Source organism: Streptomyces sp. NPDC048590, from assembly GCF_043199535.1.
In the GTDB taxonomy this organism is placed as follows: domain Bacteria; phylum Actinomycetota; class Actinomycetes; order Streptomycetales; family Streptomycetaceae; genus Streptomyces.
Map to the genome: position 1 here is coordinate 1 of NZ_JBICWC010000009.1, position 54,721 is coordinate 54,721.

At 71.2% G+C, this 54,721-nt stretch carries 60 protein-coding genes (1 of these 60 cut by a window edge); 24 read left to right on the forward strand and 36 right to left on the reverse strand.

Features of this window, described 5'->3' with window-relative positions:
- Positions 1-662: 662 nt before the first annotated feature.
- Both ACGFNN_RS24965 and ACGFNN_RS24970 read right to left on the reverse strand, forming a co-directional pair.
- Entirely contained in the window at positions 663-1,391 is a 729-nt protein-coding gene (locus tag ACGFNN_RS24965) for a class I SAM-dependent methyltransferase (RefSeq protein ID WP_393559126.1), read from the reverse strand.
- 66 nt (positions 1,392-1,457) lie between these two features.
- On the reverse strand, positions 1,458-2,060 hold the full coding sequence (locus ACGFNN_RS24970) for a DNA-3-methyladenine glycosylase (RefSeq protein WP_393559128.1): 603 nt from the start codon (positions 2,058-2,060) through the stop codon (positions 1,458-1,460).
- Positions 2,061-2,200: 140 nt separating this feature from the next.
- Here ACGFNN_RS24970 and ACGFNN_RS24975 point away from each other — a divergent pair, with 140 nt between their 5' ends.
- The 3 genes from ACGFNN_RS24975 (at position 2,201) to ACGFNN_RS24985 (ending at position 4,224) form a co-directional block, all read left to right on the forward strand.
- Positions 2,201-2,983 carry a sporulation protein gene (locus ACGFNN_RS24975; protein WP_362542444.1) on the forward strand — a complete coding sequence of 261 codons (783 nt, stop codon included), beginning with the start codon at positions 2,201-2,203 and terminating at the stop codon, positions 2,981-2,983.
- A gap of 58 nt (positions 2,984-3,041) precedes the next feature.
- Positions 3,042-3,575 carry a YbhB/YbcL family Raf kinase inhibitor-like protein gene (locus ACGFNN_RS24980; RefSeq protein WP_393559130.1) on the forward strand — a complete coding sequence of 178 codons (534 nt, stop codon included), beginning with the start codon at positions 3,042-3,044 and terminating at the stop codon, positions 3,573-3,575.
- Positions 3,576-3,717: 142 nt separating this feature from the next.
- Positions 3,718-4,224, forward strand: a complete 507-nt coding sequence (locus ACGFNN_RS24985; RefSeq protein ID WP_362542452.1) for an HNH endonuclease — start codon at positions 3,718-3,720, stop codon at positions 4,222-4,224.
- Positions 4,225-4,273: 49 nt separating this feature from the next.
- On the opposite strand, the gene ACGFNN_RS24990 is transcribed toward ACGFNN_RS24985, so the two are convergent.
- From ACGFNN_RS24990 to ACGFNN_RS25005, 4 genes are all read right to left on the reverse strand, one after another.
- Entirely contained in the window at positions 4,274-5,041 is a 768-nt protein-coding gene (locus ACGFNN_RS24990; RefSeq protein WP_365527506.1) for a sulfite exporter TauE/SafE family protein, read from the reverse strand.
- A gap of 84 nt (positions 5,042-5,125) precedes the next feature.
- A complete protein-coding gene (locus ACGFNN_RS24995; RefSeq protein WP_362542458.1) occupies positions 5,126-6,082 on the reverse strand; it encodes an SPFH domain-containing protein in 957 nt (318 codons plus the stop codon).
- Between the two features lie 145 nt (positions 6,083-6,227).
- Positions 6,228-6,656 (reverse strand): NfeD family protein, encoded by a 429-nt coding sequence (locus ACGFNN_RS25000; RefSeq protein ID WP_362673531.1) that lies wholly within the window; start codon positions 6,654-6,656, stop codon positions 6,228-6,230.
- 65 nt (positions 6,657-6,721) lie between these two features.
- On the reverse strand, positions 6,722-7,522 hold the full coding sequence (locus ACGFNN_RS25005; protein WP_393559133.1) for an ABC transporter ATP-binding protein: 801 nt from the start codon (positions 7,520-7,522) through the stop codon (positions 6,722-6,724).
- 120 nt (positions 7,523-7,642) lie between these two features.
- Between ACGFNN_RS25005 and ACGFNN_RS25010 the strand changes: the two genes are divergently transcribed.
- On the forward strand, positions 7,643-8,422 hold the full coding sequence (locus tag ACGFNN_RS25010) for a hypothetical protein (RefSeq protein ID WP_362542467.1): 780 nt from the start codon (positions 7,643-7,645) through the stop codon (positions 8,420-8,422).
- Between the two features lie 82 nt (positions 8,423-8,504).
- Here ACGFNN_RS25010 and ACGFNN_RS25015 read toward each other — a convergent pair whose 3' ends face one another.
- The 3 genes from ACGFNN_RS25015 to ACGFNN_RS25025 all read right to left on the reverse strand — a co-directional run bounded on the left by ACGFNN_RS25015 (position 8,505) and on the right by ACGFNN_RS25025 (position 10,737).
- Positions 8,505-8,762: a chaplin family protein gene (locus ACGFNN_RS25015; RefSeq protein ID WP_362542470.1), complete on the reverse strand. Its 258-nt coding sequence runs from the start codon at positions 8,760-8,762 to the stop codon at positions 8,505-8,507.
- A gap of 192 nt (positions 8,763-8,954) precedes the next feature.
- Positions 8,955-9,599, reverse strand: coding sequence for a response regulator transcription factor (locus tag ACGFNN_RS25020; protein WP_362542473.1), 645 nt, complete (start codon positions 9,597-9,599; stop codon positions 8,955-8,957).
- Entirely contained in the window at positions 9,592-10,737 is a 1,146-nt protein-coding gene (locus tag ACGFNN_RS25025; RefSeq protein ID WP_393559136.1) for a GAF domain-containing sensor histidine kinase, read from the reverse strand. Before ACGFNN_RS25025 ends, ACGFNN_RS25020 begins: the two co-directional genes overlap by 8 nt.
- Positions 10,738-11,106: 369 nt before the next feature.
- Between ACGFNN_RS25025 and ACGFNN_RS25030 the strand changes: the two genes are divergently transcribed.
- The 3 genes from ACGFNN_RS25030 to ACGFNN_RS25040 all read left to right on the forward strand — a co-directional run bounded on the left by ACGFNN_RS25030 (position 11,107) and on the right by ACGFNN_RS25040 (position 13,933).
- Entirely contained in the window at positions 11,107-11,820 is a 714-nt protein-coding gene (locus ACGFNN_RS25030) for an SDR family NAD(P)-dependent oxidoreductase (RefSeq protein ID WP_393559138.1), read from the forward strand.
- A complete protein-coding gene (locus tag ACGFNN_RS25035; RefSeq protein ID WP_393559140.1) occupies positions 11,817-12,860 on the forward strand; it encodes an S-adenosylmethionine:tRNA ribosyltransferase-isomerase in 1,044 nt (347 codons plus the stop codon). Before ACGFNN_RS25030 ends, ACGFNN_RS25035 begins: the two co-directional genes overlap by 4 nt.
- Positions 12,861-13,177: 317 nt before the next feature.
- Entirely contained in the window at positions 13,178-13,933 is a 756-nt protein-coding gene (locus ACGFNN_RS25040; RefSeq protein WP_393559142.1) for a transglycosylase SLT domain-containing protein, read from the forward strand.
- Positions 13,934-14,086: 153 nt separating this feature from the next.
- Here ACGFNN_RS25040 and ACGFNN_RS25045 read toward each other — a convergent pair whose 3' ends face one another.
- Positions 14,087-16,633: an FHA domain-containing protein gene (locus ACGFNN_RS25045; protein ID WP_393559144.1), complete on the reverse strand. Its 2,547-nt coding sequence runs from the start codon at positions 16,631-16,633 to the stop codon at positions 14,087-14,089.
- A 280-nt stretch (positions 16,634-16,913) separates the two neighbouring features.
- Here ACGFNN_RS25045 and serB point away from each other — a divergent pair, with 280 nt between their 5' ends.
- Complete coding sequence (gene serB, locus ACGFNN_RS25050; RefSeq protein ID WP_362542490.1) at positions 16,914-18,170, forward strand: phosphoserine phosphatase SerB; 1,257 nt, start codon at positions 16,914-16,916, stop codon at positions 18,168-18,170.
- 67 nt (positions 18,171-18,237) lie between these two features.
- On the opposite strand, the gene ACGFNN_RS25055 is transcribed toward serB, so the two are convergent.
- From ACGFNN_RS25055 to ACGFNN_RS25070, 4 genes are all read right to left on the reverse strand, one after another.
- Positions 18,238-18,756 (reverse strand): SixA phosphatase family protein, encoded by a 519-nt coding sequence (locus ACGFNN_RS25055; RefSeq protein ID WP_393559146.1) that lies wholly within the window; start codon positions 18,754-18,756, stop codon positions 18,238-18,240.
- 95 nt (positions 18,757-18,851) lie between these two features.
- Complete coding sequence (locus tag ACGFNN_RS25060; RefSeq protein WP_393559600.1) at positions 18,852-19,058, reverse strand: hypothetical protein; 207 nt, start codon at positions 19,056-19,058, stop codon at positions 18,852-18,854.
- A gap of 147 nt (positions 19,059-19,205) precedes the next feature.
- Positions 19,206-19,322 carry an SGM_5486 family transporter-associated protein gene (locus tag ACGFNN_RS25065; protein ID WP_362542496.1) on the reverse strand — a complete coding sequence of 39 codons (117 nt, stop codon included), beginning with the start codon at positions 19,320-19,322 and terminating at the stop codon, positions 19,206-19,208.
- A gap of 17 nt (positions 19,323-19,339) precedes the next feature.
- Positions 19,340-20,605, reverse strand: coding sequence for a CynX/NimT family MFS transporter (locus tag ACGFNN_RS25070; RefSeq protein ID WP_393559148.1), 1,266 nt, complete (start codon positions 20,603-20,605; stop codon positions 19,340-19,342).
- A gap of 150 nt (positions 20,606-20,755) precedes the next feature.
- Between ACGFNN_RS25070 and ACGFNN_RS25075 the strand changes: the two genes are divergently transcribed.
- Positions 20,756-21,430: a FadR/GntR family transcriptional regulator gene (locus ACGFNN_RS25075; protein WP_362542502.1), complete on the forward strand. Its 675-nt coding sequence runs from the start codon at positions 20,756-20,758 to the stop codon at positions 21,428-21,430.
- A gap of 57 nt (positions 21,431-21,487) precedes the next feature.
- Here ACGFNN_RS25075 and ACGFNN_RS25080 read toward each other — a convergent pair whose 3' ends face one another.
- From ACGFNN_RS25080 to fabG, 3 genes are all read right to left on the reverse strand, one after another.
- Entirely contained in the window at positions 21,488-21,859 is a 372-nt protein-coding gene (locus tag ACGFNN_RS25080) for a hypothetical protein (RefSeq protein ID WP_362673551.1), read from the reverse strand.
- Positions 21,860-22,012: 153 nt separating this feature from the next.
- Positions 22,013-22,780, reverse strand: a complete 768-nt coding sequence (fabI, locus tag ACGFNN_RS25085) for an enoyl-ACP reductase FabI (protein WP_362542508.1) — start codon at positions 22,778-22,780, stop codon at positions 22,013-22,015.
- 5 nt (positions 22,781-22,785) lie between these two features.
- Positions 22,786-23,505 (reverse strand): 3-oxoacyl-[acyl-carrier-protein] reductase, encoded by a 720-nt coding sequence (fabG, locus tag ACGFNN_RS25090; protein ID WP_362542511.1) that lies wholly within the window; start codon positions 23,503-23,505, stop codon positions 22,786-22,788.
- Between the two features lie 221 nt (positions 23,506-23,726).
- Between fabG and ACGFNN_RS25095 the strand changes: the two genes are divergently transcribed.
- Genes ACGFNN_RS25095 through tyrS form a run of 3 tightly spaced genes read left to right on the forward strand, consistent with a single transcriptional unit; the run spans position 23,727 to position 27,963 of the window.
- Positions 23,727-25,250 (forward strand): TldD/PmbA family protein, encoded by a 1,524-nt coding sequence (locus ACGFNN_RS25095; protein WP_393559151.1) that lies wholly within the window; start codon positions 23,727-23,729, stop codon positions 25,248-25,250.
- Positions 25,247-26,641, forward strand: coding sequence for a metallopeptidase TldD-related protein (locus tag ACGFNN_RS25100; protein WP_393559153.1), 1,395 nt, complete (start codon positions 25,247-25,249; stop codon positions 26,639-26,641). The genes ACGFNN_RS25095 and ACGFNN_RS25100 overlap by 4 nt, the downstream gene beginning before the upstream one ends.
- Before the next feature lie 53 nt (positions 26,642-26,694).
- Complete coding sequence (gene tyrS, locus ACGFNN_RS25105; protein WP_393559155.1) at positions 26,695-27,963, forward strand: tyrosine--tRNA ligase; 1,269 nt, start codon at positions 26,695-26,697, stop codon at positions 27,961-27,963.
- A gap of 64 nt (positions 27,964-28,027) precedes the next feature.
- Here the strand turns inward: tyrS and ACGFNN_RS25110 are convergent, their stop codons facing one another.
- Complete coding sequence (locus ACGFNN_RS25110) at positions 28,028-28,312, reverse strand: GlsB/YeaQ/YmgE family stress response membrane protein (protein WP_393559157.1); 285 nt, start codon at positions 28,310-28,312, stop codon at positions 28,028-28,030.
- Positions 28,313-28,524: 212 nt separating this feature from the next.
- Between ACGFNN_RS25110 and ACGFNN_RS25115 the strand changes: the two genes are divergently transcribed.
- Positions 28,525-28,890 (forward strand): DUF3099 domain-containing protein, encoded by a 366-nt coding sequence (locus ACGFNN_RS25115; protein ID WP_393559158.1) that lies wholly within the window; start codon positions 28,525-28,527, stop codon positions 28,888-28,890.
- Between the two features lie 217 nt (positions 28,891-29,107).
- Positions 29,108-29,356 carry a hypothetical protein gene (locus ACGFNN_RS25120; RefSeq protein ID WP_362542529.1) on the forward strand — a complete coding sequence of 83 codons (249 nt, stop codon included), beginning with the start codon at positions 29,108-29,110 and terminating at the stop codon, positions 29,354-29,356.
- Here ACGFNN_RS25120 and moaA read toward each other — a convergent pair.
- The 3 genes from moaA to ACGFNN_RS25135 all read right to left on the reverse strand — a co-directional run bounded on the left by moaA (position 29,339) and on the right by ACGFNN_RS25135 (position 32,478).
- Positions 29,339-30,328: a GTP 3',8-cyclase MoaA gene (moaA, locus tag ACGFNN_RS25125; protein WP_393559160.1), complete on the reverse strand. Its 990-nt coding sequence runs from the start codon at positions 30,326-30,328 to the stop codon at positions 29,339-29,341. The two genes, ACGFNN_RS25120 and moaA, sit on opposite strands and share 18 nt — an antisense overlap.
- A gap of 150 nt (positions 30,329-30,478) precedes the next feature.
- A complete protein-coding gene (locus ACGFNN_RS25130; RefSeq protein ID WP_362542535.1) occupies positions 30,479-32,116 on the reverse strand; it encodes a cation acetate symporter in 1,638 nt (545 codons plus the stop codon).
- Positions 32,113-32,478, reverse strand: a complete 366-nt coding sequence (locus tag ACGFNN_RS25135) for a DUF485 domain-containing protein (protein WP_362542538.1) — start codon at positions 32,476-32,478, stop codon at positions 32,113-32,115. The genes ACGFNN_RS25130 and ACGFNN_RS25135 overlap by 4 nt, the downstream gene beginning before the upstream one ends.
- 315 nt (positions 32,479-32,793) lie before the next feature.
- Here ACGFNN_RS25135 and ACGFNN_RS25140 point away from each other — a divergent pair, with 315 nt between their 5' ends.
- Positions 32,794-34,326, forward strand: a complete 1,533-nt coding sequence (locus ACGFNN_RS25140; protein WP_393559163.1) for a S8 family serine peptidase — start codon at positions 32,794-32,796, stop codon at positions 34,324-34,326.
- A gap of 67 nt (positions 34,327-34,393) precedes the next feature.
- Here the strand turns inward: ACGFNN_RS25140 and ACGFNN_RS25145 are convergent, their stop codons facing one another.
- The 4 genes from ACGFNN_RS25145 to ACGFNN_RS25160 form a co-directional block, all read right to left on the reverse strand.
- A complete protein-coding gene (locus ACGFNN_RS25145) occupies positions 34,394-35,437 on the reverse strand; it encodes a zinc-dependent alcohol dehydrogenase family protein (RefSeq protein WP_393559164.1) in 1,044 nt (347 codons plus the stop codon).
- 20 nt (positions 35,438-35,457) lie between these two features.
- Entirely contained in the window at positions 35,458-36,138 is a 681-nt protein-coding gene (locus tag ACGFNN_RS25150) for a lysoplasmalogenase (protein ID WP_393559166.1), read from the reverse strand.
- A complete protein-coding gene (locus ACGFNN_RS25155; RefSeq protein WP_362542550.1) occupies positions 36,135-37,028 on the reverse strand; it encodes a sterol desaturase family protein in 894 nt (297 codons plus the stop codon). The genes ACGFNN_RS25150 and ACGFNN_RS25155 overlap by 4 nt, the downstream gene beginning before the upstream one ends.
- Before the next feature lie 165 nt (positions 37,029-37,193).
- Positions 37,194-37,907 carry a VIT family protein gene (locus ACGFNN_RS25160; RefSeq protein WP_393559168.1) on the reverse strand — a complete coding sequence of 238 codons (714 nt, stop codon included), beginning with the start codon at positions 37,905-37,907 and terminating at the stop codon, positions 37,194-37,196.
- A gap of 141 nt (positions 37,908-38,048) precedes the next feature.
- On the opposite strand from ACGFNN_RS25160, the gene ACGFNN_RS25165 reads away from it, so the two are divergent.
- The 5 genes from ACGFNN_RS25165 (at position 38,049) to ACGFNN_RS25185 (ending at position 42,843) form a co-directional block, all read left to right on the forward strand.
- Positions 38,049-39,056 (forward strand): DEDDh family exonuclease, encoded by a 1,008-nt coding sequence (locus tag ACGFNN_RS25165; protein WP_362542556.1) that lies wholly within the window; start codon positions 38,049-38,051, stop codon positions 39,054-39,056.
- Between the two features lie 63 nt (positions 39,057-39,119).
- Complete coding sequence (locus ACGFNN_RS25170) at positions 39,120-39,353, forward strand: hypothetical protein (RefSeq protein ID WP_078492597.1); 234 nt, start codon at positions 39,120-39,122, stop codon at positions 39,351-39,353.
- Positions 39,354-39,422: 69 nt separating this feature from the next.
- Positions 39,423-40,217: an SURF1 family protein gene (locus tag ACGFNN_RS25175; RefSeq protein WP_393559170.1), complete on the forward strand. Its 795-nt coding sequence runs from the start codon at positions 39,423-39,425 to the stop codon at positions 40,215-40,217.
- Positions 40,218-40,289: 72 nt separating this feature from the next.
- Positions 40,290-42,083, forward strand: coding sequence for a glycoside hydrolase family 15 protein (locus ACGFNN_RS25180; protein WP_393559172.1), 1,794 nt, complete (start codon positions 40,290-40,292; stop codon positions 42,081-42,083).
- 4 nt (positions 42,084-42,087) lie between these two features.
- Complete coding sequence (locus ACGFNN_RS25185; RefSeq protein WP_393559173.1) at positions 42,088-42,843, forward strand: SDR family oxidoreductase; 756 nt, start codon at positions 42,088-42,090, stop codon at positions 42,841-42,843.
- A gap of 24 nt (positions 42,844-42,867) precedes the next feature.
- Here the strand turns inward: ACGFNN_RS25185 and amaP are convergent, their stop codons facing one another.
- Genes amaP through ACGFNN_RS25210 form a run of 5 tightly spaced genes read right to left on the reverse strand, consistent with a single transcriptional unit; the run spans position 42,868 to position 45,190 of the window.
- Positions 42,868-43,446: an alkaline shock response membrane anchor protein AmaP gene (gene amaP / locus ACGFNN_RS25190; RefSeq protein WP_393559175.1), complete on the reverse strand. Its 579-nt coding sequence runs from the start codon at positions 43,444-43,446 to the stop codon at positions 42,868-42,870.
- A 4-nt stretch (positions 43,447-43,450) separates the two neighbouring features.
- Positions 43,451-44,125 (reverse strand): DUF6286 domain-containing protein, encoded by a 675-nt coding sequence (locus ACGFNN_RS25195; protein WP_393559177.1) that lies wholly within the window; start codon positions 44,123-44,125, stop codon positions 43,451-43,453.
- Positions 44,122-44,475: a hypothetical protein gene (locus ACGFNN_RS25200; protein ID WP_393559178.1), complete on the reverse strand. Its 354-nt coding sequence runs from the start codon at positions 44,473-44,475 to the stop codon at positions 44,122-44,124. Before ACGFNN_RS25200 ends, ACGFNN_RS25195 begins: the two co-directional genes overlap by 4 nt.
- Positions 44,472-44,663, reverse strand: a complete 192-nt coding sequence (locus ACGFNN_RS25205; protein WP_362542577.1) for a hypothetical protein — start codon at positions 44,661-44,663, stop codon at positions 44,472-44,474. Before ACGFNN_RS25205 ends, ACGFNN_RS25200 begins: the two co-directional genes overlap by 4 nt.
- Positions 44,664-44,695: 32 nt before the next feature.
- Complete coding sequence (locus ACGFNN_RS25210; protein ID WP_365527414.1) at positions 44,696-45,190, reverse strand: Asp23/Gls24 family envelope stress response protein; 495 nt, start codon at positions 45,188-45,190, stop codon at positions 44,696-44,698.
- Between the two features lie 94 nt (positions 45,191-45,284).
- Here ACGFNN_RS25210 and ACGFNN_RS25215 point away from each other — a divergent pair, with 94 nt between their 5' ends.
- On the forward strand, positions 45,285-45,980 hold the full coding sequence (locus tag ACGFNN_RS25215; RefSeq protein ID WP_393559180.1) for a hypothetical protein: 696 nt from the start codon (positions 45,285-45,287) through the stop codon (positions 45,978-45,980).
- 38 nt (positions 45,981-46,018) lie between these two features.
- Here ACGFNN_RS25215 and ACGFNN_RS25220 read toward each other — a convergent pair whose 3' ends face one another.
- The 3 genes from ACGFNN_RS25220 to ACGFNN_RS25230 all read right to left on the reverse strand — a co-directional run bounded on the left by ACGFNN_RS25220 (position 46,019) and on the right by ACGFNN_RS25230 (position 49,133).
- Positions 46,019-46,810, reverse strand: coding sequence for an enoyl-CoA hydratase/isomerase family protein (locus ACGFNN_RS25220; RefSeq protein WP_393559181.1), 792 nt, complete (start codon positions 46,808-46,810; stop codon positions 46,019-46,021).
- A gap of 149 nt (positions 46,811-46,959) precedes the next feature.
- The gene (locus tag ACGFNN_RS25225; protein ID WP_006123601.1) at positions 46,960-47,181 is read right to left on the reverse strand and encodes a helix-turn-helix domain-containing protein; all 222 of its coding nucleotides are present in this window, start codon (positions 47,179-47,181) and stop codon (positions 46,960-46,962) included.
- A 353-nt stretch (positions 47,182-47,534) separates the two neighbouring features.
- Complete coding sequence (locus ACGFNN_RS25230) at positions 47,535-49,133, reverse strand: ABC-F family ATP-binding cassette domain-containing protein (protein ID WP_393559182.1); 1,599 nt, start codon at positions 49,131-49,133, stop codon at positions 47,535-47,537.
- A 243-nt stretch (positions 49,134-49,376) separates the two neighbouring features.
- On the opposite strand from ACGFNN_RS25230, the gene ACGFNN_RS25235 reads away from it, so the two are divergent.
- Complete coding sequence (locus ACGFNN_RS25235) at positions 49,377-49,787, forward strand: VOC family protein (protein ID WP_393559602.1); 411 nt, start codon at positions 49,377-49,379, stop codon at positions 49,785-49,787.
- Positions 49,788-49,809: 22 nt separating this feature from the next.
- Here the strand turns inward: ACGFNN_RS25235 and ACGFNN_RS25240 are convergent, their stop codons facing one another.
- The 3 genes from ACGFNN_RS25240 to ACGFNN_RS25250 form a co-directional block, all read right to left on the reverse strand.
- Entirely contained in the window at positions 49,810-51,108 is a 1,299-nt protein-coding gene (locus tag ACGFNN_RS25240) for a hypothetical protein (protein WP_393559604.1), read from the reverse strand.
- Between the two features lie 185 nt (positions 51,109-51,293).
- Positions 51,294-52,433: an alpha/beta hydrolase gene (locus tag ACGFNN_RS25245; RefSeq protein WP_393559184.1), complete on the reverse strand. Its 1,140-nt coding sequence runs from the start codon at positions 52,431-52,433 to the stop codon at positions 51,294-51,296.
- A gap of 56 nt (positions 52,434-52,489) precedes the next feature.
- Positions 52,490-53,149, reverse strand: a complete 660-nt coding sequence (locus tag ACGFNN_RS25250; RefSeq protein WP_393559186.1) for a class II aldolase/adducin family protein — start codon at positions 53,147-53,149, stop codon at positions 52,490-52,492.
- Positions 53,150-53,396: 247 nt separating this feature from the next.
- On the opposite strand from ACGFNN_RS25250, the gene ACGFNN_RS25255 reads away from it, so the two are divergent.
- Together ACGFNN_RS25255 and ACGFNN_RS25260 are read left to right on the forward strand one after the other, a co-directional pair.
- The gene (locus ACGFNN_RS25255) at positions 53,397-54,650 is read left to right on the forward strand and encodes an anion permease (protein ID WP_393559188.1); all 1,254 of its coding nucleotides are present in this window, start codon (positions 53,397-53,399) and stop codon (positions 54,648-54,650) included.
- 12 nt (positions 54,651-54,662) lie between these two features.
- Positions 54,663-54,721, forward strand: the start of a protein-coding gene (locus ACGFNN_RS25260; RefSeq protein WP_362542601.1) for a hypothetical protein. Its footprint extends 163 nt past the window's final position; only the first 59 of its 222 coding nucleotides appear in the window; the start codon lies at positions 54,663-54,665; the stop codon falls past the right edge of the window.

Below are 54,721 nucleotides of genomic sequence, written 5' to 3' on the forward strand. Positions count from 1 at the left end.
CCCGTTTCACCGGGGCCCTCCGGGCGCTTCCCTTCGTTCTTGCGTTTCCGACTCTATCAGACTCTTTCGTGTCCGATTCCCGGCCGAAGCGGGTTCTTGCTGATTCGCTTTCCAGTTCTTCGCTTTCGCGTTTCCCTTTCGGCGTGGTCACTACTTTAGCTGATTTCCGCTGCGACTCATAATCGAGTCGATCGAGGCGATTTCGGCATGCCGAAAATGCACCCGCCAGGGGTGAATCGTAGGTAGTGGTTGGCCCTCTCACGGTGCTTCGGTCCGGTCCGATGGACCACACCAGCAACTGCTTCCGTTCAAGCGGCTCGGACTACGTTAGGGAAACGGCGGGGGCGAGTCAAGTTGCGTCGCGGCGAGGCGCCGGGGCTCTCCGCCACCGTCAGCGGTGACGGAGAGCCGGCCGAGGGGCGGAAGGACCGGCGTGACCCCTGTCCGCGCTCTCCTGTGCGACCACCACCCCGTTCCTGGTGGGGCAGGGTGATGACGCCTCACCCCGGGGTGATCCCGAACCGCCGTCCAGGATCACTTGGACACCGCTCCGCACGAGGCCAATGCCGGCGGCGGGCCGCAGAGCAAGTCGTTCGTTTGGCTGATTCGATGTCTTGCCTGGCCGAGAACCACAGGGCGTCGTAGTCCTGCTCCCCGGCGGCTCACGGGCGCCTCGCCAGAAGAACGAACTCCATGCCCGGCCGGTCGGGAGCATCGCGGATGTCGTCCACCAGATAGCCGTGCGACACCAGATCCTGCTCGATCTCCTCCCGCTCGCGGAACCGCAGGGTCGAATCCGATGTCAGCACCTGGCCGTCGACGGCGAACCTGTAGGTCCGGCGGAATGTCACCAGGGGCAGACTCGCCTCGACCAGCTCGACCCAGCTTTCGACCACTCCTACACCCGGGATCCGCGTCTCACGGTAGGAGTTCCCAGGAGTCCACTCCTCCCACGCACGTGCGGCCGGGTCGCGGGACTCGAACGCCAGACGCCGGCCGGGTCGCAGTGCCGCGTGGACTGCTCGCAGCGTCCCCCGCCAGGCGGACGGTTCGGTGATGGCCTGGGCGACGTTGCCGGTCATCGTCGCCAGATCGGCACGCAGGGGCGGTAGGTCCGTCGCCTCACCATTGATCCAGCGCACCCGTTCGGAGCCTCGTTTCGCGCGAGCGACGTCGATCGAGGCCCGGGCGGGGTCGACGCCGATGACGTCGAGCCCGCGTCCGGCCAGGCGAAGTGCGAACACCCCCGTGCCGCAGCCGATGTCCAGTACTCTCCGCGCCCCGAATTCGTCCACCAGGCGTACGTACGCGTCCAGGTCACCTCGGTCCGGTTCGAGGTGGTCGTAGATCGCGGCGAGTCGTGGATGCGCGAAACAGTCGTCAACCGCCATGGGCCGAAGTCAAGCGGAGACCGACCGTCCCGCCAAGCCCCCCGGGAGCGTCTCACGGCCGGCGACTCAGCCTCCTGTGGGCGGCTCGGCTCTCGGGCTCAGCCGGTAGGCCGAGACCGTCGGATCCTTCGCGATGTAGAAGCGGTGCTGCCAGTCGTGGGCTCTGCTCACGCCCACCCGGGGACCGGCCCGGATGAGCGCGGGGGCCACCGGCTCTCCCTCGGACAGCTTGACCCGGGCACCTGTCAGTACGTCCGTGCCGTTCTGCTCCGCCGTGATGCCGAGAGCCCGGCAGAGGTTGCCCGGCCCTCGTGCGAGACGCGGGCCCTCGGCCCTGTCCCCTCTACGCACGCGTGCCAGATCCTCGCCTTCCAGGACTCTGCCCGCCCTGATGAGGACGGCGGACGCGACGCCGTCCGTCCCGGTGACGATGTTGGCGCACCAGTGCAGGCCGTGGGACCGGTAGACGTACAGGTGTCCCGCGGGTCCGAACATGACGGCGTTGCGCGCCGTCCTCCCCCGGTAGGCGTGGGAGGCGGGGTCGGCGGCACCGGAGTACGCCTCTGTCTCCGTGATGGCGACGCTCACCGTTCCCTCGGGGGTCTCGTGGGTGAGGATGGCACCGAGCAGCCTGGGAGCGACGTCTTCAGCAAGGTCAGCGAGGTTCACGTCGTCCATGCTGACCGATTCGGCCGCCGGTGCGCGGAGTTCCTTGCTTCCCGTGCCCCCGAGGGACCGGGCGGACGGCGGCGCCGGGAACCGGTTACGGTCGTGGCGCGTATGTAGGGGTCAGGACCAAGGAGGAAAACATGGGCTTCAAGCGGCTGCTCGCGAGCATGGGTGCCGGCGGTGCTTCGGTCGAGACCGAGCTGACCGAACTCAACGTCGTCCCCGGTGGGGTCGTCCAGGGCGAGGTGCGGATCCAGGGCGGATCCGTGTCCCAGCAGATCGAGGGACTCTCGGTCGGCCTGCAGGCGCGGGTCGAGGTCGAGGGCGGGGACCAGGAGACCAAGCAGGACATCGAGTTCACCAAGATGCGTCTCGGTGGGGCGTTCGAGGTGGAGGCGGGCGCGGTGCACGTCGTGCCGTTCGGCCTGGAGATTCCGTGGGAGACGCCGATCACCATGTTCGCGGGGCAGCACCTGCGCGGCATGAACATCGGGGTGACGACGGAGCTGGAGATCGCCCGGGCCCTGGACTCCGGTGACCTGGACCCGATCAACGTGCACCCGCTCCCCGCACAGCAGGCCATCCTGGACGCCTTCGGGCAGCTCGGCTTCGGCTTCCGCAGCGCGGACATGGAGCGTGGCCACATCCGCGGCACCCGGCAGCGGCTGCCGTTCTACCAGGAGATCGAATTCTTCCCGCCGCAGCAGTACCGGGGGCTCAACCAGGTCGAGCTGACCTTCGTCGCGGACGACCGGGAGATGGACGTCGTCCTGGAGATGGACAAGAAGCCGGGCCTCTTCAGCGAGGGCAGCGATTCCTACCGCGCGTTCAAGGTCGGTCTCAACGACTACCAGAGCACCGACTGGGCCGCTTACCTGAATCAGTGGCTCGCGCAGGTCGGCGGCCAGCGCAACTGGCTCTGACAGCCCTTAGGGTCGGTGGGTAGAGACACATGCCGACCGACAAGGAGAGGTGCGAGACGTGACCGAGCCGAAGAGGGCGCCGCTTCCTCATGACTTCCATCCCGAGGTTCCCGCGTTCACCGTGGTGAGCAAGGACCTCTCTCCGGGAGCGGTGCTGTCGGACGACCAGGTCTACGCCGCGGGGAACACCTCACCGCAGCTGCGGTGGGAGGGTTTCCCCGCGGAGACGAAGAGCTTCGCGGTGACGTGCTTCGACCCGGATGCCCCGACGGGCAGCGGGTTCTGGCATTGGGTGCTGTTCGACATCCCGGCATCCGTGACGGAGCTCCCGGCAGGCGCGGGCAGCGGGGCGTTCGAAGGGCTCCCCGCGGGCTCGGTCCAGGCCCGCAACGACTACGGGGCGAAGGAGTTCGGCGGTGCCGCACCGCCGGCCGGTGAGAACCACCGCTATGTCTTCACCGTGTACGCGGTGGACACCGAGAAGCTCGGACCGGACAGCGACACCCCGCCCGCGGCCGTCGGGTTCAACCTGCGTTTCCACACGCTGGGACGCGCCCAGCTGATCGGGGAGTACGCGGCCCCCGAAAGCTGAAGGTTCGCCTCCTGTTTGCCCTGCCCTGGTCTTGGAGAGATCAGGGCAGGGCACTTTTTATTGCGTTGTCCGTCACGGCTCTCCCGGACAGAGTTGATCCCGGGCCCGCCGACCGACGGGCGGCACACGGGAGGTGGACAGGATGCGCGACACACTTGTACTCAACGCGAGCTTCGAGCCGCTGTCGACGGTGACGCTCAACCGTGCGGTCGTTCTGATCCTGCAGGACAAGGCCGTCGTCGAGCAGTCGCATCCCGCCCTTCGCATGCGAGGTGCCGCCGTGGATCTGCCGGTACCCCAGGTGATCAGACTCTGCAGGTACGTGCGGGTGCCGTTCCGAAGACACGCTCCGTGGTCCAGAAGGGGTGTGCTCATACGGGACCAGCACCGGTGTGCCTACTGCGGGCGGAGGGCCAGCACCGTCGACCACGTGGTGCCGCGTGCCCAGGGCGGCCAGGACACCTGGCTGAACACCGTGGCCTCGTGTGCCGAGGACAACCACCGCAAGGCCGCGCGGACTCCGGAGGAGGCGGGGATGCCGCTGCTGCGTCAGCCGTTCGTGCCCTCGCCGGCCGACGCGATGCTGCTGGCGCTGGGTGCCGGTGACCGGTCCGCACTTCCCGAGTGGCTGGCGCGCACGGCTGCGTGAGACCGGCCCGTACGAGCCCGTCCCTCGCCTGGGGACGGGCTCATGTCGTTCAGCGCAGCAGCAGTTGCACGATGGCCGCGGTGCCGACGACCACGATCAGGCCGCGCAGGAGCTTCGGACTGAGGCGGCGGCCGACCTTCGCGCCGATCTGGCCGCCGATCGCGGAACCCACCGCGATGAGAACGACCGCCGTCCAGTCGAAGTCGGCGACGAAGAGGAAGAAGAGCGCGGCAACGCTGTTGACCACTGCGGCAAGGACGTTCTTGACGGCGTTGAGGCGCTGCATGGTGTCGTCGAGCAGCATGCCCATCAGGGAGAGGTAGATGATCCCCTGGGCCGCGGTGAAGTAGCCGCCGTAGACGCTGGCGAGCATCAGGCCGGTGAAGAGCAGCGGTCCGCCGTCGGGGCGGGTGGGGCCGCCGGTCCGTTCACGGCGGCGCTGGACGGCCCTGCTGATACGGGGCTGCAGGATGACGAGGACGAGGGCGAGTGCCACCAGTACGGGGACGATCGTCTCGAAGGCCGTCGACGGCAGGGCGAGCAGGAGGGTCGCGCCGGTGAGTCCTCCGATGAGCGCCCCGACGCTGAGTTTCAGCGTCCGGCGGCGCTGGCCGGCCAGTTCCTCCCGGTAGCCGATGGCCCCGCTGACGGATCCGGGAATGAGGCCCAGGGCGTTGGAGACGGTGGCTGTGACCGGTGGCAGTCCGGTGGCCAGGAGCACGGGGAAGGTGATCAACGTGCCGGACCCCACGATGGTGTTGATCGTGCCGGCGCCGATCCCCGCCGCGAACACCGCGAGCATTTCCCAGATGGACAAGGCCAGTTCCTTCGCTGGTCAGTGGTGCCTCCCCGCCATGGAGGTCGAGGGGCCTCACCGATCATGCACGAAGGTGCTCTCCGGTCACTCGACGGGGGGCGCCTCCCTGCGTTGTGCGGGCGGCGCCTCCCTGTGCTGTTCCGTGCCCGTGTTGAAGCCGGGTGCGCCGCCGCCGAGGTTGCCGAACGCCCCGCTGAGGCCCTTGAGGGCGTCGCCGATCTCGCTCGGCACGATCCAGAGCTTGTTGGCGTCGCCCTCGGCGATCTTGGGCAGCATCTGGAGGTACTGGTAGGAGAGCAGCTTCTGGTCCGGGTCCCCGGCGTGGATGGACTCGAAGACCGTACGGATGGCCTGTGCCTCGCCCTCGGCGCGCAGGGCGGACGCCTTCGCCTCACCCTCGGCCCTGAGGATGGCGGACTGCTTCTCACCCTCGGCCGTGAGGATCGCCGACTGCCGGATGCCCTCCGCGGTGAGGATGGCGGCGCGCTTGTCGCGGTCGGCGCGCATCTGCTTCTCCATCGAGTCCTGGATGGAGGTGGGCGGTTCGATCGCCTTGAGTTCGACCCGGTTGACGCGGATGCCCCACTTGCCGGTGGCCTCGTCGAGCACTCCGCGCAGCGCGGCGTTGATCTCCTCGCGGGAGGTCAGGGTCCTTTCGAGGTCCATGCCGCCGATGATGTTGCGGAGGGTGGTGACGGTGAGCTGCTCGATCGCCTGGATGTAGCTGGCCACTTCGTAGGTGGCGGCCCTGGCGTCGGTCACCTGGTAGTAGATGACGGTGTCGATGTTGACGACGAGGTTGTCCTGGGTGATCACCGGCTGGGGCGGGAAGGGGACGACCTGTTCGCGGAGGTCGATCCGGTTGCGGATCGAGTCGATGAACGGGACGACGATGTTCAGCCCGGCGTTGAGCGTGCGGGTGTAGCGGCCGAAGCGCTCGACGATGGCGGCACTGGCCTGCGGGATGACCTGGATCGTCTTGATCAGGGCGATGAAGACGAGCACCACCAGAATGATCAGGACGATGATGATCGGTTGCATCGTGTGCCTCGTGCCCTTCGGTTGCCGACGGATCGCGGTGATCGAGGTCGAACGGTCATGAGGTCCGCGTCTTTTACGACGGTTGCGGTCTCATGATGATCGACTTCGAGTTTGGCAGACCGGGGCCCGCCGTGTGACCGGTTCGCTACATGACGACGGCCGTTGCACCGTCGATGTCCACGACGTCCACCTGCCGGCCTGGTTCGAAGGTCTGGTCGGCGTCGAGCGAGCGGGCCGACCACACCTCTCCGGCGAGCTTGATACGTCCTCCGCTGCCGTCCACCTGTTCCAGGACGACGGCCTGACGGCCTTTCAGTGCGTCGATGCCGCTGGCGTGCGTCGCCCGGCCGGCCCGCTGCCGGGCCGCGATCGGGCGCACGACGGCGATCAGGGCGACGGACACCACCACGAACACCAGAACCTGGGCCACGATGCCGCCTCCGAGGGCCGCGACGACGGCCGCCGCCACCGCCCCCACGGCGAACATCCCGAACTCGGGCATCGCGGTCAGGACGAGGGGGATGCCCAGCCCCACCGCGACGATCAGCCACCACACCCACGCGTCGATGTCCACAGCGTCATCGTAGGACCGTGGACACCCTCCCCGACAGGGCGCGGAGGAGGTTGGCTGTGGTGCGCCTACTGGCCGAGGGGCAGGCCCCGGGCGGTGTAGCGGTCGCCGTGGTGCTCGACCACGAGGGGGAGGCCGAAGCAGAGGGAGAGATTCCGGGAGCTGAGCTCGGTCTCCATGGGTCCCGCGGCGAGTACCTTGCCCTGACGGATCATCAGGACGTGGGTGAAGCCGGGTGCGATCTCCTCGACGTGGTGGGTGACCATGACCATGGAGGGGGCGTACGGGTCGCGCGCCAGCCTGCCGAGGCGGCGGACCAGGTCCTCGCGCCCGCCGAGGTCGAGGCCCGCGGCCGGCTCGTCGAGGAGGAGGAGCTCCGGGTCGGTCATCATGGCGCGGGCGATGAGGGTGCGCTTGCGCTCGCCCTCGGAGAGCGTGCCGAACTTCCGGTCGAGGTACTCGGTCATGCCGAGGCGGTCGAGGAAGGCACGGGCCCGCTCCTCGTCGACGGCCTCGTAGTCCTCGTGCCAGGTGGCGGTCATGCCGTACGCGGCGGTGAGGACCGTCTGGAGCACGGTCTGGCGCCGGGGCAGCTTTTCGGCCATGGCCACGCCGGCGATGCCGATGCGGGGGCGGAGCTCGAAGACGTCGGTGCCGACCCCGCCGAGCTGCTCGCCGAGGACCTTGGCCGTGCCGGTGCTCGGGAAGAGGTAGCTGGACGCGATGTTGAGGAGGGTGGTCTTGCCGGCGCCGTTCGGGCCGAGGATGACCCAGCGCTCCCCCTCCTTGACCGACCATGAGACGTCGTCCACCAGAGCGCGTCCGTCGCGGACCACGGATACGTCCACCAGCTCCAGTACATCGCTCATGGCGCGTTGTCTCCCCATACAGTGTCGAGATCGTCGCGTGCCTGTGGGCACAGCTCCCAGGGAAAACCTACGCCACCCGGGGAGTGCTCAGGCCCTGGGGCCGTTGCCTAGGCTGTACCCATGCTTTCGGAACCACGCTCAGGGCGGCTCGCCGCATGGGGAAACGCACTTTTGGCCGGACTTGTGTCCCCGGACGACGTGGCGCTCGCGATCGTCGGCGAGGACGCGGTGCACCGGGTCGAGGGGCTGCCGGGTGAGACGGGGCCGGTCGGGCTGACCTTCGCGCTCGGGAGGCTGAGGGGGCTGGGTGCCACCGGTTTCCGGGTCGCGCTGCCGGTGCCCGGGCATCCGCTGGGGCTCAGCGGGCCTCCGGACTTCAACGCCAGGGCGCTGGAGGCCGAGGAGGCGGTGGTCACGTGCGGTGCGCCGTACGGGCTGGTGCCGGAGGTGAGCGAGGTGGGCCCCGCCGGGGATCTCCACGTCGAGGTGGTCTGGCACTGCCTGCCGGTGCGGGAGGCACCGCCGGCCGATGTGCCGTCGCTGGGCGAGGCGGAGCGGGAACTCGCCGAGGCGCTGCGGGACGCCACCGCCGTGCTGTCCCGACTGGACGTCGCCGGGTCGGGTCCGGTCGCGGAGGCCGCGGTGGACGCCTACCGGGCGCGGGTGGAACGGGGGCGCGAGGTACTGGCTCCGGGATATCCCCCGCGTGCGGTCCGGGTGCTCGAGCTGGCTCAGAGGGTGGGGCTGCTGGTGTCGGTGGCCCATGAGAACGGTCACGGCGGCGCGGTGAGCGCCTCCGAGATCGCCGCGCGGGGTGAGGCTCTGCGGCCGGTCGAGCGGGTGGCCCGCCGGGCCCAGGTCGCGGCGTACAACGCCTACGTGGAGGAACGGGGACGGTAGACGTCCCCCGGTGAGCGGCGTGCGAGCGCGCCGCGGGGCGGGCCGTTCGGGCCCGCCACGCGGTCAGACGTGACGCTTCGGCTCAGTGGTTCAGGCCGAAGTTGCCGAAGGCCGGGTTGAGCAGGCCGATCACGTTGACCGTGTTGCCCACCACGTTCACCGGGACGCTCACCGGGACCTGGACGAGGTTGCCCGAGACGACGCCCGGGGAGCCGGCGGCCTGGCCGTGGGCGCCGGCGCCCCCGTGGCCGTGGCCCGTGGCGGAGGCGGCTCCGGCACCCGCGGCGATGATTCCGCCCGCGATCATGGTGACGGCTGCGGCCTTCTTCAGGTTCTTCACTTCTGGATCCTCCTGGGCGTCGCCGCGGCCGAATGCCGCAGCACGTGAGGAGAACGCCGCGACGCGACCGAGGGATACGCCGGACGGGTGACATCCACCCGACAGTATGAATCTCGTACTGGAGTGGAACCCTCCGCTTGCTCCTCCGGGCGCGGGCGTACGGACTCCCGTTGACTCCCGCGGAGGGACCCGTCAGCCGGCCGCGCCGTGCCGTACCGCCCAGAGCGCGGCCTGGGTCCGGTCCGAGAGGTCCAGCTTCATCAGGATGTTCGAGACGTGCGTCTTGACCGTCTTCTCCGACAGCACCAGCGCGCGGGCGATCTCCCGGTTGGAGCGGCCGTCGGCGATCAGTCCCAGCACCTCACGCTCGCGCTCCGTCAGGGTGCTCCCCCGCCCCGTGCCGGTCCCCGTGTCCTCCAGGGCCAGCAGCGCTCCGGCGACCTCGGGCTGGAGCAGGACGTGGCCGGCGTGGACCGACCGGATGGCGCCGGCCAGCGCGTCCGGGTCCACGTCCTTGTACACGTAGCCGGACGCGCCCGCCCGCAGCGCGGGTACGACCGTGCGCTGCTCGGTGAAGCTCGTGACGATCAGCACCCTGGCGGGGTTCTCGAGCTCCCTGAGCGTGCGCAGCGCCTCGATGCCGTCGGTGCCCGGCATCTTGATGTCCATCAGGACGACGTCGGGCTTCAGCTCCTCGGCCCTGGCCACGCCCTCGGCCCCGTCCGACGCCTCCCCCACGACCTCTATGTCGTCCTGGATCTCCAGGAAGGTGCGCAGTCCTCGTCGGACCACCTGGTGGTCGTCGACCAGCAGCACTTTGATGATCTTGTCAGCCACAGGGGACCTCCATCCGGATCGTGGTGCCCTCGCCGGGCTCCGAGTCGACGGTGAGCCGTCCGCCGACGCTGCCGGCCCGGTGCCGCATCGAGACCAGGCCCAGATGGCGGCCGGCGTGGCGGATCGCGTGGGTGTCGAAACCGCGGCCGTCGTCGGTGATCCGCAGCACCGTGGTGCCGGCGTCCCTGCCGAGCGTGACGGTGACCTGTCCGGCTCCGGAGTGCCGCAGCGCGTTGTGCAGGGCTTCCTGGGCGACCCGGAGCATCGCCTCCTCCTGGGCGGAGGGCAGGGCGCGTACGCCGGTGCTCTCGAAGGTGACCCTCGCGCTGTGGGCGCGGTCCAGCACCTGGATCTGGGTGCGGAGCGTGGCCACCAGACCGTCCTCGTCGAGCGCGGCGGGGCGCAGCTCGACGACGGCGGCGCGGAGCTCGTCCACCGCCTCCCCGGCCAGGGCGGCCACCTGCTGGAGTTCGCCCTTGGCCCGGACCGGGTCGCGGTCCACCAGTGCTGCGGCCGCCTGGGCGGTCAGCCGGAGTGAGAACAGCTTCTGGCTGACGGCGTCGTGCAGTTCGTGGGCGAGCCGTGAGCGTTCCTCGGCGATCGTGAGCTCGCGGCTGCGCTCGTAGAGCCGGGCGTTGGTGAGGGCGATCGCCGCGTGCTGGGCGAGGATCCCGAGGAGTTCCTCGTCCTCCTGTGTGAAGCCGCAGCCCTTCTGGGGCCTGGGACAGCGCTTGTTGGCGAGGAAGAGCGCCCCGATGGTCTCGTCGCCGTCCTGGACGGGCAGGCCGAGGAAGTCGGACATGTCGGGGTGGGCGTCGGGCCAGCCCTCGAAGCGGGGGTCCTCACGGACGTCGGCGAGCCTCTGGGGCTTCGCCTCGTGGAGCATCGCCGCGAGGATGCCGTGCTGGCGGGGCAGCGGCCCGATGGCCTTCCACTGCTCGTCGCTGACACCGTCCACGACGAACTGCGCGAAGCCTCCGTGATCGTCCGGTACGCCGAGCGCCGCGTACTCGGCGTCCAGGAGTTCGCGCGCCGAGGCGACGATCGTCTTGAGGACGTCCCTCATCTCCAGGTGCCGGCTCATGGCGAGCAGCGCGGCGCTGACCGCGGCGAGGCCCGACGGTGGGCGATGACTCATGTGGTCACCGTACCGGCGGGGGGAGCGGCCCCGTATCGGGCCTCGGACGGTCTCCGGTGTAGGGCGTCGGGCTTAGGGCTTGTCCGGCGGATCAGGTCGCAGTGAGGTGGCCCGCGCGCTTCTGTGCTGGTGAGCGGGGTCTGGTGCGCCGAGATGCAAGGCGGAGGAGGGCGCAAACGCGGAGCGTTGGCAACCGACGACAACGCCGCAGGTCGGCGCACCAGACCCCGCGCCCGCGACAAGATCCGCCGGACAGGCCCTAGGCCGAAGTGCTCCGGGCATTTGCGGCCGATGGCCGAGGCGTCCGCGTGCGGCGCGTTCCTACGTTGGCTCCGTCGGAACGGGACGAGAAGCGAGGGGATGACGGTCATGCCGGTAGCTGTGATCACGGGCGGATCCAAGGGGCTGGGGCGTGCGCTGGGCGCCGCCCTGGCCGGCCGGGGCTGGGATCTGGTGCTGGGCGCCAGGTCGGAGGGGGTGCTGGAGGCGACGGCAGGGGAACTGGGACGCCGTCACGGGACCCGGGTGGTCGCCGTGGCCGGTGACGTCAGGGACCAGGCGCACCGCCGGGCCCTGGTGGCGGCCGCCGACCGGCTGGGCGGGCTGGATCTCCTGGTGAGCAACGCCAGCGCCCTGGGCGCGGAACCGCTCGTACGGCTGGAGGTCCTGCCCCTGGCGGGACTGCGGGAGGCGCTGGAGACGAACGTCGTCGCGGCGCTGGCTCTGGTGCAGGAGGCTCTGCCGCTGCTGCGGGCCTCGGCGGCGGGGGCGGTGGCGGTGGTCAGCTCGGACGCGGCCGTCGAGCCGTACGCGACGTGGGGAGGTTACGGGGCCTCCAAGGCCGCGCTGGACCAGCTGGCGGCGGTGCTGGCGCAGGAGGAGCCGGGGCTGCGGGTGTGGGCGGTGGACCCGGGCGACATGGCGACCGGCCTCTACGCGGCGGCCGTCCCCGACGACCCGGCCCCGAGGCCGGACCCGGACACGGTGGTCCCCGCCTTCCTGCGGCTGCTGGATCAGCGCCCGGCCGGCGGCAGGTACACGGCCGAGGCGTTGCTGGGCGCGGGCCGGAGGGCGGAGCGGTGACCGCGCTGGAGGCGCTGCGGGTCCCGCCGGAGCTGTCGGCGCGCGTGCCGGCGGAACAGAGGGGTGCCGGGCGGGACGACGTACGGCTGCTGGTGTCACGGGGGACCGAGGTCTCGCACCGGAGGTTCCGGGATCTGCCCGGGGAGCTGCGGGCGGGGGACGTCCTGGTGGTGAACACGTCGACGACCTTGGCGGCCGCGGTCGACGGCCGTCTGGGCGGTGAACCGGTCGTCGTGCACTTCTCGACACGGGGCGGGGACGGCCGCTGGGCGGTGGAGCTGCGCCGGCCGGACGGCAGGGGCACCACCCGGCCGCGCCCGGGCGGTCCCGCCGGGGCGGTGGTGCGGCTCCCGGGCGGTGAGGCGCTGGTCCTGGACGAGCCGCTGGATCGATCGGCGGGCGCACGGCTCTGGTGGGCGCGGGTGCCGGGGGACGTGCCGGGTCTGCTGAGCCGGTACGGGCGGCCGATCCGGTACGCCTACACCGAGCGGGACCAGCCGGCGTCGGCGTACCGCACGGTGTTCGCCGTGCCGTCGCCCGACGGGAGCGGGTCCGCGGAGATGCCGAGCGCGGCGAGGCCGTTCACCGCGGACCTGGTGACGGCGTTGGTGAGCCGTGGGGTGCGGTTCGCGCCGCTGACACTGCACACGGGCGTGTCGTCGCCCGAGGCGCACGAGCCTCCCTGTCCGGAGCGCTTCGAGGTGCCGACCGCCACCGCTTCACTGATCCGGTCGGCGCGGGCGGACGGCGGCCGGGTGATCGCCGTGGGCACGACGGCGGTGCGGGCCCTGGAGTCCGCGGCGGGCCGGGACGGGGTGGTGCGCGCGGCGGCGGGCTGGACGGACCTGGTGGTGACGCCCCGGCGGGGCGTACGGGTGGTGGACGGACTGCTGACCGGTCTGCACGAGCCCGAGGCCTCGCATCTGCTGATGCTGGAGGCGATCGCGGGGCGGGAGGCGCTGCGGCGGGGGTACGGCGAGGCGCTGGCGGGCGGGTACCTCTGGCACGAGTTCGGGGATTCCCACCTCCTGCTTCCCTGATGCCCGGAAAATCCCTTACGCTCCGCATCGCGAAAGCAACTATTCGTGAACGCGAAGGCGACCCGGTGTGAGGCCAGGCATAGGGCCCACGTCACTTACGAAGAAGGATAGTTTGACCAAAACGGGCATCACGCCCGGGTTCAAAACGGACAATGGGAATGAACTGGGCCCACGCAAACTAAACAGCTTCGTACGTCACACCTTTGCCACGGCGTTTTGCGGTAGCTAAGAATCGAGTTGTCCCCGACGGAGATGCGCCCCGGCGCTTCCGTCCGCGTCCTCGCCGAGGACAACACGATTCGAAGAGGTACGACTGCATGTCTTTCTCCCGCATCACCAGCCGTGGCCGTCGTCTGAACAAGGTCCAGAAGCTCACCTTCGCGGGTGTTTCGACCCTGGCCGCCGCCGGCGTCGCCTTCTCGCTCGTCCCGAACGACGGGTCGACGACGACCGAGCCGCAGGCCGCTTCGGCCGCCGCTCCGGTGGCCTACACCGGTAAGAAGGCCGAGAACCTCCAGGCCGGCGCGATCGAGCAGAACGCCACCGCCAAGCAGCTGGTCAAGGCCGCTGACGAGGCCAAGGCCAAGGACTCCGCCGCGGAGAAGAAGGCGGCCGCCAAGGCCGAGGCGAAGGCCAAGGCCGTCGCCGAGGCCAAGAGCGAGAAGGCCGCCGCCAAGAAGAAGGCCAAGGCCGAGGCGAAGAAGCGCGCCGCCAAGAAGGCCAGCCGCGCCGCCGACCGCAAGCCGGTCTACGCGAACAACCTCGACGGCTGGATCCGCGAGTCCCTCGCGATCATGCACAAGAAGAACATCCCCGGCACCTACGAGGGCCTGCACCGCAACATCATGCGTGAGTCCAGCGGTAACCCGCGCGCCATCAACAACTGGGACATCAACGCGATCAACGGCGTCCCGTCCAAGGGCCTGCTGCAGGTCATCAAGCCGACCTTCGACTTCTACCACGTCAACGGCACCAAGCACGACCAGTACGACCCGGTCGCAAACATCACCGCTGCCGCGAACTACGCCGCGGACAAGTACGGCTCGATCGACAACGTCGACAGCGCGTACTGAGCCGACGCGAACCGAGCCACGCTCGAGCAAGGCCTGGGCAGAACCGGCCCGCCGGTCCGCAGCGTCGCGTGACCGGCCGGCACATGCCGAAGGGCGGCACCCCACGGGGTGCCGCCCTCGGGCGTTTCCGGAGCCGCTCCGGCTCCGGCGTGACTACTTCCGCATGACCTCGGGCTCATGGCGGCGCAGCATCCGGGAGACCGCCCAGAAGAGGACGATCCCCATGAGCAGCAGGACGGCGATGTCCATCCCCCACTGACCGGCCGAGCTCTCCCAGAGCGGGTCGAGGTCGGTGGGCTTCTCCGGGTCCCACGGCGGCATGAGGTGGGCGAGGTCGAGGGTGGTGCCTGCCGCGGCGACCGCCCAGCGCGAGGGCATCAGCCAGGCGAACTGCTCCAGGCCCGGCGATCCGTAGACCTGGAAGAGCACTCCGGTGAAGACCACCTGGACGATGGCGAACATGACCAGCAGCGGCATGGTCTTCTCTGCGGTCTTCACCAGGGCCGAGATGAGCAGGCCGACCATCATCGAGGTGAAGCCCAGCACGATGATCGAGACGCAGATCTCCGCGGCGGGGGGCATGAACAGGCCCTCCTCCGGCAGCTCGCGGGTGGAGAAGCCGATCCCGCAGATGATCACGCCCTGGAAGGCGGTGATCACGCCGAGGACGATCACCTTCGACAGCAGATAGGCGGAACGGGAGAGTCCGGTGGCCCGTTCCCGCTCGTAGATCACCCGCTCCTTGATCAGTTCACGTACGGAGTTGGCCGCGGCGGCGAAGCACATGCCGACCGCGATGATCAGCATGATCGTTCCGGCCTTGCCGTTGAACCGGGAGGGCGGGTCGGGCTCCGCGAGCCCGAACTCCGCGGGGATCACCACGCTGACGACACCGAGTACCGCGGGCAGGATCACCATCAGGGCCAGGAAGCCCTTGTCGGAGACGATGACCGAGATGTACCGGCGCATCAGCGTGAACAGCTGGGCCGTCCAGCCGGACGGTTTCGGCGGGCGCATCTGCTGCGGCGAGGGCATGTGGACGGACTGCGGGGCGACGGCGTCGATGTCCGCGGCGTACATCTGGTAGTGCTGCGAGCCGCGCCAGCGTCCCGCCCAGTCGTAGTCGCGGTAGTTCTCGAACGCCGAGAAGACGTCGGCCCAGCTGGTGTAGCCGAAGAAGTTCAGCGCCTCCTCCGGCGGACCGAAGTAGGCGACCGATCCGCCGGGAGCCATCACCAGGAGCTTGTCGCAGATGGCCAGCTCGGCCACGGAGTGCGTGACCACAAGGACGGTGCGCCCGTCGTCGGCGAGACCGCGCAGCAGCTGCATCACGTCGCGGTCCATGCCCGGGTCGAGGCCGGAGGTCGGCTCGTCCAGGAAGATCAGCGACGGCTTGGTCAGCAGTTCGAGGGCGACCGAGACGCGCTTGCGCTGGCCTCCCGAGAGCGAGGTGACCTTCTTGTCCTTGTGGATGTCGAGCTTGAGCTCGGCGAGGACCTCGTGGATCCGGGCGGTGCGCTCGGCTTCCGTGGTGTCCGCGGGGAAGCGCAGCTTGGCCGCGTATTTGAGGGCCTTGGTGACCGTGAGTTCCTTGTGCAGGATGTCGTCCTGCGGCACCAGGCCGATGCGCTGGCGGAGCTCGGCGAACTGCTTGTACAGGTTCCGGTTGTCGTAGAGGACATCACCCTGGTTGGCCGGCCGGTAGCCGGTGAGCGCCTTCAGCAGGGTGGACTTGCCGGAGCCCGACGGGCCGATGACGGCGATCAGCGACTTCTCGGGGACGCCGAAGGAGACGTCCTTGAGGATGTCCTTGCCCCCGTCGACCGTCACCGTGAGGTGGCGGGCGGAGAAGGACACCTCGCCGGTGTCGACGAACTCCTCCAGCCGGTCGCCGACCAGCCGGAAGGTCGAGTGGCCGACGCCGACGATGTCGTTCGGGCCGATGAGCGCGGAGCCGGACTTGCTGAGCGGCTGGCCGTTGACGTACGTGCCGTTGTGGGAGCCCAGGTCCCTGATCTCGAAACGGCCGTCGGGGGTGGCGCGGAACTCCGCGTGCAGACGCGAGACCTGGAGGTCCGAGACGACGAGCTCGTTCTCCAGCGCACGGCCGATACGCATGACCCGGCCGAGGTCCAGCTGGTGGAAGGTCGTGGGGCTGCGGTCGCCGTAGACCGGCGGCGCACCCGCGGCCCTGCCCGCCGCCGGCGGGTTGCCGTGGCCCTGCTGGTGCGGGACCGGCGGCTGCTGAGCCTGCGGCGCCTGCTGCCACGCCGCCTGCTGCGGAGCGGCGGCCTGCTGCTGGGCGGGGCCTCCGGGCCATCCGCCCCCCGGCTGCTGCTGCGCGGGAGGTACGGGCGCCTGCTGTACACCCGGCCCCTGCGCCGCACCGACGACACCGGCGGCGGTGAGGCTCAGCCGCGGTCCGTCGTTGGCGTTGCCCAGGTGGACCGAGGTCCCGGGAGCGAGCTCCGCCTGCTGGACACGCTGTCCCTGTACGTAGGTGCCGTTCGTGCTGCCGTGGTCCTCGATGGACCAGCCGCGGCCGTTCCAGCTGATCGTGGCGTGCCGCCACGACACCCTGGCGTCGTCGATCGTCACGTCGCCCTGCGGATCACGTCCGAGGGTGTACGGCCTGGACGGATCGAGGGCCCAGGTCCTTCCATTCAATTCAAGTACGAGTTCCGGCACTCCGCGCCCCACTAGTCGTCCCCCGAGTCGCCCCCGTCGCAGGGAGCCTAGGGATGCTGAACATCGTGGGGAACTATTCCAGGAGCGGTCCCGTAACGGAAAGCCGGGCGGCGTGAAGACCGCGCGCAGGCTCCGCATTCCCCCGGGGGACTCGGGAGGAATGGTGCCGGACCGCCCCATCCGAGGCGCCGGCGGCCCGGCCGGGAGCCACCGGGCGCGTCCGGGTCCCGGGTGTCCGCCACTCGGGACGGGCTTCGGAGCTCACCACCCGGCCCTATACGGTGGGACCACCATGAGCGCACCCCAGTCACCTCGGTCACCCCGGTCTCCCGAGCCCCACGAGCCTGACCGGGACACGGACACCCCCACTCTTCTCGTCAAGATCTTCGGGAAGGACCGGCCGGGCATCACCGCCGGACTCTTCGACACCCTGGCCGCCTACGCCGTCGATGTCGTGGACATCGAGCAGGTCGTCACCCGTGGCCGCATCGTCCTGTGCGCCCTGGTGACTTCCCCCGCGCCGGGCGGCACGACCGAGGGCGACCTGCGGGCGACCGTGCACAGCTGGGCGGAGTCGCTCAAGCTGCAGGCCGAGATCATCTCGGGCACGGGCGACAACCGCCCGCGCGGCTACGGCCGTTCGCATGTGACGGTGCTGGGTCACCCGCTGACCGCCGAGTCCACGGCGGCCATAGCGGCCATGATCACCTCCACCGGCGGCAACATCGACCGCATCTTCCGGCTCGCGAAGTACCCGGTCACCGCGGTCGAGTTCGCGGTGTCCGGAACCGGCACCGAGGAGCTGCGGACCGCCCTGGCGACCGAGGCGGCCGGCATCGGGGTCGACATCGCCGTGGTGTCGGCAGGGCTGAGCCGCCGGGCGCAGCGCCTGGTCGTGATGGACGTGGACTCGACGCTCATCCAGGACGAGGTCATCGAGCTGTTCGCGGCCCACGCCGGCTGCGAGGCCGAGGTGGCCGCGGTGACCGAGCAGGCGATGCGCGGCGAGCTCGACTTCGAGCAGTCCCTGCACGCCCGGGTGGCACTGCTGGCCGGGCTCGACGTCTCGGTGGTGGAAAAGGTGCGCGCCGAGGTCAGGCTGACCCCCGGTGCGCGCACGCTGATCCGGACGCTGAAGCGGCTCGGCTACCAAGTGGGCGTGGTGTCGGGGGGCTTCACCCAGGTCACGGACGACCTCAAGGAGCGCCTGGGGCTGGACTTCGCCTCGGCCAACACCTTGGAGGTCGTCGACGGCCGGCTCACCGGCCGGGTCGTGGGTGACATCGTGGACCGCGCGGGCAAGGCCCGGCTGCTGCGCCGTTTCGCGGAGGAGGCCGGGGTGCCGCTGGCGCAGACGGTGGCCATCGGGGACGGCGCCAACGACCTGGACATGCTGAACACCGCCGGGCTCGGTGTGGCCTTCAACGCGAAGCCGGTCGTCCGCCAGGCCGCGCACACGGCGGTGAACGTGCCGTTCCTGGACACCGTGCTCTATCTGCTCGGCATCACCCGTGAAGAGGTCGAGGCCGCGGACGGTCTCGTGGACTGACCGGTCCTCCGTCGCCGAAGGGGCGCCCGCACACCTCGTGCGCGGGCGCCCCTTCGGCATGTCACGGTCAGTCGTTCGGCGTCCAGTATTCGACGAGCTTGCCCGCTCCGTGCTCCAGGCTCTTCCAGGATCCGGTGAACTCGACGACCGCGTAGGAGGCGGTCGGGAACCCGTCCCTGGTCATACGGGCGAGCGCATCGCCCTCGACTCCGCCGGAGAGCGCGTCAGCGGCGGCATGCATACCGGGGTTGTGGCCGATGACCAGCAGATTGGTCACCTCGTCGGGGGTCTCGTCGAAGAGGGCGATCAGCTCACCCAGGGAGGCTTCGTACAGCCTCTCCTCGTACACGGTCCGGGGGCGCTGTGCGAACTCGTGGACCGCGAGCTTCCAGGTCTCGCGGGTCCGGGTGGCCGTCGAGCACAGGGCCAGGTCGAAGACGATCCCCGAATCGGCCAGTTTCCTGCCTGCGACGGGGGCGTCCTTCCTGCCTCGTTCCGCCAGCGGCCGCTCGTGGTCGGAGTCCTGCGACCATTCCGCCTTTGCGTGCCTGAGTAGGACGATCCTGCGAGGTGTATCGGCGCTCATACCTCTCAGCTTCGCACGAATGACGCTTCCGGGCGCAGGGAGTTGGGGTGCTCGCCCGCCAAGGGTGAACGAGGGCCGCGGGGTGCCTGGCGGCGTCAGACGGGCAGCAGTCCCAGCAGGTGCCCGAACAGCCGGCCGAGCACGGGGGCGCCGGTGGCCGCTTGCGCCTGACCGGGCTCAACGATCAGCAGGAGCAGCGCGGCGAAGGCGAGTGCGGGCAGGGCGACGGCCCACCACGGCAGCCGGATCTCCACCACGTCCGCGGCCGGGCCGTGGGTACGGGTCTTCGTACGGGCCGCCATGTCCGCCTCCGGGGTTCTCGGCTGTGTCACACCGAAGCTACGGGCCGGCGGACGGCGGTCCCATCCGGTGCACCACCCACCGGACCCTGAACCCCGCCCCCTAGGGGATGGGGGGCTGTCCCCACCCCGCGGGGCGGGAGCGCCGGATCAGGGGGAGGCGATCGTGGCGATCACACCGATGACCACGGAGATGAGAAGCATCGCCCCGAAGACGAGGAGGAGCTTCTTCTGGCCGTTCTGAGGATTCGGATCGAGCACTGGCATGCGCACAGTGTCGCACCTCAGCACTCGTCCTCGACCGTCCGGGCCCTCCCCGCGAGCATTCCCGCGACGGTCTGGGGCACGAGGAGGCCCGCCATGAGCGCGATCGGCATGCCCCAGCCGCCGCTGTGCTGGTAGAGCACGCCCACCAGCAGGGGTCCCGGGATCGAGAGCAGGTAGCCGGTGGACTGCGCGAAGGCGGAGAGCCTGACCACGCCCGGGCCGGTGCGCGAACGCATGCCGATCATGGTGAGGGCGAGCGGGAAGGCGCAGTTGGCGACGCCCAGCAGGATCGCCCAGAGCCACGCGCCCGCGGCGGGGGCCGCCCAGAGACCGGCGTAGCCGATCAGGCCGCACCCGCTGAGGACCAGGACGATCGGGCCCTGGGTGCGCAGCCGCGAGGCGACCCGGGGGATGACGAAGGCGAGGGGCACGCCCATCGCCATGGTGACGGCCAGCAGCACGCCCGCGGTGCCCGCCGGGATGCCGGCGTCACGGAAGATCTGGGGCATCCAGCCCATGGTGATGTAGGCGGCCGTCGCCTGGAGGCCGAAGAAGCAGGCGAGCGCCCAGGCCGTACGGCTACGGGTGATCCGCAGCGCGGGCGGGGCCGGGGTGCCGGCGGCGGGCCCCGAGGCGTCCCGGCGGTCCCTGACGAACGGGATCCAGGGCAGGACGGCGGCGACGGCCAGGACGGCCCACACGGCGAGCCCGGTCCTCCAGCTGCCGCCCAGCGCGTTGGTCACCGGCACGGTGAGCGCGGCCGCCAGGGCGGTGCCGAGGGCCAGGGCCATGGAGTAGAGGCCTGTCACGGTGCCGACCCGGTCGGGGAACCAGCGCTTGACGATGACGGGCATCAGGACGTTGCTGACGGCGATGCCCATCAGCGCGAGGGCGCTGGCGGCGAGGAATCCCACGGTGCCGCCGACGAACGGGCGCAGCAGCAGCCCAGCCGCGATGGCCACCATGCCGGCGCAGACCACGGCGGCGGGGCCGAAGCGGCGGGCGAGCCTGGGGGCCGCGAATCCGAACAGCGCGAAGCAGAGCGGCGGCACCGAGGTGAGGACGCCGGCGATGCTGCCGCTCATGTGCAGTCCGTCCCGGACCTCCTCGAGGAGGGGGCCGAGGCTGGTGATGGCGGGCCGGAGGTTGAGCGCGGCAAGAACCAGGCCGAGGGTGACGATCCGCAGCACCCAGGGGGAAGGCGCCTGCTCCGTCCGGCCGGGGGCCTCGGCACCGGTGGCGGCGGACGGTGGGCTCAGGGTCGGGGTCTCGTCGTGACGCATGGGGTCCATCATAGAATCATGGGATGATTGACTGTCCACTCCGTCCGCGGTCCTCCCCGGGGGCGGACCGCCCCTGAGACAATCGGAGACGATCCGACGGGCCCGCACCTCCCGGACCGATCCCCTTCCGGACATCGAGCAAGGAGCACCATGGCGCTGACGTCCACGCGGCGTTCGGCTCTCGCCGACCAGGTGATTGCCCAGCTGAGGAACCAGATCACGGCGGGCGAGTGGCCGGTCGGCTCGAGGATCCCGACCGAGCCCGAGCTCGTCGAACAGCTCGGGGTCGCCAGGAACACGGTGCGGGAGGCGGTGCGGGCCCTCGCCCACAACGGGCTGCTGGACATCCGCCAGGGTTCCGGCACGTACGTCGTCGCCACCAGCGAGCTGGCCGGGGTGATGCACCGCAGGTTCGCGGACGCCGATCCCCGGCACGTCGCCGAGCTGCGGTCCACGCTGGAGTCCTCGGCGGCCAGGCTGGCGGCTCTGCGGCGCACCGACCGGGACCTGCGTCAGCTGGACACGTTGATGGCGCGGCGGGAGGCGGTGTGGGCCTCCGGGGACGCCGAGGCCTTCGTGGCCGCCGACGCGACCCTGCACCTCGCCGTGGTGGCGGCCTCCCACAACGACGTGCTGACCGAGCTCTACGCCGACCTGAACGACCTGCTGCGCGACTACCTGCGGGACGACGTGGGCCCGGAGCTGGGGCCGGAGGGACTCATGGACCACGCTCGGCTCGTCGAGGCGATCCGGGCGGGTGACGCGGAGACGGCGGCGACCGAGGCCGCGGCGCACGCGCTGACCTGTCTGCGGGAGACGGTCTGACCTCCTGGGTGACCGCTCCGGGGGCGGATACCCGCGGGCGGCCTCGGATCCGTACGGTCAGGCGGCCGCGGAGTGGCTGACCCAGGCCCGGCCGACCTCTTTCCAGCAGCGGTCCTCCAGCTTGACGGTGCGGCCGGGCTGCACCGCGACAGCGGCGCCGTCCGCGTCGACGTCCCACCAGCGCGCGCACTCGGTGTGGAGCCGTACGACATCGGTGGCGGGGTACGGGTTGTGGCAGTAGGCGGTCACCGTGGACCCCTCGACCGACGTACGGCACTCGGCGCCCGAGGGCTCGGGCTTGGGGGTGCGGGGGGCCGCCGGACGGCTGCCCGCCCGGTTGGCCGCGCTGACGGCCACCGGGGCCAGGAGCCCCGCGACGACGGCCGCCGCTACGAGCAGCGCCCAGGTTCGGCGACGTGTGGAGCGCACAACGATCTCCTCCCCACAGCCTGACCAAAAGTCCGGTTCCACCACATTCTGCGGTGGGGCGGCCGTCTTTTCGACTCGAGCGGTCAGGCACCCGGAAAAGCGCGACGGCCGCGCACCCCGTGGGGTCCGCGGCCGTCGCGCTTCACGCCGGTGTCAGGCGCCCATCATGTGCACGCCGCTGTCGACGTGGATGATCTCGCCCGTGGTCCGGGGGAAGAAGTCGGAGAGCAGCGCGACGATGCCGCGTCCGGCCGGCTCCGGGTCCGTCATGTCCCACTTCATGGGGGCGCGCGTGTTCCACACCTCGGCGAGACCGTCGAAGCCCGGGATGGACTTGGCGGCCATGGAACCGAGCGGCCCGGCGGAGATCAGGTTGCAGCGGATGCCGTCCTGGCCGAGGTCGCGGGCGAGGTAGCGGGAGGTCGCCTCCAGCGCCGCCTTGGCGGGACCCATCCAGTCGTACTGCGGCCAGGCGAACTGCGCGTCGAAGGTGAGGCCGACGATCGAGCCGCCCTCGCTCATCAGCGGCTTGCAGGCCATGGCGAGCGACTTCAGCGAGAACGCCGAGACGTGCATCGCGGTGGACACCGACTCGAACGGGGTGTTGAGGAAGTTGCCGCCGAGCGCGTCCTGCGGGGCGAAACCGATGGAGTGGACCACCCCGTCGAGCGAGCCGAGCTCGTCGCGGACGAGGCCGGCGAGCCGGTCGAGGTGCTCGGTGTTGGTGACGTCGAGCTCGATGACCTTGGCCGGCTTCGGGAGCTTCCTGGCGATCCGCTCGGTCAGGGTCGGCCGGGGGAAGGCCGTCAGGATGACCTCGGCGCCCTGCTCCTGGGCCACCTTCGCGGCGTGGAAAGCGATGGAGGACTCCATCAGCACACCCGTGACGAGGATGCGCTTGCCGTCGAGAATTCCGCTCATGGTGATCAGTGACCCATGCCCAATCCGCCGTCAACGGGGATGACGGCTCCAGTGATGTACGACGCGTCGTCCGACGCGAGGAAGCGCACCGCGGCCGCGATCTCGGCGGGCTGCGCGTAGCGGCCGAGCGGCACCTGCGACACGATGCCCTTGCGCTGCTCGTCGGTGAGCGCCTGGGTCATGTCGGTGTCGACGAAGCCGGGTGCGACGACGTTGAACGTGATGTTGCGCGAGCCGAGCTCGCGGGCGAGCGACCGGGCGAAGCCGACCAGGCCCGCCTTGGACGCCGCGTAGTTGGCCTGGCCCGCCGAGCCGAGGAGGCCGACGACGGAGGAGATCAGGACGACACGGCCCTTCTTGGCGCGCAGCATCGCGCGGTTGGCCCGCTTGACGACGCGGAAGGTGCCGGTGAGGTTGGTGTCGAGTACGGACGTGAAGTCCTCCTCGGACATCCGCATCAGCAACTGGTCCTTGGTGATACCGGCGTTGGCGACCAGCACCTCCACGGGACCGTGCTTCTCCTCGATCTCCTTGTAGGCCTGCTCCACCTGCTCGGCGTCGGTGATGTCGCACCGGACCGCCAGCACACCCGCGTCGGTGAGCGCCTGGGGCGGCTCACCCGACCTGTAGGTGATGGCGACCTGGTCGCCGTTGTCGGCGAAGGCGCGGGCGATGGCGAGGCCGATGCCCCGGTTTCCTCCGGTGACGAGAACCGAGCGGCTCAACGGATCACCCTTTCCTTGGCGGTCTGGTACAGCGAAAACCTATCGGTACCAGAGCTGATCCAAGGAATCGGCCACCGACAGCGCCGCCGGGCCGCGTCTGTCGGGTTCCCACAGATCGCCTCCCCGCGGACCGCGCGCCGTAAAACCGGAGCACGGAGCGGCCGGAGCCCCCATGATTCACTGCGGAGACATTTTCGTCAGTGGAGCAAGGGGAGGCCCGTGTGGCCCATGAGGTAGATCAGTCGTTCCTGGCCCTGCCGCTGCGTGCTCTCGCCGACGCGGCGCTCGCCCGCGCCCGCGCGCTCGGGGCCGTGCACGCGGACTTCCGGTTCGAGCGGGTGCGGAGCGCCTCCTGGCGGCTGCGGGACGCCCGTCCCTCCGGCAGCTCGGACACCACCGACACCGGGTACGCGGTCCGGGTGGTGCACGGCGGCGCGTGGGGCTTCGCCTCCGGGGTGGATCTGACGATGGACGCCGCGGCCAAGGTGGCCTCGCAGGCGGTCGCCATGGCGAAGCTGTCGGCGAAGGTCATCGCGGCGGCGGGGTCCGAGGAGAGGGTGGAGCTGGCGGACGAGCCGGCCCACGGCGAGCGGACGTGGGTGTCGTCCTACGCGATCGACCCCTTCTCGGTGCCCGCCGAGGAGAAGGCGGGGCTGCTGTCCGAGTGGAGCTCGCGGCTCCTGGCGGGCGACGGGGTGGCGCATGTGGACGCCTCGCTGATGACGGTCCACGAGAACAAGTTCTACGCCGACACCGCGGGCACCGTCACCACCCAGCAGCGGGTGCGGGTGCATCCGCAGCTGACGGCGGTGGCCGTGGACGGCGCCACCGGGGAGTTCGACTCCATGCGGACGATCGCCCCGCCGGCCGGCCGGGGCTGGGAGTACCTCACGGGTACCGGCTGGGACTGGGACTCCGAACTGGAGCGCGTTCCCGGGCTGCTGGCCGAGAAGATGCGGGCGCCCGGTGTCGAGGCGGGGACGTACGACCTGGTCGTCGACCCGTCCAACCTGTGGCTGACGATCCACGAGTCGATCGGTCACGCGACCGAACTGGACCGGGCGCTGGGCTACGAGGCGGCCTACGCGGGGACCTCGTTCGCCACCTTCGACCAGCTGGGCAAGCTGGCGTACGGCTCCCCCGTGATGAACGTGACCGGGGACCGCACCACCGAACACGGGCTGGCGACCGTCGGGTACGACGACGAGGGCGTCGAGGCGCAGTCCTGGGACCTGGTCAAGGACGGGACCCTCGTGGGCTACCAGACCGACCGCCGGATCGCGAGGCTGACGGGCCTGGGCCGGTCCAACGGCTGTGCGTACGCCGACTCCCCGGAGCACGTGCCCGTCCAGCGGATGGCGAACGTGTCGCTGAAGCCGGATCCGGGCGGGCTCTCCACGGAGGACCTGATCGGCGGGGTGGAGCGCGGGATCTACGTGGTCGGCGACCGGTCGTGGTCCATCGACATGCAGAGGTACAACTTCCAGTTCACCGGTCAGCGGTTCTTCCGGATCGAGAACGGCCGGCTGGCGGGCCAGCTGCGGGACGTGGCCTACCAGGCCACGACCACGGACTTCTGGGGCTCGATGGAGAAGGTCGGCGGGCCGCAGACCTATGTGCTGGGCGGCGCGTTCAACTGCGGCAAGGCCCAGCCGGGTCAGGTGGCGGCGGTGTCGCACGGCTGCCCCTCGGCCCTGTTCCGGGGCGTGAACATCCTCAACACGACGCAGGAGGCCGGGCGATGAGCCGCGCCAGCAAGCCGTACGAGATCGTCGAGTGCGCGCTGGAGCTCTCCACCGCCGACGGCTGTGTGGTCGTCGCGGACGAGAACTCCTCCGCCAATCTGCGCTGGGCCGGCAACGCGCTGACCACGAACGGGGTGACGCGGGGGCGGACCCTGACCGTGATCGCGACCGTGGACGGCTCCGAGGGGACGGCCTCCGGGGTCGTCTCCCGCTCGGCCGTCACCACCGAGGACCTGGAGCCGCTGGTACGGGCCGCCGAGGCCGCCGCGCGCGCGGCAGGCCCGGCGGAGGACGCCCAGCCGCTGGTCTCCGGGGTCCCGGTCTCCGCCGACTTCGCCGAGGCGCCCGCCGAGACGGGCTCCGACGTCTTCGCCGCCTTCGCCCCGGCGCTCGGCGACGCCTTCGCCCGTGCCCGCGCGGGCGGCCGCGAACTGTACGGCTTCGCCCACCACCAGATGACGTCGACGTACCTGGGCACGTCGACGGGGCTCCGGCTGCGCCACGACCAGCCGAACGGAACGCTGGAGCTGAACGCCAAGTCCCCCGACCGGACCCGTTCGGCGTGGGCGGGAAGGGCCACCCGCGACTTCCAGGACGTCGACCCCGCGGCCATGGACGCCGAGCTGGCGCGGCGACTGGGCTGGGCGGAGCGCCGTATCGCGCTGCCGGCCGGACGGTACGAGACGCTGCTGCCGCCGACCGCGGTGGCGGACCTGCTGATCTACCAGTACTGGTCGGCGGGCGCCAGGGATGCCTCGGAGGGCCGTACGGTCTTCTCCCGGCCGGGCGGAGGCACCCGGATCGGCGAGAAGCTGTCCGAGCTGCCGCTGACCCTTCGCAGCGACCCCCACGCCCCGGGGCTCGAGTCGGCGCCCTTCGTCGTCGCGCACGCGTCGGGGGACGACTCGTCGGTCTTCGACAACGGGCTTCCGCTGACCCCGACCGAGTGGGTCAAGGACGGCCGGCTGGAGCGGCTGACCACGACCCGGCACTCCGCGGGCCTGACGGGCCTGCCGGTCGCTCCCGCGACGGACAATCTTCTGCTGGACGGCGGCGGCGAGCGGTCCCTGGAGGAGATGGTGGCCGCGACGACGGGCCGGGCCCTGCTGCTCACCTGCCTCTGGTACATCCGGGAGGTGGACCCCGCCACGCTGCTGCTGACCGGTCTGACCCGGGACGGGGTGTACCTGGTGGAGAACGGCGAGGTGCTCGGGGAGGTGAACAACTTCCGCTTCAACGAGTCACCGGTCGGCCTGCTGTCCCGGGCCACGGAGGCGGGCCGTACGGAGCGGACGCTTCCGCGTGAGTGGGGCGACTGGTTCACCCGGGCCGCGATGCCCGCGCTGCGCATCCCGGACTTCCACATGAGCTCGGTCAGCCAGGGCGTCTGACCCCCATAGACTGGCCGCACAACCCATCGAATCCCCAGAGGAGAGAAACGACCGTGACGGACATCGTCGACGAGCTGAAGTGGCGCGGGCTGTTCGCCCAGTCCACCGACGAGGACGCACTGCGCAAGGCTCTCGCGGACGGCCCGGTCACCTTCTATTGCGGGTTCGACCCGACCGCGGCCAGCCTGCACGTGGGCCACCTGGTGCAGGTGCTCACCATGCGCCGGCTCCAGCAGGCCGGGCTGAAGCCCCTCGCCCTGGTGGGCGGGGCCACGGGCCAGATCGGCGACCCCCGGCCGACCGCCGAGCGCACGCTGAACGATCCCGAGACCGTCGCCGCCTGGGTCCAGCGCCTGCGCGCGCAGATCGAGCCCTTCCTCACCTTCGAGGGCCCGAACGCCGCCACCATGGTGAACAACCTGGACTGGACGGCCGGCCTGTCCGCGATCGAGTTCCTCCGGGACATCGGCAAGCACTTCCGGGTCAACAAGATGCTCACCAAGGACTCGGTCGCCCGCCGGCTGGAGTCGCAGGAGGGCATCAGCTACACCGAGTTCAGCTACCAGCTCCTGCAGGGCATGGACTTCCTGGAGCTCTTCCGGCGCCACGGATGCACGCTGCAGCAGGGCGGCAGCGACCAGTGGGGCAACCTCACGGCGGGCATCGACCTGATCCACCGCCTGGAACCGGGCGCGGTCGTGCACGCGCTGGCGACGCCGCTGATGGTGAAGGCCGACGGCACCAAGTTCGGCAAGACCGAGGGCGGCGCCGTCTGGCTCGACCCGGAGATGACGACGCCGTACGCGTTCTACCAGTTCTGGCTGAACGTGGACGACCGGGACATCTCGACGTACATGCGCATCCTCAGCTTCAAGAGCCGTGAGGAACTCGAGGAGCTGGAGAAGCTCACCGAGGAGCGCCCGCAGGCCCGCTCCGCGCAGCGGTCGCTGGCCGAGGAGCTGACGACCCTCGTGCACGGCAGCGCCCAGTGCGCGGCGGTCATCGCGGCGTCCAAGGCGCTGTTCGGCCAGGGTGAGCTCGGCGAGCTGGACGAGGCGACGCTGAGCGCCGCCCTGTCGGAGGTGCCGCACGCCCGGGTCACCGAGCCGGCTCCGGTCGTGGACCTGCTGGTCGAGGTCGGCCTGTCGGCCAGCAAGTCGGCGGCCCGCCGCACGGTCAAGGAGGGCGGGGCCTACGTGAACAACGTGAAGGTCACGGACGGGGAGACCGCTCCGGCCCGCGAGGAGCTGCTGCACGGCCGCTGGCTCGTCCTGCGCCGGGGCAAGAAGAACCTCGCGGCCGTCGAGGTCGTCGCCGGCTGACGCCGACGCGACAGCACCGGGGCCGGTCACCCTCGTGACCGGCCCCGGTGCTGCGTCTTCCCCGTCAGGTTCTCTGCTGCTTCTTGCGGTTGCCCTTGATCGACTGCCAGAGCATGTCGCCGACGCCGACGACGACCACGGCGCCGATCAGCTGCAGCACATGGCGCATCCAGTCGATGCCGTCGGTGTCCCTGACGCCGATCCAGCCCGCGACGGCGTTGCCCAGGATGCTGCCGAGGATGCCGAAGATCACGGTCAGCCAGAGGGGGATGTCCTGCTTGCCCGGCAGGATCGCACGGGCGATCACACCCAGCACCAGACCCACGATGATTGCCCACAACCAGCTCATATCGCCTCCTCGTGCGGCGCGGTGTGCGCACGTCGGTTCAGTCTCGGCCCGCAGGACGGGCACCGCATGCCGGACAGGGCCGTACGTGGCACCGCCTCCGGACCGGCACGAACCGGGCATACCCCGGTCTCGTACCGCGCGGACTCCCGGCGTACCGTATGAGCGGCGCGGTCCGGGTGGGCCCGGCACAGAGATCTGGCGGTGGAATCACGATGCGCAAGCAGAGCGGCACGGAGGTCTTCCGGATCACCGGGGCACGGCAGGGTCTCGCCGACGACGTACGCGGCAGGCAGCGGCGCTACATCATCTCGATGTCGGTGCGCACCGTCTCCGTGGTACTGGCGGCGAGCCTGTGGAACGTCGAACGGCACGTGGCCATGGTCGCGCTCGCGCTCGGCCTCCTGCTTCCGTACGTCGCCGTGGTCATCGCCAACGCCGGTCGTGAGAACGCCCCTTCACTCCCTACGACGTTCGTCCCCGCACCCGTGCGGCCCGCCCTCGACGCGGCTCCGGCGGGGAGTCCCGCGGACGCGGACCCGGAGCCCGGTCACGTGGGCGACGCCCGCTCCACGGGCTGACGCCGGGACCGGCAAAGCTCAGGAAAAGCTCAGATCAATCATGCCGTTACGGTGCACCGGCCCCAGGGCACCGTGGCATACTTCCGTGAACGCTCCGCATCCCCCGTCGGAGCGACGGACCGACGCCGGGCAGCTCCCCCCGTGGCTGCTCGGCGTCGCCGTTCTCCGGCGGGGACGGCGGGCCGGGGGCGGGGCGGGAGCCCGTAGGGTTGAGGTCGTGAACTTCCCCGACACCTCCGCCGAGAGCGCCACCGGCGCACCGGTCTGCTCCGCGAAGGGCTGCCGCGCCGACGCCGTGTGGGTCCTCGCCTGGAACAACCCGAAGCTGCACACTCCGGAGCGCCGCAAGACCTGGCTGGCCTGCGAGGAGCACCGCGAGCACCTGTCGTCGTTCCTCGGTGTGCGCGGCTTCCTGAAGGACGTGGTGACGCTCGCGGAGTGGGACTCCTCAGCCGCCGATCGCTGACATCGGGCGCTCGGGCTGGAGGAAGGCGGGGTCGTCGAGGCCGGATCCGGCCTTCTTGCCCCACATCGCGATCTTCCAGATCCGCGCGATCTCCTCGTCCGGTGCGTCGGAGCGGAGCGCTGCCCGTAGATCGGTCTCCTCGCGGGCGAACAGGCAGGTGCGGACCTGGCCGTCGGCGGTGAGCCGGGTACGGTCGCAGGCGCGGCAGAAGGGCCTGGTCACCGAGGCGATGACGCCGACGCGGTGCGGTCCGCCGTCCACCCTCCAGCGCTCTGCCGGAGCGGAACCGCGCTCCTCGTCCCCCTCCGGGGTGAGGGTGAAGCGCGTACGCAGGGAGTCCAGGATGTCACCGGCCGTGATCATGCCGTCGCGCTTCCACCCGTGCTGGGCGTCGAGCGGCATCTGCTCGATGAAGCGGAGCTCGTAGGCGTTCTCCACGGCCCAGGCGAGGAGCTCGGGGGCCTCGTCGTCGTTGAGGCCGGGCATCAGGACGGAGTTGACCTTGACGGGGGTGAGCCCGGCATCGCGGGCCGCCTGGAGGCCCTCCAGGACGTCCTTGTGCCGGTCGCGGCGGGTGAGGGTCTTGAAGACGTCCGCCCTCAGGGTGTCCAGCGAGACGTTGACCCGGTCCAGGCCTGCGGCCTGCAGGGCCGAGGCGGTGCGGCTGAGCCCGATGCCGTTGGTCGTGAGCGACATCCTGGGACGCGGCTCCAGGGCCGCGCAGCGCTCGACGATGGAGACCAGTCCGGGCCGCAGCAGCGGCTCGCCCCCGGTGAAGCGGACCTCGGTGACGCCGAGGTCGGTGACGGCGATGCGGATGAGCCGCACGATCTCGTCGTCGCTGAGCAGGGAGGTCTTGGAGAGCCACTGCAGGCCTTCTTCGGGCATGCAGTAGGTGCAGCGGAGATTGCACTTGTCGGTCAGTGATACACGCAGGTCGGTGGCGACCCTGCCGTAGGTGTCGATGAGCACTGTGGGCCCCCTCCCCCGGTGGTGTCCGCTGTTGCGGTCTGACTTCTCCGAGAGTACGCGAGAGGTGCGACAGGGCGGGGGACCGGTTGACACGAGGTGGGAAGGGGCCCCGTCGTAGATCCCTACGACGGGGCCCGCGGCACGGGACGGTCAGTGCGCGCCGGTGCCGGTGAGGGACTTGACCTCGAGCTCGGCGTACTTGCCCCGGTCCGGCTCCTCCTTGGAGACGACCGAGCCGAGCCAGCCGAGCAGGAAGCCCAGCGGGATGGAGATGAGTCCCGGGTTCTCCAGGGGGAACCAGGCGAAGTCGACGTCCGGGAACATCGAGGTGGGCTTGGACGACACGACCGGTGAGAAGAGCACCAGCAGGACGGACGAGGCGAGACCGCCGTAGATCGACCAGAGGGCGCCCTGGGTGGTGAAGCGCTTCCAGAACAGGCTGTACAAGATGGTCGGGAGGTTCGCCGACGCGGCGACGGCGAAGGCCAGGGCGACGAGGCCGGCGACGTTCAGGTCGCGGGCCATGGCGCCCAGCGCGATGGAGACGATGCCGATGGCCACGGTGGCCCACCGCGCGGCGCGCATCTCCTCCTTCTCGGTGGCCTGACCCTTGCGGATGACGTTGGCGTAGATGTCGTGCGCGAAGGAGGACGAGGAGGCGAGGGTGAGTCCCGCGACGACGGCGAGGATGGTGGCGAAGGCGACGGCCGAGATGACCGCCAGCAGGACGGCGCCCCCGGTGGTGCCGACCCCGCCGAGGTATTCGGCGAGCTGCGGCGCGGCCGCGTTGCCCGCCGGGTTCTTCGCCTTGATCTCCTCCGGACCGATCAGGGCGGCGGCGCCGAACCCCAGGGCGATGGTCATCAGGTAGAAGGCGCCGATGATGCCGATGGCCCAGTTCACGGACTTACGGGCCGCCTTGGCGGTGGGCACCGTGTAGAAGCGGATCAGGATGTGCGGGAGTCCCGCCGTGCCGAGCACCAGCGCGATCCCGAGCGAGATGAAGTCGAGCTTCGAGGTGCCGGTCGCGCCGTACTTGAGGCCGGGCTCCAGGAACGCGGCGCCGTGGCCGCTCTTCTCGGCGGCGGTGCCGAGCAGGTCGGACACGTTGAAGTCGAACTTCCACAGCACCATGAGGGTCATCAGCAGCGCGCCCGCGATGAGGAGGACGGCCTTGACCATCTGCACCCAGGTGGTGCCCTTCATCCCGCCGATGGTGACGTAGAGGATCATCAGGACGCCTACCAGGGCCACGATGAGGATCTTGCCCGCGTCGCTGGTGATGCCGAGCAGCAGGGAGACCAGGACGCCGGCGCCGGCCATCTGGGCGAGCAGGTAGAAGATCGACACCACGATGGTGGAGGTTCCCGCGGCGGTGCGGACCGGCCGCTGCCGCATCCGGTAGGCGAGGACGTCGCCCATGGTGTAGCGGCCGGAGTTGCGCAGCGGCTCGGCGACCAGCAGCAGGGCCACGAGCCAGGCGACGAGGAAGCCGATGGAGTAGAGGAAGCCGTCGTAGCCGAAGAGCGCGATGGCGCCGGCGATGCCGAGGAAGGACGCGGCCGACATGTAGTCGCCGGAGACGGCGAGGCCGTTCTGGAAGGCGGTGAACTGGCGCCCGCCCGCGTAGAAGTCGGAGGCGCTCCGGGTCTGCCGGCCGGCCCAGACGGTGATGCCCAGGGTCGCGGCGACGAAGACCGCGAAGAGGGTGATGATCAGCGGCCGGTGCTCGGACGAGGAGGTGGCGGCGAGTTGGATCACGTCCTGCGATGCGTACGCGGCGCTCATGCGTCGGCCTCCAGACGGGACTTGATGGCCGCGGCCTGCGGGTCGAGCTTGTTCGAGGCGTGGCGTGAGTAGAACCAGGCGATGAGGAACGTGGTGGCGAACTGGGCGAGGCCGAACACGAAGGCGACGTTGAAGTTGGCGACGACCTTGGTGCCCATGAAGTCGCCCGCGTAGCTGGACAGCAGGACGTACAGCAGGTACCAGGCGATGAAGCCGACGGTCAGCGGGAACGCGAAGGAGCGGTGTGACCGGCGCAGTTCGGCGAACTCCGCACTGCTCTGCGCCTCGAGGAACGCCTCGGTCGTGGGCTGGACGGGGCTGCCGTCCTCAGGCCGCTGGGGCGGCGGTGCTTCGGTGGCCACGGATTCTCCTCGCGACGCGGGTGCGGTGGTGGGGACGCTGGAATTCACGGGGAGTCCTCTGCGGTGTGGGGGGTGGCTGGAACCGGCTGCACGACTCCCTGTGCAACGGCACGGAGAGCGTGGCGAAGTGGTTCACCGCAGATTCGGTCTTCTCTCCACCCGACTGCCGTTGACGCGCCTCCCGGAGGTCACACCTCGAACTCACTTGCCCGTATTCGTTGATGCTCGGGCAAGATCAGGGATAGCTTCCTTGGTCATGTACCGGACCGGGCGCGGCTGCGCCCGGTCCCACGGCACGGATGATGTGGAGAACCCATGGCTCATCTGGCATCCAGACGGACTCGCGTACTCACGCTGCCCGTCGGACTCGCGCTCACGGCCTCCCTCGGCTTCCTCCCGACGGGGACCGCGGCCGCGGCACCCACCGAGGAGCCGGCGGCGGCCGTCACGGCGGACGGCCCCCAGCTGTCGTACGTCGTGAACACGCGGGCGGGCCAAAGCGCGGCCAAGCAGGTGCGGGAGGCGATATCCAAGGCCGGCGGGACGATCGTCACCTCGTACGACAAGATAGGCGTCATCGTCGTCCACTCGAAGAACCCGGACTTCGCTCCGACGATCCGCAAGGCCAGGGGCGTCCAGTCGGCGGGCGCGACGCGCAACGCTCCGATCGAGCCGCAGGCGACGAAGGACATCGGGGTCGAGCAGCCGCTGACGGCCGCGCAGGCGAAGGCGGCGTCCAAGGACGCGGCCGCCGGTCAGGACCCGCTGGAGCCGTTGCAGTGGGACCTGCCCGCCATCAAGGCGGACCAGGCCCACAAGAAGTCGCTCGGAAGCAGCAAGGTCACCGTCGGCGTCATCGACACGGGTGTGGACGACACGCACCCCGACCTGGCGCCGAACTTCGACCGCGCGGCCTCGGTGAACTGTGTGTCCGGAGCCCCGGACACCACCGACGGCGCCTGGCGCCCGATGGCCGGTGAGAGCGACCACGGCACGCATGTCGCCGGCACCATAGCCGCGGCGAAGAACGGTGTCGGGGTGACCGGCGTCGCTCCCGGCGTGAAGGTCTCCGGCATCAAGGTCTCGACACCGGCCGGCTACTTCTACACCGAGGCCGTCGTCTGCGGCTTCGTCTGGGCCGCCGAGCACGGCGTCGACGTGACGAACAGCAGCTACTACACCGACCCGTGGCTGTTCAACTGCAAGAACGACCCCGACCAGGGCGCCCTGGTCGAGGCGGTCACCCGCGCCACCCGCTACGCGGAGGGCAAGGGCGTCGTCAACGTCGCGGCGGCCGGCAACTCGGACCACGACCTCGCCCTCGACGCCATCGAGGACACGACGAGCCCCAACGACGCGACGACGGTCACCCGCACGGTCGACCCGAGCGCCTGCCCCGACATCCCGACCATGCTGCCGGGTGTCGTGACGGTCGCGGCCACCGGTGCCAAGAACCTCAAGTCCTCGTACTCGAACTACGGTCTCGGGGTCATCGACGTGGCCGCGCCCGGCGGTGACTCGACGCGCTACCAGACGCCCGAGGCGCCGGCCGACAACGGTCTGATCCTGTCGACGCTGCCCGGTGGCGGTTACGGCTACAAGGCCGGTACGTCGATGGCGTCCCCGCATGTCGCGGGTGTCGCGGCCCTGATCAAGTCGAAGCACCCGTACGCCTCCGCCGCGGCGGTGAAGGCGCTGATGACGGTCCAGGCCGACGCCACCGCGTGCGGCGCGCCGTACGACATCGACGGTGACGGCACGGTGGACGCGGTCTGCGAGGGCGGCAAGTACTACAACGGCTTCTACGGAGCCGGTGTCGTGGACGCGCTGGACGCGGTCCGCTGGTAGTCCCCTGACGAGAGGGGGCCGGGAGTGTTCGCTCCCGGCCCCCTCTTCCGCGTCGTGCGGGCGCGGGCTACGGCCTGATCAGGACCTTGAGCGCCGTGCGCTCGTCCATCGCCTTGTAGCCCCCCGGCACCCCGTCGAGCCCGACGGTCAGGTCGAAGACCGGGGACGGGTCGATGGTGCCGTCCAGGATGTCGGGCAGCAGGTCCGGGATGTAGGTGCGTACGGGGGCAACGCCGCCGCGCAGCGCGATGTTCCGGTCGAACATCTCGTCGAGGTCGATCCCGGTACCGCTGCCGTGCGGGACGCCGACGTACCCGACGCTGCCTCCGTCGCGGACGATCCCGAGGGCCGTACGCATCGACTGCTCGGTGCCGACGGCCTCGATGACACCGTGGGTGCCCTCGCCGCGGGTCAGTTCCCGGACGGCGGCGAGCGCCGCCTCACCGCGTTCGGCGACGACGTCGGTGGCTCCGAAGCGGCGGGCGATGTCGGTACGGGCCTGGTGGCGTCCCAGCGCGATGATCCGCTCGGCGCCCAGGCGCTTGGCCGCCATCACCCCGCAGAGGCCGACCGCTCCGTCACCGACGACCGCGACGGTGCTGCCGGGCCCGACGCCCGCGCCGAGCGCGGCGTGGTGGCCGGTCCCGAGCACGTCGGAGAGCGCGAGGAGCGCGGTGAGCAGCCGGTCGTCGGACGCGGCCGCCGCCGGAAGCCTGACGAGGGTTCCGTCGGCGAACGGGACACGGACCGCCTCGCCCTGACCGCCGTCGGACCCGGGGGTTCCCCAGAATCCGCCCCGTGGACAGGACGTGGTGAGTCCTTCGGCGCAGTAGGTGCAGGTGCCGTCGGACCAGCGGAAGGGGGCGACGACGAGGTCTCCGGCGGCGAAGCCGTTGACCTCGGGGCCCGTCTCCTCCACCACGCCGAGGAACTCGTGGCCGATGCGCTGACCGGGCCGGCGGGCGGATTCGCCGCGGTAGGCCCAGAGGTCGCTGCCGCAGACGCACGAGCGCAGGACCCGGACGACCGCGTCCGCCGGCTCCCGCACCGCGGCGTCGGGCACGTCCTCGACGCGGATGTCGTGGGGCGCGTGGATGACGGTGGCACGCATGGGTGAGGTCCTCGCTGGTCTCAGATACCGATACGGCCCTCACGGTACGCCCCGGGGGCGTCGCCGGTGGAATCCCGGTCCTGCCCGAGCGCCCCTCGGGTAAGGAGGTACTGCGCCGCGATGTAGGTCAGCATGACCAGGAAGTGGTGGGCCGGCAGCTGCGGCCAGTCCGCGATGCCGGTGGCGATCAGTGCGTCGGAGAAGAGGAAGAGGGCTCCGCCGACGCCGGCGAGGCGGCCCAGGACTCCGGCCCTCCAGGCCATCGCCGTGAGCAGCAGGCTGTATCCCGTCAGCGGGACGCGCAGTCCCCCCGGCAGTCCCGGCCACAGCAGCGCGACGAACACGACGAGCACCACGGCGTACAGCAGGCCGGAGACCGGCCGCGCCGGGGCGCGGCCGAACAGCAGCAGGTAACAGACGTGGCCGGCGGCGAAGCAGGCCATTCCGGCGAGGAACGCGAGGTCCGCGTCGGGCATGAGCAGCACGTCGCCGGCCCAGCCGCAGAGCAGCGCGGCGACGAGGAGCCGGGGGCCTCCGCGGGCGGCCGCGTAGGCGGCGAGCAGGGGCATCAGCAGCGGCTTGGTGACCAGGTGCGGGGCTTCCACCCCGGCGAGCAGCCCCGCCAGGTGGACCGCCGACGCGGCGAGGAAGGCGACCAGGAGGGGACGTACGAGCCGGGGTGCTCCGGTGGCGGCGCTCATCCGGTGCGCTCGGCGGCCGTGTCCGGCAGCACCGGGCGGGAGGGCGCGCCCGTCGGCGGCGACGGCTGCCAGCCGGGTCCGCGGAAGACCCGGCCCGCGCGCTCGCTCCAGGTGGCGGCGGCCCGTACGTCGCGTGCGATGGCGGCGTACTCGTGCGTGGCGACGCGGAACGGGTTGTGGGTGGTGATGTTCTTGGTGAGCCCGAAGACGGGACGCTCGGTCTCGGCGGCGAACGAGCCGAAGAGCCGGTCCCAGACGATGAGGATCCCGCCGAAGTTCCGGTCGAGGTAGCCCCCTTGGGAGGCGTGGTGCACCCGGTGGTGGGAGGGGGTGTTGAGGAGGTACTCGAACGGCCTGGGCAGCTTGTCGATCCGCTCGGTGTGCACCCAGAACTGGTAGACGAGGTTCGCCGAGGAGCAGAAGGCGAGCGCGGCGGGGTGGACGCCCAGCGCGATGAGCGGGAGGTAGAACGGCCAGGAGGTGAGGGAGGTCCAGGGCTGGCGCAGCGCCGTGGTGAGGTTGAACTTCCGGCTCGAGTGGTGGACCACGTGGCAGGCCCAGAGGATCCGGATCACGTGGTGGCCCCGGTGGGACCAGTAGTAGAAGAAGTCCTGGGCCAGCAGCATCAGCAGGACCGTCCACCACAGAACGGGCACGCGCAGCGGGGTCAGTTCGTAGACGGCGGCGTAGATCGCCACGACGGGTATCTTCCACAGCAGGTCGAAGACCAGGCTGCCCAGCCCCATGGTGACGCTGGTGGCGGCGTCCTTGGCGTCGTACCCGGCGGCCTCGTCGTCCGGGTGAAGCCGGTAGGACACCATTTCGAGTACGGCGAGCAGGACGAAGGCCGGGATCGACCACAGCACGACATCGGGCAGGTTCGGCTCCATGCGAGCACCGTAGAGCTGTGCCGGGCGCCGGGCATAGATGTTGTTACCGACAAGTATGCGAGGGCCGGTGTCGCTCGGCTTTGGCGGTTTCCGCCAACCGTCCCGCCGCGGGATGTCCGGAACGGGCCCCGGCGGTCCGGGCGCGGCGCACCGGGGAAACCCGCCTCACACCCCCGCCGCCCCCAGCAGCACCCCCGCTCCGTACGTGACCGCCATGGCCACCGCTCCCCCGGCCATGTTCCGCAGCACCGCGGGGCGGGCCGGGGCCGCGCCGAGCCGGGCGCTCCACCAGCCGGTGAGCGCGAGGGCGGCGAGGACCGAGACGACCGTGACGGGGAGCCGTGCCGACGTGGGCGGCAGCACGATCGCCAGCAGGGGCAGCAGCGCCCCCGCGGTGAAGGCCAGGAAGCTGGCGCCCGCGGCGTGCCACGGGTTGGTCAGCTCGTCCGGGTCGATGCCCAGCTCGACCTCGGCGTGGGCGCGCAGCGCGTCGCGCCGGGTGAGCTGCTCGGCCGCCTCCCGGGCGAGGTCGTTGCTCAGCCCCTTCTCCTCCAGCAGTTCGGTCAGCTCGGCGAGCTCGGCCTCAGGGGTCTCCTCAAGCTCACGTTTCTCCGTGTCCAGGGCGGATTTCTCCGAGTCGCGCTGGGTGGAGACGGACACGTACTCGCCCGCCGCCATCGACATGGAGCCGGCGAGCAGCCCTGCCAGCCCGGCCGTGAGGAGGGTGGAGCGCTCCCCCGTGGCCCCGGCCACACCGACCACGATTCCGGCGGTGGAGACCACCCCGTCGTTGGCGCCGAGCACGGCGGCCCGGAGCCAGTTGAGGCGGGTGCCGAGCCCGCCGCCGTGGGGTTCGTCCTGCGTCCGCGTGTCCGTCATCCGGGCCCCTCTCGCCGCACCCGCCGCGGGCGCCTCCCGGAGCGCCTTCCCGCTGCCTCGGCCAACTACGCGACGTGCCGTCCGGGTTCACACCTCCCGGGCGCCCGGATAGTCCGCTGTCGGTCCCGGCCCGTATTCTCTGTGACCATGCTCGAGGACCGTCAGACCGCAGCGCCGTGGCCGGCCGCGTATCCCCAGGGGTACGCGGTCGTCGACGTGGAGACCACCGGACTCGCCCGCGACGACCGGATAGTGTCCGCTGCCGTGTACCGCCTCGACGCGAGAGGCGAGGTCGAGGACCACTGGTACACGCTGGTCAATCCCGAGCGGGACCCCGGCCCGGTGTGGATCCACGGCCTCACCAGTGAGGTCCTGGAGGGTGCGCCGCTCTTCCCGGCAGTGGCGGCCGAGCTGTCCGAGCGCCTCTCCGGCCGGGTGCTCGTCGCCCACAACGCCGCCTTCGACTGGTCGATGATCGCCCGGGAGTACGCCCGCGCGTCGGTGACCGCTCCGGTGGAACAGCGGCTGTGCACGATCGCGCTGGCCAAGGAGCTCCGGCTTCCGCTGCCCAACCACAAACTGGAGTCGCTGGCCGCGCACTTCGGTGTGGTGCAGCAGCGGGCGCACCACGCGCTGGACGACGCCCGGGTGCTGGCCGAGGCGTTCCGCCCGAGTCTGCACGCCGCGGCCCGGGGCGGGGTGCGTCTGCCTCTGCTGGAGTGCCGCCCCCTGACGGAGTGGTACGACTCCCCGGTCACCCCCCGGTCGGGTTACCGCCCGTCGCAGAGCCAGGGCGGCTGGCGCCCCTCGCGCAAGCGTCCCGCGTGCCCGTATCCGAACCCGGGACGCTACGAGTCGGACAAACCGCTCATGCAGGGCATGCGGGTGGCGTTCTCCGGAGACACCTCCGTCGACCGGGAGCTCCTGGAGGACCGCGCGGTGGAGGCGGGTCTGCACGTGGCGACGAGCGTCTCCCGGCTCACGAGCCTGCTCGTCACCAACGACCCGGACTCGGCGACGTCCAAGACGGTCAAGGCGAAGGCGTTCGGCACCCCGATCCTGGAGGAGAGCGCCTTCACCCATCTGCTGCGGGACGTGGCCCCGGCGAAGGCGGTCTCCGTGCCCAAGCCGTCGCCGTCATCGGAGTGAACCGGCGGCGACTCGCCCGCCACCCGCTCGCCCGCCGCCGCCCGGCGTCCCACCCTGTGGCGCATGGCACGTTGTGAGGTTTGCGGAAACGACTACGGCATGTCCTTCGAGGTGCACGCGCAGGGCGCGGTGCACGTCTTCGACTGCTTCTCCTGCGCCATCCACCGCATGGCGCCCATCTGCGAGCACTGCCGGGTGCAGGTCATCGGCCAGGGCGTCGAGGTCGACGGGCACTGGTACTGCGGGGGTCACTGCGCCCGCGCCGAGGGGAGGACGGGCATCGTGGACAAAGTATGACGGGTCGTTCTCCCACGCACGGGGGACCCTCCGTGCCGCACCCCATGGCCCCGGCTGTACGGTCATGGGGTGTACCGCTTCCTGTTGACCCGGCAGTGGGTGCTCGTCACCCTCCTCGTCCTCGCCATGATCCCGACGATGGTCGAGCTGGGTTTCTGGCAGCTGCACCGGCATGAGCACAAGGTCGAGCAGAACGCCCTGATCACCCGGAACCTCAAGGCCGACCCCGTCCCCGTCGCCCGTCTCACCTCTCCCGGGCACACGGTTCCCCGCTCGGACTACTGGCGGGCCGTGACGGCCACCGGGACCTTCGACACCGAGCACGAGGTCGTGGTGCGCCGTCGCACCTCCCGGGACGAGCGGATCGGCGTCCTGGTCCTGACCCCTCTGAACCTCAAGGGCGGCGGCACCGTCCTGGTCAACCGCGGGTGGGTCGAGGCGGCCGCCTCCCAGCAGACCTTCCCGAAGGTTCCGGCCCCGCCGCGCGGCGAGGTCACCGTCAAGGGGCGCCTCAAGGCGGACGAGACGACGAGCGCCAGCGGTATCAAGGATCTCGCGGGCCTGCCGGACCGGCAGGTGATGCTGATCAACAGTGCCCAGCAGGCTCACCTTCTGGGCCGCCCGGTGCTGGGCGGATACCTCGAACTGACCGATCCGGAGCCGGCCGGGGGCAGCCCCGAGACGATCGCGGCTCCCGACGACAGTTCCATCGGCCCCCATATGGCGTACGCCGTCCAGTGGTGGCTCTTCGCCGCCGGGGTCCCCGTCGGCTGGGTCGTCCTCGTACGCCGTGAGAAGCGCGACAGGGAAGAGGCCGCACAGGACGCCGAGGCGGCGCCCGAGCCGGAACCCGCGACCGCCTGAGGCCACGTCGGCAACGCTGTTCCCGGCGGGTTCGCTGCTTAGCGTGGCGCAGGTTCGGGAAGACGCCTGAACGTGACTCCACGCATCGAGGACTACGCCCTCATCGGCGATCTGCAGACGGCCGCCCTGGTCGGCAGGAACGGTTCCGTCGACTGGCTCTGCCTGCCCCGCTTCGACTCGGGCGCCTGTTTCGCGGCCCTGCTCGGCGACGAGGACAACGGACACTGGCGCATCGCCCCTCAGGGCGCCGAAAGCACCGAGAACTGCACCCGCCGCGCCTACGTGGACGACTCCCTCGTGCTGGAGACCTACTGGGAGACCAGGACCGGGACGGTCAAGGTCATCGACTTCATGCCGCAGCGCGACAAGGCCCCCGACGTCATGCGGATCGTCGAGGGGGTCAGCGGCAGCGTCGACATGAGCTCGGTGCTGCGGCTGCGCTTCGACTTCGGCTCCGTGGTGCCGTGGATGCGCCGCTCCCACGGCCACCGGGTCGCCGTGGCAGGCCCCGATTCGGTCTGGCTGCGCAGCGAGCCGCCGGTGAAGACGTGGGGCCAGCAGTTCAGCACCTGCTCCTCCTTCACCGTCGCCGAGGGCGAGAGCGTGGCGTTCGTCCTCACCTGGCACCCCTCGCACTCCCCGCGCCCCAAGCTGATCGACCCGCACAAGTCGCTGAAGCACACCCTCGCCGACTGGGCGAAGTGGTCGGCGAAGTGCACGTACCACGGCAAGCACCGGGACGCCGTGCTCCGCTCCCTGATCACTCTCAAGGCGCTCACCTACGCCCCCACCGGCGGTATCGTCGCGGCCCTGACGACATCGCTGCCGGAGGAGATCGGCGGGGTGCGGAACTGGGACTACCGCTACTGCTGGCTGCGGGACTCCACCCTCACACTGGTCGCCATGGTCTCGGCCGGCTACCTCGAGGAGGCCGCCGCCTGGCGGGACTGGCTCCTGCGCGCCGTGGCCGGAGACCCCGCCGACCTCCAGATCATGTACGGACTCGCCGGGGAGCGCCGGCTCCCCGAGACGGAACTGACCTGGCTGAGCGGCTACGAGAACTCCGTGCCGGTCCGCTCGGGAAACGCCGCGGTCAAGCAGCGGCAGCTCGACGTGTACGGAGAGGTCATCGACTCGCTGAGGGTGGCGCGCGACGCCGGGCTCGACGACAAGCCGCACGCCTGGAACCTGCAGCTCAGTCTGCTGGGCTTCCTGGAGTCCTCGTGGCGTGAGCCGGACGAGGGCATCTGGGAGATCCGCGGGGAGCGCCGGCACTTCGTGCACTCCAAGGTGATGGCCTGGGTGGCGGCCGACCGGGCCGTGCGCTCCCTGGAGGAGAACCCGGAGCTGCCCGGTGACGCCGACCGGTGGCGCGCGATGAGGGACGCGGTGCACGCCGAGGTCTGCGAGAAGGGCTACGACCCCGAGCGCAACACCTTCACCCAGTACTACGGCTCCCGGGAGCTGGACGCCTCGACGCTGCTCATCGTCCGTACCGGTTTCCTCCCGCCCGACGACCCCCGCGTACGGGGGACGGTGGACGCGGTGCGCGAGGAGCTCGCCCACGACGGTCTGATCCGCCGCTACAGCACGGCCGGCAATTCCGTGGACGGTCTCCCGGGTGATGAGGGAGCCTTCCTCGCCTGCTCGTTCTGGCTGGTCGACGCCCTGCTGCGGACGGGCCGCAGGGACGAGGCCGAGGCGCTCTTCGACCGCCTGCTGGCGCTGCGCAACGACGTGGGCCTGCTGGCCGAGGAGTACGACCCGGCGGCCCGGCGCCAGCTCGGGAACTACCCGCAGGCGTTCAGCCACATCGGCCTGGTGAACAGCGCGGTCGACCTCGCCCGGGAGGACTTGGCAGGATAGGGCCATGGATCTTGGACTGAAGGACCGTGTCTACATCGTCACCGGCGCGACCCGCGGGCTGGGCAACGCCACCGCGCGCGCTCTCGCCGCCGACGGCGCGAAGGTGATCATCTCCGGCAGGGACGAGAAGAGCGCCGCCGAGGCCGCCGCCGAACTGGGCCCGGACGCCGTCGGGCTCGGCGCGGACAACGCCGACCCGCTGGCCGCCAGGCGGCTCGTGGACGCCGCGAAGGAACGCTTCGGCCGGCTGGACGGCATTCTCGTCAGCGTGGGCGGTCCCGCCCCCGGCTTCCTGGCGGACAACACGGACGACCAGTGGCAGTCGGCGTTCGAGTCGGTCTTCCTCGGCGCCGTGCGCCTGGCCCGTACGGCGGCCGAGGCCCTCGGCGAGGGCGGTGTCATCGGCTTCGTGCTGTCCGGTTCGGTGCACGAGCCGATCGGCGGCCTGACGATCTCCAACGGGCTGCGTCCCGGTCTCGCCGGCTTCGCCAAGTCCCTCGCCGACGAGCTGGGACCCCGCGGCATCCGCGTCGTCGGCGTGCTGCCCTCCCGGATCGACACGGACCGGGTGCGTGAACTCGACGCCCTGTCAGGCGACGCCGAGGCCTCACGCGCGGCGAACGAGGCCCGTATCCCGCTGCGGCGCTACGGCACCCCGGAGGAGTTCGGGAAGACCTCGGCCTTCCTGCTCTCCCCGGCGGCCTCCTACCTGACGGGGATCATGGTGCCGGTCGACGGCGGCGCCCGGCACGGATTCTGACTCCGGCTCCCCGGCGCCCACGCTTCAGCTCACCCGCCGCGCCCGGTGCTTGACCGCCTTCAGCCGGACCTCGGCCGGGAGCTCCTCCAGCCCGGCCGAGGTCCGCGCGTGGTTCAGCGCCCCCTCGGAGAGCCCGCGCAGCGCCATGCCGGGCGAGACATGGGGCTCCATCATCATCCGGACCCTGGCCCGGGGGGCGGTGCGCCGGCCGGTCAGGGCGACCTTGGCATCGGACACCCCGTCGAGCCTGTTCGCCTCGTCGGCGAGCACCCCCTCCAGGGCCCTGCCACGCAGCAGCGCCCCCTCGCCGTCGCCGCTGTCGACCAGCACCTCGGCGAGACGGCCGCGGCGCAGCTGGGCGAGGAGCCACCACAGGGTGAGGATCACCAGAACGGCGAGGACGGCGATGACCGCGGGCCACCACCATCCCTCGTCCCGCCACCGGTACCGGTCGGCCTTGCTGAGCAGGACGTCGTCGGGGCCGTCGAAGGGCCACCAGGAGGGGACGGACGCTCCGAGGCCCGCAGCGAGGACGGCCCCGCCGACGACGACGAGGATCAGCCCCACCAGCCCGAGCAGGAGCCTGTTGACGGTCTTGATCACGGGGTCACCCCTTCTTCGCCGTCCGGCGTACGTGCACGGAGAGGCCCGGCGGCCTCGCGAGGTCCAGCTCCCCGACCGCTTCACCCAGCACGGTGTCCAGGTCGGCCCGGACGTCGTCGAGTTCCCGGAAGTGCGACACCGCGCGCACCTTCGCCCTGCGCCGGCCCATCTTCACCCGCACCGACTGCACCCCCGGCACCTCCACCGCCCGGTCCCGCAGGACCAGGGCGGCCGCGGTCCGGTCGAGCCCGGCCCGTACGCCGGGGTGACGACGGTTCATCGGGAGCAGGGCGCGCAGTCCGGGGGTGAGTGCCAGCAGGAGCAGCCAGAGGCCGAGCGCGGCGGCCAGGGCCGAGCCCGCCAGGACCCATACGTCGTCGAGGTGACGGGACGCCAGGTCGTCGGCGGCGGTGCGGCGCCACTGCATCGCGGGGTGACCGGCGCGCACCGCCGCGATGTCGTACAGCAGGAGCCCCGCACCTCCGAGGAGGATCAGGGCGACCACGGCCGCGGGGATCCTGCGTCCGGACCGGAAGCGGCCGGTCCTGCCGCCGGGGGCGTGGACCGGTTCGTAGGAGGAGCCGGACGCCGACTGGTCCATCTCGAGCACCCCGCCGGCCGGTGTCTCCACCGTGGGCAGACGCCGGGTGCTGTCGTCCGGCTCGTGGGGCTCGGTCATCGGGTGCTCCCCTCCGGTGCGGTGCCCTCCGCGGACGGATGCAGCCGCTCGACCCGCACGGCCACCTCGGGTACGTCCATACCCGCCAGTGCTCCTACCCGCTCGGTCACCCGACGACGCACCGCCGCGCTCCGGCGGCCGATGTCGCAGGGGTAGGGCAGATCGAGGCTGACCCTCACCCTGGCGGTGTCGCGGTGCACGGTGACGGTGGCGCGCGGAGCGTCGCCGTCCGGGGGCCGTTCGCCGACGGCCTCCTTCGCCGCCTGGGCGGCGATCTTGGCGACGACCCTGTCCGCGATCCGGGTCTCCCCCCGCCCAGCGGCGGGGACCCGGCCTGTCGCCGCCGTCACCGTCGCCGGTCGCCGCGGTCGCGACTCCGGAAGAGGTCGCCCGGCTCCAGGTCACCGTCCAGGAAGCGGCCGGCGATGAAACCGATCGCGCCCAGTGCGGCCACCAGCAGGAAGGCTCCGAAGCCGCCGAAGTAACCGGCGAAGCCGAGTGCCATGCCGGCCACCATGCCGACCACTGCCATGCTCATCGTTCACTCCTCAACTGCCGCGCTGGAGAGACCTACTGGACGCGGGACGCGGACTCTTCCTCGTCGTCCTCCTCGTCGGGCAGCTTGACGTCCGTGACCGCGATGTTGACCTCGACGACTTCGAGGCCGGTCATCCGCTCCACGGCCGCGATGACGTTCTCCCTCACGTCACGGGCCACTTCGCTGATCGCCACCCCGTAGTCGACGACGATCTCCAGGTCGAGGGCGGCCTGGGACTCGCCGACCTCCGCCTTCACGCCGCGGCTGACGGACTTGCCTCCGCCGGGGACCCGGTCGCGCACCGCGCCGAAGGTCCGGGAGAGGCCGCTGCCCATGGCGTGGACACCGGCGACGTCACGTGCCGCCATTCCGGCGATCTTCTCGACCACACCGTCGGCGATCGTGGTGCGGCCCCTGGTGCCGGGAGCTCCCCCGCCGCGCTTGGTGAGCTGGTGCTGCCTGCCCTCGTCCCCTCCGGTCAGGCTGCCGGGGCTGTCGGGCCGGTTACGCTGCGGGCTCTCGGTCATCGCCGCTCTTCCCTTCGGGGCGGGGTTGGACTTCCGTGGCCCACAGTAAGTGCGCTTCCCCGGTCCCGCGCCGTGGATGGGGCAGGGTGGAGCAATGACTACGGCTGACGGCCCGCACAGGGCCGACGGATGGGCCGCCGCGGTACGCGAGCGGCTCGGCCTGGGACGTCTGCTCCCTCTGGGCGGCCCCGAGGACGGTTCCTGGATCACGGAACGGGCCGCGGCAGGGGTGCTGCGGGAAGCCGCGTCCGGGTCGGGGGCCGCGGTGGAGAAGCTCAGGATCGATTCGGCGGACGTCTCCCGCGCCCCGGAGCCGGTGGTGCCCGGGCCTCCCGGGGCGCTGCCGCCGGGCCCGCTGCGGATCGAGGCCGACTTCTCCGCAACGGTCCGCAGGCCGCTGCCCGCCACCGCCGACGCGCTGCGGGCGGCGCTGCTGTCGGCGGCGGCGCAGCGGCTCGGTCTGCTGGTGGAGGAGGTGGACCTCCGGGTCACCGACCTGCTGGAGGAGGAACCGCCGCCGGAGGCCGGTGCGGGGGCGAAGGTCCGTACGGCGGAACCCGAGGACCTCGCGGGGACCGCGGCGGCCAGGGTCCCCGGCGTCGTCTCACTGACCAGGGCGCTGGGCGGCCCGGTCCAGGCCGACGTCGGCCATCTCCAGGTGGAGCTCGCGACGTCGGGGGATCACCGGGCGCTGGACGTGGCCCGGGCGGTCCGCGCCGCCGTGGCCGGGGCCGTGGAGGACCGCCCGACGGTGGCGGTGCTGGTCACCGCGGTGACGGAGCGCAACTGAGCAGGGCCCCGCCGTACGGGGCCCTGCCGGAAGCCGTCTCAGTCGGCGAGACCCGCGAGGTCGCGCAGCCGGCGGCCCTGGGCGGCCCGCTCGGCGACCCGCTGCTCCTCGTACGGGCGCGAGACGGCGCCGCTCAGCAGGGCCTTCGTCTCGACCACCGCGTCACGCGGAGCGGCGAGCAGGGCGGCGGCCAGGTCGGCGGCCGCGGCTTCGAGCTGGTCCGCGGGCACCACGAGGTTGGCGAGACCGGTCCGTTCGGCCTCCTCGGCGTGCACGAAGCGTCCGGTCGCGCAGATCTCGAGCGCGCGTGCGTACCCCACGAGGTGCACCAGCGGGTGCGTGCCCGTGAGGTCGGGGACGAGACCGAGGCTGGTCTCGCGCATCGCGAACTGCACGTCCTCGGCGACGATCCGCAGGTCGCAGGCGAGGGCGAGCTGGAAGCCGGCACCGATCGCGTGCCCCTGGACGGCCGCCACCGACACGATGTCGTTGCGGCGCCACCAGGTGAACGCCTCCTGGTACTCGGCGATGGTCGCGTCGAGTTCGGCCTCCGGGCCACGCGCCATGTCGAGGAAGGACGGCTCGCCGTCGAAACCCTCGGGGGCGAACGCCTGCCGGTCCAGGCCCGCGGAGAAGGACTTGCCCTCGCCACGCAGCACGACGACCCGCACACTGCCGGGAAGCGCTCGTCCGGCTTCGGTCAACGCCCGCCACAGAGCGGGAGACTGGGCGTTGCGCTTGGCCGGGTTGGTGAGCGTCACCGTGGCAACCGCGTCATCGACGGTGAGCCGTACGCCGTCCTTGTCGAACACAGGGTCGAGCGAGGTCATGGAGCGCCTCCGGATCGGGTGCAGTCAGCACTTACTGGCAAGTAACTGAACAGTAACCACCCGGACGACACGATGGTCGCCCGGGTGGCCACCCGATGTTCCGGTGAACTCCCGGAGCCGGCTGGACCGGCTCCGGCCTCCGGCCGCCGTCAGGCCGAGGCGGCCTTCTTGCCTCGAGTCGCCCCGCCGCGTCCCCGCAGCGTGACTCCGGATTCACTCAGCATCCGGTGGACGAATCCGTAGGAGCGGCCCGTTTCCTCGGCCAGCGCCCGGATACTCGCACCGGAGTCGTACTTCTTCTTCAGGTCTGCCGCGAGCTTGTCACGCGCGGCGCCGGTAACCCGGCTGCCCTTCTTCAGAGTCTCGGCCACCCGTGCCTCCTCAAGGAAGTGCGCTCTGGACTCTCATGATCACCCCTACCGTGCTTCCTGGCCACCCATTCGGCAAGGTACGTAGGACCGGATTCCACGCACCGGGACTGCCGGAGACAAGCGGAGTCCGGCATTCCTGGGGGTGTACGGAGGCCGCGGAGCGGACGGAGGGAAGAAGTTCCAGGTCAGGGCCGTATGGGGTGGGATGGCCGAAAATGAGTGCGCCCGGCAGTTATCCGCCGGGCGCCGCGCCGGGGTACGAGACGCGCTCCCCCAGATGATGGATCACCGATGGGCCGAATGATCCAGACGCACTGGATCACCGGCCCGGCCCCGGAGCACGGGGCCGTGGATCAGGCGAGGGCGACCAGGTCCCGGTAGTCCGCACCCCAGAGGTCCTCGACCCCGTCGGGCAGCAGGATGATCCGCTCGGGCTGGAGCGCCTCCACGGCGCCCTCGTCGTGGGTGACGAGGACGACGGCACCCTTGTACGTGCGCAGGGCGCCGAGGATCTCCTCGCGGCTGGCCGGGTCGAGGTTGTTCGTCGGCTCGTCGAGCAGCAGCACGTTGGCGGAGGAGACGACCAGGGTCGCCAGGGCGAGCCGGGTCTTCTCGCCGCCCGAGAGCACTCCGGCGGGCTTGTCGACGTCGTCGCCGGAGAAGAGGAACGAGCCGAGCGTCTTGCGTACCTCGACGAGGTCGAGGTCGGGCGCGGCGGAGCGCATGTTCTCCAGGACGGTGCGGTCGGGGTCCAGGGTCTCGTGCTCCTGGGCGTAGTAGCCCAGCTTGAGGCCGTGGCCCTCGATGACCTGCCCGGTGTCGGGCTTCTCGGCGCCGCCGAGGAGCCTCAGCAGCGTGGTCTTGCCCGCACCGTTAAGACCGAGGATGACGACGCGCGAGCCCTTGTCGATGGCGAGGTCGACATCGGTGAAGATCTCCAGCGAGCCGTAGGACTTGGACAGGCCCTCGGCCATCAGCGGGGTCTTGCCGCAGGGGGACGGCTCGGGGAAGCGGAGCTTGGCCACCTTGTCGGACACCCGCACCGCCTCCAGCCCGGAGAGCAGGCGCTCGGCGCGCTTGGCCATGTTCTGGGCGGCGACCGTCTTGGTCGCCTTGGCGCGCATCTTGTCGGCCTGGGAGTTCAGTGCCGCGGCCTTCTTCTCCGCGTTCTGACGCTCGCGCTTGCGGCGCTTCTCGTCCGCCTCGCGCTGCTGCTGGTAGAGCTTCCAGCCCATGTTGTAGATGTCGATCTGCGCGCGGTTGGCGTCGAGGTAGAACACCTTGTTGACCACGGTCTCGACGAGTTCGACATCGTGGGAGATCACGATGAAGCCGCCGCGGTAGGTCTTGAGGTAGTCGCGCAGCCAGACGATCGAGTCCGCGTCCAGGTGGTTGGTGGGCTCGTCGAGGAGCAGGGTGTCCGCGTCCGAGAAGAGGATCCGGGCGAGCTCGACACGGCGGCGCTGACCACCGGACAGGGTGTGCAGGGGCTGGCCGAGCACCCGGTCGGGCAGGCTGAGCGCGGCGGCGATGGTGGCGGCCTCGGCCTCGGCGGCGTAACCGCCCTTGGTGAGGAACTCCGTCTCCAGGCGCTCGTACTTCTTCATGGCCTTCTCGCGGGTGGCGCCCTTGCCGTTCGCCATCCGGTCCTCGTTCTCCCGCATCCTGCGCAGGATCTCGTCGAGACCGCGGGCCGAGAGGATCCGGTCGCGGGCCAGGACGTCGAGGTCACCGGTGCGCGGGTCCTGAGGGAGGTAGCCGACCTCGCCGCTGCGGGTGATGGTGCCGCCGGCCGGGGCACCCTCGCCCGCCAGGCACTTGGTGAGCGTCGTCTTGCCCGCGCCGTTGCGGCCGACCAGGCCGATGCGGTCGCCCTTGGCGATGCGGAAGGAGGCGGACTCGATGAGGATGCGGGCGCCGGCGCGCAGCTCGATGCCGGAGGCGGTGATCACGGAAGTACTCCAGGGCGGTATGGACGGCGGAGGGACACGGGGCTCACGACTCGACGCCGTCTAGTGCACAAGGAGAATTGCCATGGGACTCAGTCTACTGGCGGTGTCCACCTGCTTTTCCGCGCGCCGTCGGTGCCGTGGCCCTGGCCTGCGCCGTCGGTGGCCGGGGAGCGGCGGGCGGTGGAAGACTGAGACGCACATCACAGCGAAGTGGTGCGAGTCGCAGGAGAGAGGGTGAGCGCGATGGCTCCGTCAGGCAGCCTTCCCACGGTCTTCCCCGCGTTGGTCTACGACGACGCGCAGGCCGCGATCAGGATGCTGACCACGGCCCTCGGCTTCACCGCGGAGGCGGTGTACGAGGGTGAGGACGGCTCCGTGGTCCACGCCGAGCTGTCCTGCGGCAACGGCAGGGTGATGCTCGGCTCGAAGGGACACGGCGGCGCCTTCGCTGAGGCGATGGCCGGGGCGGGGCCCGCCGCGGTGTACGTCGTCGTCGACGACGTGGACGCCCATCACGCACGGGCCGCCGACCACGGCGTGGAGATCCTGATGCCGCCCACGGACCAGGACTACGGCTCGCGCGACTACATGGCCCGGGACGCCGAGGGCAACGTGTGGAGCTTCGGGACGTACGCCCCGGGGGCGTCGGGCTGACCCTCCGGGGCTCCGAGAGCGGTCACACCCCGCCGGTGTGCACCTGGAACGCGGCGCGGCGCACCGCCTTGGCGAGGGCCGGATCGGGGTGCGCGGCGGCCAGTGCTACCAGCACCTGGACGGTACGCGGATGCCCGACCGCCCGGACCTCCTCCAGCAGCGCGGGGACCGTGCCCTGGACGGCGGAGTCGAGATGGCGCACCAGCAGGCCCGTCTCGCCGTGGTCGGCCACGGCCGCGGCGGTGTCGACCCACAGCCAGGTGGCCTCCTCGCGGCTGAGGACGTCCTGGGCGTCGTCCGGATCGGTGCCCTCGTACTCGGCCAGCCAGAGCAGCGCGTACGGGCGGAGCGGTGCCTCGGTGACGACGGAGCGGACGACGGGCTCCGCGGGTGCGCCGACGACGCGCAGGGCCTCGAAGGCGAGTCCGCGCAGCAGCGCGTCCTCGCCGCGGGCGACGGCCAGCAGCTCGGCGACGGCGCTGCCGACGGTCCGGGCGGCGAGCCAGGCGCGGTACTCGGCGCGGGCCGGGCCCGGGGTGAGCCGTGCGCAGCCGAGCAGCATGTCGGCGGCCGACTGCTCGATGTTGCCGGCGGGGCTCTGGGCGGCTACGCAGATCTGCTCCAGCTTGACCCAGACCGCCCAGTTGCCCAGTGGGGTGAGGGTGGCGTGGCCGGCGCCCAGGGTGAGGGCCCCGACGGACGCGAGCCCTTCCAGGGCCCAGTCGAGCAGCAGGGCGTTCAGGCCGTCGGACCGCTCGCCGGCCGGTACGGGCCGCTCCTGCGGGCCGTACGGCACCTCGCACCGCTCCTCGTGCAGTTCGGCGACGCGCTGGCCCAGCAGGTCCAGGAGTGCGGGCACGGTGACGGGCCCGGCCGAGAGCTGGAGCAGCGAGAGGACCTGCGGCACGGCCTCGATGGCCTCCGCGACGGCGGTCGCCTCGACACCCTCGGGCGAGGCGTGGACGAGCGACCAGGCGTCGAAGAGCGCGACCCAGCCACGGAGCACGGCTGAGTCGTCCCGGTCCCAGGCTCGCAGCCGCCAGCCCGGACGGGCCGTGGTGCCGTGGATCTCCACCAGTCCGGCCAGCCTCGCGCGGTCCCAGCCCGCCCGGACCTGGGCCGGGGAGAGTTCCAGCGCGGCTGCGGCGCGTTCCAGCGCCCGGTCGGCGAGCGGGGCGGAGCCGGGGCCCGTGCCACCCGCTGCCCAGTGGGCGATGCGTACGGCGTCGGCGAGCACGGCCCTGGCCTGGCGCGCCAGTTCCGCCGGGGGCGGGGTGCCCTCGGGTGGACGGGGGGCCGGCCTGGTGCGCCGGGTCGTCACGGCCTTACGGGCGGTCGCCTGGGGTCGCGGGCGGACAAGTCGCAGCCTGGAGTCGCGCGGGGTACGGGACGTCACGAGGAGCAGTCTTGCCTCTGACGGGCCGAAAGCCCAAACGGAAGCCGTGTCACCAGCGTTCGCGGGGCCGCGGGGCCGGGTCACCAACCGGGCGGTTCCGTGCCATCAGCTCACATCAGGGGCGTGAGGAAGCGGCGGAGCGCCTCCTCGTAACCCGCCGGGTCGGCGTTCCACATCGCCCCATGCGGAGCCTGCTCCACGGGGTGCAGGGTCACCAGGTCCGGCCGGCGCCCGGCGAGCTCCCTGGAGGGCCCCCAGGGCGCCAGGCTGTCGCCGGGCCCGTGGAACAGCAGCGTGGGCACGCGGAGGGCGGACGGCACGGAGGTGTCCAGGAGCGGGGCACCGTGCAGTCCGGTCTGTCCCTGGGCGGCGCGTACGGCCAGAGGCAGCAGTGCGGCGGGGACGCCGCGGGCCGAGGCGAGCGCGCGCAGGGTGACCCTCCAGTCCATGACCGGGGAGTCGAGGACGAGGCCGCCGATGCGGTCGCGGAGGGCGGAGCTGACGGCCGCGTGCAGGGCCATGGAGGCGCCGGACGACCAGCCGTGGAGGATGACCTTGTCCGCCCCGTAGCGCACGGCGTAGCGGATGGCGGCGTCGAGGTCGCGCCACTCCGACTCGCCGAGATGGTTGAGCCCGTCCGGGGACCGCGGCGCCCCGGGGTCGCCCCGGTAGGCGAGGTCGAGCACCGGCAGCTGCTGGTCGTGCAGGAAACCGATGACGTTCAGGGGGTGTTCCCTGGTGGTGCCCAGGCCGTGCACGGTGATCACCCAGGTGTCGCGGGCGCCCGGCACGAACCACGCGGGCATGGGGCCGAGCTCTCCGGGGACCTCGACCTCCTTGTGCGTGAGGCCGAGGGCCGCGAGCGGGTCGCCCCGGTGGAGCTCCGGGGTGAGCCGGAGTCTCGCGCCCGGCTTGAGACTGCCGAGGGTGACGCGCTCCAGACCGCGGACGACCGTGTCGGCGGAGAGCGCGCCGTGGTGGGGCCGTTCCTCGACCACCGGGCCCACGACCGCGTGGATGCCCTTGCCGGTCAGCCCGTACACGCCGGGACGCAGCGCGGGGAAGGACCGGGTCAGGGTGATCCGTCCCGCCGCGGTGGCGTGCACGGTGATACGGCGGTCGCCGGGGAAGGGGCGTGGCGAGGGCGCCCCGAGGGCGGCGTCGCTGGCGTAGCGTCCGGCGGCGACCGCTGCCGCGCCGGCGCCGAGGACCGAGGTGGCGGCCACTGCCGCCGCTGTTGCCGGGCGCACGGCTTCAGTCTCCTGGGCCGCCACGGCGTCGGCCAGCGGGCGGGGGCCGTACGGGCTCAGCCGGGCTGGCCGTACCCCTCCAGGGCCCGGACCACGTCGTCGAGCTGGGCCTCGGTGAGGAGGCTGGGGCGGTGGCCGGGTACGGAGCTCGCGGTGAGCCAGAGCCTGCACATCCACTCGAGCTGCGCGGTGCGGTCGTATGCCTCGTCGAGGGTGGCGCCGTAGGTGACGGTGCCGTGGTTGCGCAGCAGGCAGCCGGTGCGGCCGCGGAGCGCCCCGAGCATGTTCTCCGCCAGCTCGGGGGTTCCGTAGCGCGCGTAGGCGGCGGTACGGACGGGGCCTCCGAGGAGGGCGGCGGCGTAGTGGATCAACGGCACCTCTGGGACGAGGGTGGAGACGGCCGTGGCGTGCACGGCGTGGGTGTGGACGACCGCGGCGGCGTCGCAGGCGCGGTAGACGGCCAGGTGGAGCGGGAGCTCGCTGGTGGGCACGAGGTCACCCAGGACTTGCCGGCCCTCCAGGTCGACGCCGACGGCGTCCTGCGGGCCGAGCCGGTCGTAGGGCACCCCGCTGGGGGTGACCAGCACGATCGGGCCGACCCTCGCCGACACGTTGCCCGAGGTGCCGACGACCAGCCCCTCCGCCGCCGTCCTCCGGGCCGTCGCGACGACACCGCTCCACGCCTCTTCGATCGCGCCCCGCTCCGCATCAGCCATACGGCGATCCTAGGGCGGGTGACCGAAGTCTCTTCAGTGGGGCATTTCGGGCGCGGGCGTGCGCTGCGTCGGCCGGTCGAGGCCAGGCCCCCCACCGGCCGACGGGGCTGCGGGAGGCCGGAGCCGGAGACAAGCGGAACGGGCATACGCGGTTGGAGTCACCGTGCCGCCCTGCCCAGTTCATCTTCCGTTCACCAAGGTTGCCTACGTTCCACGTGCCAATGACGTCGAACGATTGCCTGGGTAAATGGAACACATCACGCTGCTGCTCGCGATCGTGATCGTGACAGCTCTCGTGTTCGATTTCACGAACGGTTTCCACGACACCGCCAACGCGATGGCCACCACCATCTCGACCGGCGCTCTCAAGCCCAAGACGGCGGTCGCCATGTCCGCCGTGCTCAACCTCGTCGGCGCGTTCCTGTCCGTGGAGGTCGCCAAGACGATCTCCGGCGGGATCATCAACGAGGACGGCCTCAGAACCGAGGTCATCTTCGCCGCGCTCGTCGGGGCGATCCTGTGGAATCTGCTGACCTGGCTGGTCGGCCTGCCCTCGAGTTCCTCCCACGCTCTCTTCGGCGGTCTCATCGGCGCCGCGGTCATGTCGGCCGGCTGGTCCTCGATCAACGGCGGCACCGTCGTGACGAAGGTCCTGCTGCCGGCGATCGCCGCTCCCCTGGTCGCGGGTCTCGCCGCCCTCCTGGCGACGAAGCTGACGTACCGCCTCAACCGGAAGATCACCGACGAGGCCCAGCTGAAGTCGACCGCCAAGGGTTACCGGGCCGGCCAGATCGCCTCGGCCGGTCTCGTCTCCCTCGCCCACGGCACCAACGACGCGCAGAAGACGATGGGCATCATCACCCTGGCCCTGGTCACCGGCGGTGTCCTCTCCCCGGGTTCCAACCCGCCGGTCTGGGTCATCGCCTCCGCCGGGATCGCGATCGCGCTGGGCACCTACCTCGGCGGCTGGCGCATCATCCGCACCATGGGCAGCGGCCTCACCGACCTCCGTCCCCCGCAGGGCTTCGCGGCCCAGACGAGCGCGGCGACGGTCATCCTGGCCTCCTCGCACCTCGGCTTCTCGCTGTCCACCACGCAGTCCTGCTCCGGCGCCGTGATGGGCGCCGGTCTCGGGCGCAAGGGGGGCGTGGTCCGCTGGTCCACCGCCACCCGGATGTTCGTCGCCTGGGGGCTGACGCTTCCGGCCGCCGGCCTGGTGGGGGCGGGAGCCGAGTTCCTGACCAAGCAGGGGTCCTGGGGCGTCGCGGTCGTCGCCGTGCTGCTCGTCGCGGGTTCCGGCGCCATCTGGATGCTGTCGCGCCGCAAGCCGGTCGACCACACCAACGTCAACGCGACCGCCGAGGAGCCCCCGGGCGTGGTCACCACCGCCATCGCGGCCGTCACCCCGCCGCCCGTCGGCGGGCCCGCCTCGGACCTCAAGACCACCATCCCCGCTCCGGAGACCCAGGCCGAAAACCCGGCCCGGCCGGCCACGGTGTAAGGACGAATCCGCATGAACATCGACTGGGCAGCACTCGCCTCCGTCTTCGGCGTCAGCCTCGTGGTCACCGT

Bases quoted from the DNA above. Each gene is read 5' to 3' on its own strand.
- ACGFNN_RS24965 (WP_393559126.1), bottom strand. From the start codon at position 1,391: ATGGCGGTTGACGACTGTTTCGCGCATCCACGACTCGCCGCGATCTAC.
- ACGFNN_RS24975 (WP_362542444.1), top strand. From the start codon at position 2,201: ATGGGCTTCAAGCGGCTGCTCGCGAGCATGGGTGCCGGCGGTGCTTCG.
- ACGFNN_RS24985 (WP_362542452.1), top strand. From the start codon at position 3,718: ATGCGCGACACACTTGTACTCAACGCGAGCTTCGAGCCGCTGTCGACG.
- ACGFNN_RS24995 (WP_362542458.1), bottom strand. From the start codon at position 6,082: ATGCAACCGATCATCATCGTCCTGATCATTCTGGTGGTGCTCGTCTTC.
- ACGFNN_RS25005 (WP_393559133.1), bottom strand. From the start codon at position 7,522: ATGAGCGATGTACTGGAGCTGGTGGACGTATCCGTGGTCCGCGACGGA.
- ACGFNN_RS25010 (WP_362542467.1), top strand. From the start codon at position 7,643: ATGCTTTCGGAACCACGCTCAGGGCGGCTCGCCGCATGGGGAAACGCA.
- ACGFNN_RS25025 (WP_393559136.1), bottom strand. From the start codon at position 10,737: ATGAGTCATCGCCCACCGTCGGGCCTCGCCGCGGTCAGCGCCGCGCTG.
- ACGFNN_RS25030 (WP_393559138.1), top strand. From the start codon at position 11,107: ATGCCGGTAGCTGTGATCACGGGCGGATCCAAGGGGCTGGGGCGTGCG.
- ACGFNN_RS25040 (WP_393559142.1), top strand. From the start codon at position 13,178: ATGTCTTTCTCCCGCATCACCAGCCGTGGCCGTCGTCTGAACAAGGTC.
- serB (WP_362542490.1), top strand. From the start codon at position 16,914: ATGAGCGCACCCCAGTCACCTCGGTCACCCCGGTCTCCCGAGCCCCAC.
- ACGFNN_RS25055 (WP_393559146.1), bottom strand. From the start codon at position 18,756: ATGAGCGCCGATACACCTCGCAGGATCGTCCTACTCAGGCACGCAAAG.
- ACGFNN_RS25060 (WP_393559600.1), bottom strand. From the start codon at position 19,058: ATGGCGGCCCGTACGAAGACCCGTACCCACGGCCCGGCCGCGGACGTG.
- ACGFNN_RS25065 (WP_362542496.1), bottom strand. From the start codon at position 19,322: ATGCCAGTGCTCGATCCGAATCCTCAGAACGGCCAGAAGAAGCTCCTC.
- ACGFNN_RS25070 (WP_393559148.1), bottom strand. From the start codon at position 20,605: ATGCGTCACGACGAGACCCCGACCCTGAGCCCACCGTCCGCCGCCACC.
- ACGFNN_RS25075 (WP_362542502.1), top strand. From the start codon at position 20,756: ATGGCGCTGACGTCCACGCGGCGTTCGGCTCTCGCCGACCAGGTGATT.
- fabI (WP_362542508.1), bottom strand. From the start codon at position 22,780: ATGAGCGGAATTCTCGACGGCAAGCGCATCCTCGTCACGGGTGTGCTG.
- ACGFNN_RS25100 (WP_393559153.1), top strand. From the start codon at position 25,247: ATGAGCCGCGCCAGCAAGCCGTACGAGATCGTCGAGTGCGCGCTGGAG.
- ACGFNN_RS25110 (WP_393559157.1), bottom strand. From the start codon at position 28,312: ATGAGCTGGTTGTGGGCAATCATCGTGGGTCTGGTGCTGGGTGTGATC.
- ACGFNN_RS25115 (WP_393559158.1), top strand. From the start codon at position 28,525: ATGCGCAAGCAGAGCGGCACGGAGGTCTTCCGGATCACCGGGGCACGG.
- ACGFNN_RS25130 (WP_362542535.1), bottom strand. From the start codon at position 32,116: ATGAGCGCCGCGTACGCATCGCAGGACGTGATCCAACTCGCCGCCACC.
- ACGFNN_RS25140 (WP_393559163.1), top strand. From the start codon at position 32,794: ATGGCTCATCTGGCATCCAGACGGACTCGCGTACTCACGCTGCCCGTC.
- ACGFNN_RS25145 (WP_393559164.1), bottom strand. From the start codon at position 35,437: ATGCGTGCCACCGTCATCCACGCGCCCCACGACATCCGCGTCGAGGAC.
- ACGFNN_RS25150 (WP_393559166.1), bottom strand. From the start codon at position 36,138: ATGAGCGCCGCCACCGGAGCACCCCGGCTCGTACGTCCCCTCCTGGTC.
- ACGFNN_RS25155 (WP_362542550.1), bottom strand. From the start codon at position 37,028: ATGGAGCCGAACCTGCCCGATGTCGTGCTGTGGTCGATCCCGGCCTTC.
- ACGFNN_RS25160 (WP_393559168.1), bottom strand. From the start codon at position 37,907: ATGACGGACACGCGGACGCAGGACGAACCCCACGGCGGCGGGCTCGGC.
- ACGFNN_RS25170 (WP_078492597.1), top strand. From the start codon at position 39,120: ATGGCACGTTGTGAGGTTTGCGGAAACGACTACGGCATGTCCTTCGAG.
- ACGFNN_RS25185 (WP_393559173.1), top strand. From the start codon at position 42,088: ATGGATCTTGGACTGAAGGACCGTGTCTACATCGTCACCGGCGCGACC.
- ACGFNN_RS25195 (WP_393559177.1), bottom strand. From the start codon at position 44,125: ATGACCGAGCCCCACGAGCCGGACGACAGCACCCGGCGTCTGCCCACG.
- ACGFNN_RS25205 (WP_362542577.1), bottom strand. From the start codon at position 44,663: ATGAGCATGGCAGTGGTCGGCATGGTGGCCGGCATGGCACTCGGCTTC.
- ACGFNN_RS25210 (WP_365527414.1), bottom strand. From the start codon at position 45,190: ATGACCGAGAGCCCGCAGCGTAACCGGCCCGACAGCCCCGGCAGCCTG.
- ACGFNN_RS25215 (WP_393559180.1), top strand. From the start codon at position 45,285: ATGACTACGGCTGACGGCCCGCACAGGGCCGACGGATGGGCCGCCGCG.
- ACGFNN_RS25220 (WP_393559181.1), bottom strand. From the start codon at position 46,810: ATGACCTCGCTCGACCCTGTGTTCGACAAGGACGGCGTACGGCTCACC.
- ACGFNN_RS25235 (WP_393559602.1), top strand. From the start codon at position 49,377: ATGGCTCCGTCAGGCAGCCTTCCCACGGTCTTCCCCGCGTTGGTCTAC.
- ACGFNN_RS25250 (WP_393559186.1), bottom strand. From the start codon at position 53,149: ATGGCTGATGCGGAGCGGGGCGCGATCGAAGAGGCGTGGAGCGGTGTC.
- ACGFNN_RS25255 (WP_393559188.1), top strand. From the start codon at position 53,397: ATGGAACACATCACGCTGCTGCTCGCGATCGTGATCGTGACAGCTCTC.